Annotated in this window: 40 protein-coding genes and 1 pseudogene; 16 read left to right on the top strand and 25 right to left on the bottom strand. The window is 46.0% G+C overall.

What is annotated here, in order from left to right:
* The 4 genes and pseudogenes from QUA57_RS00430 to carA all read right to left on the bottom strand — a co-directional run.
* Window positions 1-348: pseudogene (locus QUA57_RS00430) on the bottom strand (23S rRNA (guanosine(2251)-2'-O)-methyltransferase RlmB); the annotation flags it as partial.
* A gap of 263 nt (window positions 349-611) precedes the next feature.
* On the bottom strand, window positions 612-1,058 hold the full coding sequence (locus QUA57_RS00435; protein WP_333058865.1) for a ribonuclease III domain-containing protein: 447 nt from the start codon (window positions 1,056-1,058) through the stop codon (window positions 612-614).
* 383 nt (window positions 1,059-1,441) lie between these two features.
* Complete coding sequence (locus QUA57_RS00440) at window positions 1,442-1,798, bottom strand: STAS domain-containing protein (RefSeq protein ID WP_015176627.1); 357 nt, start codon at window positions 1,796-1,798, stop codon at window positions 1,442-1,444.
* A gap of 167 nt (window positions 1,799-1,965) precedes the next feature.
* The gene (carA, locus tag QUA57_RS00445; protein ID WP_333058866.1) at window positions 1,966-3,123 is read right to left on the bottom strand and encodes a glutamine-hydrolyzing carbamoyl-phosphate synthase small subunit; all 1,158 of its coding nucleotides are present in this window, start codon (window positions 3,121-3,123) and stop codon (window positions 1,966-1,968) included.
* Between the two features lie 303 nt (window positions 3,124-3,426).
* Here carA and QUA57_RS00450 point away from each other — a divergent pair, with 303 nt between their 5' ends.
* A complete protein-coding gene (locus QUA57_RS00450; protein ID WP_333058868.1) occupies window positions 3,427-4,071 on the top strand; it encodes a retropepsin-like aspartic protease in 645 nt (214 codons plus the stop codon).
* A 182-nt stretch (window positions 4,072-4,253) separates the two neighbouring features.
* Here QUA57_RS00450 and trpD read toward each other — a convergent pair whose 3' ends face one another.
* Window positions 4,254-5,369 carry an anthranilate phosphoribosyltransferase gene (gene trpD, locus QUA57_RS00455; RefSeq protein WP_333058870.1) on the bottom strand — a complete coding sequence of 372 codons (1,116 nt, stop codon included), beginning with the start codon at window positions 5,367-5,369 and terminating at the stop codon, window positions 4,254-4,256.
* 864 nt (window positions 5,370-6,233) lie between these two features.
* On the opposite strand from trpD, the gene QUA57_RS00460 reads away from it, so the two are divergent.
* Window positions 6,234-9,227: a PAS domain S-box protein gene (locus tag QUA57_RS00460; RefSeq protein ID WP_333058871.1), complete on the top strand. Its 2,994-nt coding sequence runs from the start codon at window positions 6,234-6,236 to the stop codon at window positions 9,225-9,227.
* 257 nt (window positions 9,228-9,484) lie between these two features.
* Here the strand turns inward: QUA57_RS00460 and QUA57_RS00465 are convergent, their stop codons facing one another.
* From QUA57_RS00465 to QUA57_RS00500, 8 genes are all read right to left on the bottom strand, one after another.
* Window positions 9,485-11,254 carry an adenylate/guanylate cyclase domain-containing protein gene (locus QUA57_RS00465; RefSeq protein WP_333058872.1) on the bottom strand — a complete coding sequence of 590 codons (1,770 nt, stop codon included), beginning with the start codon at window positions 11,252-11,254 and terminating at the stop codon, window positions 9,485-9,487.
* Entirely contained in the window at window positions 11,251-11,646 is a 396-nt protein-coding gene (locus QUA57_RS00470) for a response regulator (RefSeq protein WP_333037237.1), read from the bottom strand. Before QUA57_RS00470 ends, QUA57_RS00465 begins: the two co-directional genes overlap by 4 nt.
* 364 nt (window positions 11,647-12,010) lie before the next feature.
* Entirely contained in the window at window positions 12,011-17,488 is a 5,478-nt protein-coding gene (locus QUA57_RS00475; protein ID WP_333058873.1) for an AAA family ATPase, read from the bottom strand.
* A gap of 256 nt (window positions 17,489-17,744) precedes the next feature.
* Window positions 17,745-18,428 carry a ribonuclease HII gene (locus tag QUA57_RS00480; RefSeq protein WP_333058874.1) on the bottom strand — a complete coding sequence of 228 codons (684 nt, stop codon included), beginning with the start codon at window positions 18,426-18,428 and terminating at the stop codon, window positions 17,745-17,747.
* Between the two features lies 1 nt (window position 18,429).
* Window positions 18,430-20,772, bottom strand: coding sequence for an Rne/Rng family ribonuclease (locus tag QUA57_RS00485; RefSeq protein WP_333058875.1), 2,343 nt, complete (start codon window positions 20,770-20,772; stop codon window positions 18,430-18,432).
* Between the two features lie 400 nt (window positions 20,773-21,172).
* Window positions 21,173-21,301, bottom strand: a complete 129-nt coding sequence (locus QUA57_RS00490) for a hypothetical protein (protein ID WP_333058876.1) — start codon at window positions 21,299-21,301, stop codon at window positions 21,173-21,175.
* A 946-nt stretch (window positions 21,302-22,247) separates the two neighbouring features.
* Window positions 22,248-25,073 carry a TIGR03960 family B12-binding radical SAM protein gene (locus QUA57_RS00495; protein WP_333058878.1) on the bottom strand — a complete coding sequence of 942 codons (2,826 nt, stop codon included), beginning with the start codon at window positions 25,071-25,073 and terminating at the stop codon, window positions 22,248-22,250.
* Between the two features lie 159 nt (window positions 25,074-25,232).
* Window positions 25,233-25,583 (bottom strand): STAS domain-containing protein, encoded by a 351-nt coding sequence (locus tag QUA57_RS00500; RefSeq protein ID WP_333037243.1) that lies wholly within the window; start codon window positions 25,581-25,583, stop codon window positions 25,233-25,235.
* A 383-nt stretch (window positions 25,584-25,966) separates the two neighbouring features.
* On the opposite strand from QUA57_RS00500, the gene QUA57_RS00505 reads away from it, so the two are divergent.
* Window positions 25,967-26,164 carry a hypothetical protein gene (locus tag QUA57_RS00505; RefSeq protein WP_015176637.1) on the top strand — a complete coding sequence of 66 codons (198 nt, stop codon included), beginning with the start codon at window positions 25,967-25,969 and terminating at the stop codon, window positions 26,162-26,164.
* A gap of 766 nt (window positions 26,165-26,930) precedes the next feature.
* Here QUA57_RS00505 and QUA57_RS00510 read toward each other — a convergent pair.
* Window positions 26,931-29,765 (bottom strand): PAS domain S-box protein, encoded by a 2,835-nt coding sequence (locus QUA57_RS00510; RefSeq protein ID WP_333058879.1) that lies wholly within the window; start codon window positions 29,763-29,765, stop codon window positions 26,931-26,933.
* Window positions 29,766-30,898: 1,133 nt separating this feature from the next.
* Here QUA57_RS00510 and QUA57_RS00515 point away from each other — a divergent pair.
* The 6 genes from QUA57_RS00515 to argH all read left to right on the top strand — a co-directional run bounded on the left by QUA57_RS00515 (window position 30,899) and on the right by argH (window position 38,405).
* Window positions 30,899-31,624, top strand: a complete 726-nt coding sequence (locus tag QUA57_RS00515; protein ID WP_333037245.1) for a DUF502 domain-containing protein — start codon at window positions 30,899-30,901, stop codon at window positions 31,622-31,624.
* 272 nt (window positions 31,625-31,896) lie between these two features.
* A complete protein-coding gene (gene nusB / locus QUA57_RS00520; protein ID WP_333058881.1) occupies window positions 31,897-32,529 on the top strand; it encodes a transcription antitermination factor NusB in 633 nt (210 codons plus the stop codon).
* 154 nt (window positions 32,530-32,683) lie between these two features.
* Window positions 32,684-34,432, top strand: a complete 1,749-nt coding sequence (gene ftsY / locus QUA57_RS00525; RefSeq protein ID WP_333058882.1) for a signal recognition particle-docking protein FtsY — start codon at window positions 32,684-32,686, stop codon at window positions 34,430-34,432.
* A 575-nt stretch (window positions 34,433-35,007) separates the two neighbouring features.
* Window positions 35,008-36,495, top strand: a complete 1,488-nt coding sequence (locus QUA57_RS00530; protein WP_333037248.1) for a PP2C family protein-serine/threonine phosphatase — start codon at window positions 35,008-35,010, stop codon at window positions 36,493-36,495.
* Window positions 36,485-36,724 carry a hypothetical protein gene (locus tag QUA57_RS00535; protein WP_333058883.1) on the top strand — a complete coding sequence of 80 codons (240 nt, stop codon included), beginning with the start codon at window positions 36,485-36,487 and terminating at the stop codon, window positions 36,722-36,724. Before QUA57_RS00530 ends, QUA57_RS00535 begins: the two co-directional genes overlap by 11 nt.
* Window positions 36,725-37,019: 295 nt before the next feature.
* Window positions 37,020-38,405 carry an argininosuccinate lyase gene (gene argH, locus QUA57_RS00540; protein ID WP_333058884.1) on the top strand — a complete coding sequence of 462 codons (1,386 nt, stop codon included), beginning with the start codon at window positions 37,020-37,022 and terminating at the stop codon, window positions 38,403-38,405.
* Between the two features lie 99 nt (window positions 38,406-38,504).
* On the opposite strand, the gene QUA57_RS00545 is transcribed toward argH, so the two are convergent.
* The gene (locus QUA57_RS00545) at window positions 38,505-38,693 is read right to left on the bottom strand and encodes a hypothetical protein (RefSeq protein ID WP_006632360.1); all 189 of its coding nucleotides are present in this window, start codon (window positions 38,691-38,693) and stop codon (window positions 38,505-38,507) included.
* Window positions 38,694-39,158: 465 nt separating this feature from the next.
* Here QUA57_RS00545 and bcp point away from each other — a divergent pair, with 465 nt between their 5' ends.
* The 3 genes from bcp to QUA57_RS00560 all read left to right on the top strand — a co-directional run bounded on the left by bcp (window position 39,159) and on the right by QUA57_RS00560 (window position 41,130).
* On the top strand, window positions 39,159-39,632 hold the full coding sequence (gene bcp, locus QUA57_RS00550) for a thioredoxin-dependent thiol peroxidase (protein ID WP_333058952.1): 474 nt from the start codon (window positions 39,159-39,161) through the stop codon (window positions 39,630-39,632).
* A 77-nt stretch (window positions 39,633-39,709) separates the two neighbouring features.
* A complete protein-coding gene (locus QUA57_RS00555) occupies window positions 39,710-40,165 on the top strand; it encodes an NUDIX hydrolase (protein ID WP_333058885.1) in 456 nt (151 codons plus the stop codon).
* 158 nt (window positions 40,166-40,323) lie between these two features.
* Window positions 40,324-41,130, top strand: coding sequence for an alpha/beta hydrolase (locus QUA57_RS00560; RefSeq protein ID WP_333058886.1), 807 nt, complete (start codon window positions 40,324-40,326; stop codon window positions 41,128-41,130).
* A 25-nt stretch (window positions 41,131-41,155) separates the two neighbouring features.
* Here QUA57_RS00560 and QUA57_RS00565 read toward each other — a convergent pair whose 3' ends face one another.
* Together QUA57_RS00565 and QUA57_RS00570 are read right to left on the bottom strand one after the other, a co-directional pair.
* Window positions 41,156-42,067: a pantothenate kinase gene (locus QUA57_RS00565; protein ID WP_333058887.1), complete on the bottom strand. Its 912-nt coding sequence runs from the start codon at window positions 42,065-42,067 to the stop codon at window positions 41,156-41,158.
* Between the two features lie 51 nt (window positions 42,068-42,118).
* Entirely contained in the window at window positions 42,119-42,262 is a 144-nt protein-coding gene (locus QUA57_RS00570; RefSeq protein ID WP_333037255.1) for a hypothetical protein, read from the bottom strand.
* 119 nt (window positions 42,263-42,381) lie between these two features.
* Between QUA57_RS00570 and QUA57_RS00575 the strand changes: the two genes are divergently transcribed.
* A complete protein-coding gene (locus QUA57_RS00575; protein ID WP_333058888.1) occupies window positions 42,382-44,490 on the top strand; it encodes a GAF domain-containing protein in 2,109 nt (702 codons plus the stop codon).
* A 72-nt stretch (window positions 44,491-44,562) separates the two neighbouring features.
* Here QUA57_RS00575 and QUA57_RS00580 read toward each other — a convergent pair whose 3' ends face one another.
* Both QUA57_RS00580 and QUA57_RS00585 read right to left on the bottom strand, forming a co-directional pair.
* Window positions 44,563-45,351, bottom strand: a complete 789-nt coding sequence (locus QUA57_RS00580) for an RDD family protein (protein ID WP_333058890.1) — start codon at window positions 45,349-45,351, stop codon at window positions 44,563-44,565.
* 37 nt (window positions 45,352-45,388) lie between these two features.
* The gene (locus QUA57_RS00585) at window positions 45,389-46,216 is read right to left on the bottom strand and encodes a DUF975 domain-containing protein (RefSeq protein ID WP_333058891.1); all 828 of its coding nucleotides are present in this window, start codon (window positions 46,214-46,216) and stop codon (window positions 45,389-45,391) included.
* A gap of 80 nt (window positions 46,217-46,296) precedes the next feature.
* Between QUA57_RS00585 and QUA57_RS00590 the strand changes: the two genes are divergently transcribed.
* Both QUA57_RS00590 and QUA57_RS00595 read left to right on the top strand, forming a co-directional pair.
* Complete coding sequence (locus QUA57_RS00590; protein WP_333058892.1) at window positions 46,297-47,265, top strand: stage II sporulation protein M; 969 nt, start codon at window positions 46,297-46,299, stop codon at window positions 47,263-47,265.
* A 96-nt stretch (window positions 47,266-47,361) separates the two neighbouring features.
* Window positions 47,362-48,312, top strand: a complete 951-nt coding sequence (locus QUA57_RS00595; RefSeq protein WP_333058893.1) for a hypothetical protein — start codon at window positions 47,362-47,364, stop codon at window positions 48,310-48,312.
* Here QUA57_RS00595 and QUA57_RS00600 read toward each other — a convergent pair.
* The 6 genes from QUA57_RS00600 to QUA57_RS00625 all read right to left on the bottom strand — a co-directional run bounded on the left by QUA57_RS00600 (window position 48,290) and on the right by QUA57_RS00625 (window position 53,000).
* On the bottom strand, window positions 48,290-49,618 hold the full coding sequence (locus QUA57_RS00600) for a DUF58 domain-containing protein (protein ID WP_333058894.1): 1,329 nt from the start codon (window positions 49,616-49,618) through the stop codon (window positions 48,290-48,292). The genes QUA57_RS00595 and QUA57_RS00600 overlap by 23 nt on opposite strands.
* Before the next feature lie 12 nt (window positions 49,619-49,630).
* On the bottom strand, window positions 49,631-49,972 hold the full coding sequence (locus QUA57_RS00605) for a hypothetical protein (protein ID WP_333058895.1): 342 nt from the start codon (window positions 49,970-49,972) through the stop codon (window positions 49,631-49,633).
* Window positions 49,973-50,016: 44 nt separating this feature from the next.
* The gene (locus QUA57_RS00610) at window positions 50,017-50,316 is read right to left on the bottom strand and encodes a helix-hairpin-helix domain-containing protein (RefSeq protein WP_333058897.1); all 300 of its coding nucleotides are present in this window, start codon (window positions 50,314-50,316) and stop codon (window positions 50,017-50,019) included.
* Between the two features lie 61 nt (window positions 50,317-50,377).
* Window positions 50,378-50,821, bottom strand: a complete 444-nt coding sequence (locus tag QUA57_RS00615) for a GNAT family N-acetyltransferase (protein ID WP_333058898.1) — start codon at window positions 50,819-50,821, stop codon at window positions 50,378-50,380.
* Between the two features lie 14 nt (window positions 50,822-50,835).
* The gene (locus tag QUA57_RS00620; RefSeq protein ID WP_333058899.1) at window positions 50,836-51,786 is read right to left on the bottom strand and encodes a MoxR family ATPase; all 951 of its coding nucleotides are present in this window, start codon (window positions 51,784-51,786) and stop codon (window positions 50,836-50,838) included.
* Entirely contained in the window at window positions 51,783-53,000 is a 1,218-nt protein-coding gene (locus QUA57_RS00625) for a DUF4350 domain-containing protein (protein ID WP_333058900.1), read from the bottom strand. Before QUA57_RS00625 ends, QUA57_RS00620 begins: the two co-directional genes overlap by 4 nt.
* Window positions 53,001-53,770: 770 nt before the next feature.
* Here QUA57_RS00625 and QUA57_RS00630 point away from each other — a divergent pair.
* Window positions 53,771-55,266, top strand: a 1,496-nt coding sequence (locus QUA57_RS00630) for a Calx-beta domain-containing protein (protein WP_333250888.1), incomplete at its 3' end; no start/stop codon positions are given.

Consider the following 55,266-nt stretch of genomic DNA (forward strand, 5'->3'; position numbering starts at 1 on the left):
ATTGTTGCGGGCCGGCTGCGGGCTGCTATCTCTGTCTCTGTCTTGGTAATAATTGCCCCGGGATTCCTGCGGGCTGCTGTCTCTGTCTTTAAAATGATTATTTCTGCGAATGTCCGGTTGGCCGTCTGAATCGACTCTCCGTTTGAAAATTGCTCTCACGGGCATTTCTCGTGATTGCGGGGCGAAGGTCGATCGCTTTTGAGGCGCATCTACTCCGCGAGTGTCGGGACGGGGCTTGCGTTCAAAGCGGGGAGAGGATGGTTGTGAGTCCTGACGGCGGCCTTCGCTTTTGAATGGCTTGCTGTCGGAATTCGATCGCGAAAAGTTGGGTTTGGTAAATTTTCTCATTGGTTTCTTGTGCTCAAAACGTTTTGGCTGAAGGCTAATCGATTGTAGATTGTAGATGTGAGATTCTTGATTTAGGGAGCAATCTTGGGGCTTTGAGATTTTAGATTGTCTAGCGAGGGAGCAAGGATTTTGCTGTGTTCAAATTGCTAGTTAATAACTGATAAATCCTGTTTTGCCGATCGACATTTTTGCGGTTTTATGTTAGCCGTGCAAGGATGGTTAATTAATCCCTCCCCATGCCCAACTCTTAACTGCTAAATCCTTTAAGTCTCAAGATCTAAAAGTGCCAGAAGTTCGGTCAATCTTGCGGGATCGGTAAGATACAAATATCCGACCAAGGTTTCTAAGCTGCTGGCTTGTTGGTATATCTCTGGATCTGCTCGTTTAGAACGGCCCGCTGCAGCATTGCGGCCGCGCTTGACAATTGCTAATTCTGTACTGTTCAAGTAAGGAGAGAGCGATCGCAAATGACGCGCTTGAGTTTCGGCTCGTACTTGCCCCACCACTAATTCGTGATAAGCTTGCAATCTTTTGGGTGGGACTAAGTACGAACTCCGAACGTAGAGTTCGTACACTGCATCTCCCAAATATGCCCAGGCTGCGGGCGAAATTCTTTCTATTTCTGCTGGTGTAGCCCTCGCAGGATGCACTCGATTTAAACTGATATCCGTCAGACTCAGTTTGAGCCCGTCATCTGCGATCGGCGACATACTTTTTTAAATAAAACTTCCGCACAGCTTGGTTTTTCTAGTCACTTACTTATTGCGTCTTTGATCACTTCAGCAATTATAGCTTTCCCAGGAGTGTTCGCTATCAGATCACGAAGCGAGATATATAGGCAAAGCTTGGCGCGACGATCGCACTCCTAAAAAAGGCTTTTTACCAAATCGGGATGCTCTAATTTTTATACCATTTTTCCGCGTGTTTGCCACACATATTTTACTGCCCCTCCACCGAAACTCTAAGCATCGGGGAAATAGCGGCTGGCGCGTGTCGCAGCTTCTGGAAAAATCGGTATTGTTTTACACGCAAAAAAATAAAAATTTGCTATCCAGCGTTGAGAACCGGATAGCTAATTTAACTCACTTTGGCGTCAAGCATCCTTGACGTTTTTTACCGCCTCATCAACCGAAGGCTGCAAAGACAAAAATTTCTCTAAGCGAACCAGTTTAACAGTCTGAGTTACGCGGGGATTTGAGACAATTTGCAATGTCCCCTCCAAGGTTTGGGCTTTTTTGACAAGTTGCACAAGTGCGCCCAAGCCTGAACTATCCACAAAGTCTATCTGAGACAAGTCCAAAATTACGTGTTTTGGGCCCTCGTCAATACATTTGCTTATTACCTTCCGAAAAGTGGCCTCAGAAAAAGCGTCCAGCAGGCCCGTCAGGCGAAATAACTGACAGTTATTCCTGACTTCGCGAGTGCCTCTGAGGCTAACGGTCAGGGTCAATGACTCAGGAATGACACCCTCCTAGCTAGATATGGCTTAAAGTCGAGGCTTCATTATAGGAGTTTTTTGGTCTTTTGTCTACAGTTTTTTTTGGTCAGTGGTTTTTAGTTTTTTTGAGGCAGCAGTCATTAGCGGTTGACTGCTGACTGTTGACTGCTGACTGCTGACTACTTACTGCTGGCTACTTTCTGATTGTCTCGCATTGACTGCACGAATCGATCGAATAAATAGTCGGCGTCGTGCGGGCCCGGACTGGCTTCCGGGTGGTACTGGACTGAGAACAGTGGCAGGGTTTTGTGCTTCAATCCGGCTACGGTACGATCGTTCAAATTGAGATGAGTAATTTCTACTTCGGGGGCTAGCGAATCGGGGTCGATCGCAAAACCGTGATTTTGGCTAGTAATTTCTACTTGCTCAGTTAAACCCGCTGGATGATTCAATCCCCGATGGCCGAACTTAAGTTTAAAAGTTTCTGCACCCAAGGAAAGTCCCAAAATTTGGTGTCCCATGCAGATGCCGAATACGGGTTTGTCCGACTTTAACAAAGCTTTCGCAGTCGCGATCCCTTCCGTGACCGCCGCCGGATCTCCGGGGCCGTTGGACAGAAAAATGCCGTCCGGGTTGTATTTGAGGATTTCCTCCGGCGACGTGTCAGCGGGGACAACGATGACCCGACACCCGTAACTCGCCAGACGCCGCAGGATGTTGCGCTTGATCCCAAAGTCTAGCGCTACCACCGTCCACATTTTGCCATTAGCAGGTTTGACTGTAGGACTGAACTCCCAAACCGAGTCCGTGGCTTCAGACCACTCATAAACCTCGCGAGTGGTGACTTCCTGGACCAGATTCAGCCCGTCCATGCTGGGGGCGTCTTGTACTAGCTCCAAAAGCTCTGCCTGGTCGAGAATCGTGGTCGAAATGCCGCCGTTGATCGCTCCCACCGTGCGAATTTTGCGAGTGAGGGCGCGGGTGTCGATCCCGTAAATGCCGGGGATATCGTACTGTTTCAGGTAGTCTTGCAGAGATTGCGAGCAGCGCCAGTTGCTGGGGCGGCTGCATACGTTGCGGGCGATCGCACCTCGAATTTGCGGGCGCGAGGATTCTTCGTCTTCGAGATTTACCCCGGTATTGCCCAATTCTGGATAAGTAAAAGTTACAATTTGACCGCAATAGCTGGGATCGGTCAATACTTCTTGGTAGCCCGTCATTCCCGTATTAAATACTACCTCGCCAACGACGGTGGCGTCAGCGCCAAACGACCAGCCGCGGTAAGCAGTACCGTCAGCCAGGACTAGGAGAGCGGGTTGTGCAGTTGAAAGTGACATGGCATCCTTAATTACTTTCGTTTGGTTTCATTCTTACCACTGCCAGGGATTTGATGCTAGTCGGCAATATACAGATATTATTTGAATTTGTGCAATGGTTCGCAAAACCAAGGCACTTATGCCGGAGGCAGAAGCAACAGGTAATCAAAAAGCTGCAACAAGTGCAAATTTTCCATCTCCCCCCGCGCCAGCAATTTATCTGCCAGCAGCTTAGGTGGCGGGCGGAAATTCTCTATCTATACCAAATCTATACCAAAAGGCAGTTGTCGCTGTTACGATCGAGCTACAGCGTTTAATCAAACTATGCCCAGCAAATCTCCCTTGCCTTTACTCTCAAACTCAAAAAAGCCTCTTCTGAGCCCTAACAACCTGCGCCAACCTTTACTGGTTTTAGCAGGGGTTATTTCTCTGAGCAGTTCAATTTTAGTAGGGACTGTTGCCAACTCCTCGCGAGCAGTGGCTCAAGAAAGTGAGGGATGCTTCATGCGGAGCTCGTCAGGCCGAACCATCAACCTCAGCCAATCAGTCTGCGGTTTTCTCCCCAAAGAATTGACTCCCACCACTTCGGCGGCGGCAAAGTCTGGAGTGTTTCAGGCAAAAATCAAACGGCGAGAGGCTAATATCCCCGTCATAGAAGTCACGTTTAACGGCAAACAAAAGTTCGAGATGATGGTAGATTCTGGAGCTAGTGGCACAGTAATTACACCAGCAATGGCTAAAGCCTTGGGCGTTGTTCTACAGGGAACAGTGCAAGCACAAACTCCCAACGGAGTGGCTACTTTTCCCCTCGGTCGTTTGACTTCTATTGAAGCTGGGGGTCTGGCAGTTAACAATGTAGTTGTCGCAGTCTCGCCGTCGCTAGATATCGGACTGTTGGGTCACGACTTTTTTGGTAATAAAGATGTGACTATTAAGCAAGATGTCATTGAATTTCGATCGCGCTCTTAAGAAAAACGAAGAAGTCCGAGGGAAGAAGTAAAGAAAAATTGAAAATTCAATAATTTTTCTTGTTGGTTAGTTAAAACAAAAAATTCCTTCTTCCTTCATCCTTCTTCCATCCCTTACATCCGTTACATCCGTTACATCCGTTACATCCGTTACAAAATCCGTTGCCGAACTTCCTTCTTCCTTCATTTCAAAAACTCAATCAACTGCTGCAATTTCAACCAAGATTCGCCGCTCAATAAAATGTCCTTAGCCAGAGAAACTCCTGCTGCGTGAGAACCCATAGGAATTGCACCTCCCACCTGAAAAGCCAAAGACGCATTCAAAGCTACAACATCCATTTGTGCGGGCGTACCTTTGCCTTGCAAAACGTTCCGCAAAATCTCGGCGTTTTCCTCAACATTTCCGCCTTTTAACGAGCCGATCGCACTTGGTGTCAATCCTACCTTTTGGGGGTCTAAAGTAGTGAGTTCCACTTTGCCATCTGACAAAACCGCCAAATCAGTCACATCACCCAACCCCGCCTCGTCCAATTTTTCTCTGCCGTGAACGACTACAGCTAACTCAGTCCCCAACTCGCCCAAAGCTTGAGCAATAGTGGAGACCAGACTAGGATCGAACACCCCGATTACCTGCCCTGTAGGGCGCATAGGATTGACAAGGGGCCCTAAAAGGTTAAAAACAGTCCGCACCTTCAAAGTGCGCCGGAGCGACGCTACAGCCTTAAGTGCGGGATGCCACCCAGGAGCAAATAAAAAGGTAATGCCTACTTCGTCTACCGCAGCTTTTACCTTCGCGGCATCGGCGTTGAGGTTGACTCCCAGTGCTTCCAACACGTCAGCAGAACCCACTTTGCTCGATGCGGAGCGATTTCCGTGTTTCGCGACTCGAACTTTGCCGGCGGCGGCCACAAAAGCTACAGCAGTGGAAATGTTAAACGTGGATGCGCCGTCGCCGCCGGTGCCGCAAGTATCAATTAATTTGAGATTGGAGATTGAGGATTTGGGATTTAAAACGCTCTCCGATTCGCCTGCAAGCGACTGAGAATGCAATACCTGAGCCATTCCTGCCAATTCTGGGGCAGAGATGCCTTTGGCTTGGATGGCCGCTAAAATTGCTCCTGAGAGAACGGGGGGAATAGCTTCTGCTAGCCATCCCTGCATCAAGTCGGCTGCTTGGGCGCGTGAGAGAGATTGTCTGTCTAATAGTTGTTGCAGGAGGGCTGGCCACACAGGAGAATCCGCCGTCTGGGTTGAAGCTGGGGATAACTCTGGCGTTGCTAGGAGAGGAGAATCTGTCATTTATTAGTTTTTAGTCAAATTTAGCTCGATCGAGCTTTGCGGCCAAACCGAGAATCGATCGGGATTTTACCAGACTTGCCGACCACATTTTGCGCGATCGGGCCCATATTTTTGCCTAAATGCCAGCACCGCTACAGAATTTTTCCACCCGCAGTAGCAGAATATGAATTTTTTGATACAACAATTACCCTATTGTTGTGCCAACTTTACATAGAAACCCCAGATCGTACAACTGCCAGCAGTCTGCTGTATTATCTATCAGCAATAATACTTAACAGTCACTCAGGGCACCCAAAGACCGATAAAAGTTTCCGACAGGAGTTGTGGAGAGCAAAAAATTTTAGACATTAGGAGAACCCCAGATTCATCTGTGGAGTCAACTTTAATCTAAAATCTCAAATCGACTGACAGCAAGGACAGCGAGCATTTAGCTCTTGCAGGCGGGTTAGTTGCTTCGGGTAAGAGTCGATGATACTCTCACCCCAATCCTAAAAATAGGCTCTTGCGGTTGTAGAAGTCGCTGCCTTTTATTGTAACAACATCCTTGCTACTAACTTATTTCAGGGTATTCAACTGCTAATCTATTCAGGGAGATTTCAAGGAGCGGGTTTTGCTCGAACACCTGCACCGCAGGCAGAGCGATGTGCCAATGCGATCGTGACAGCCAGCCAAGCATCAAATAAATACCGGATTAGCTAAACTTTCCGCAACAATCACTAATAACTAACAGTCCAGTAGGACAGATGAATAAACACACTCGTCTCCGGCTGCGACACACCATCTTTTAGCCTAAATAAGGGCTCAAATTTAACAGGCGGTCGATCAAAAATATTAAACTGACACACAAGAGCAGGGTATTCACAAGTGGGAAATCAAAAACTAGGAAATAAAGCGATAGAATGCCTGAATGTCGCGGAGGCACTGCACCAAATGGAAGCAAAATATTATAGTATGTTTGAAAATGCTGTGTCGGGTATTTTTCAAACAACCCAATCCGGTCGCTACATCAGCGCTAACCCAGCTTTGGCTCGCATCTACGGATATAATTCCGCCGAAGAATTGATGGGTTCTCTGACTGATATCAGCGATCAGCTTTACGTCAACCCCGATCGCCGCGATCAGTTTGTTTCTGCTTTGCAAGCACAGGGCATCGTATCGGATTTTGAGTCGCAGATTTATCGGCGGGACGGAACAATAATTTGGATCGCTGAGAATGCGCGGGCTGTCTGCGATGAAGCAGGTAAATTGCTCTACTACGAAGGTTTTGTAGAAGATATCACCCAGCGCAAGCAAGCAGAATCTGCACTTCGAGAAAGCGAAGAACGCCTGCGCTTAATAATTGAAGGCGTTAAGGATTACGCTATATTCATGTTAGATACTGATGGGTATGTAGCTAGCTGGAATTCTGGTGCAGAACGCATTTTTGGATACAGAGCTCATGAAATAGTCGGCAATAATTCGGAGTGTTTTTTCACGAAAGAAGATCTTGAAATTGGCAAGCCCCAACAAAAATTAATCCAGGCGGTGGCAGAAGGTCGATACGAAAATCAAGGCTGGCGGCTTCGCAAAGACGGATCGCGATTTTGGGCGAATATTATTGTTACTCCTTTGCGCGATGAAAGGGGAAAGTTGCAGGGATTTTCTCAAGTAATGCAGGATATTACTGAGCAAAAGCGGGCGGCTGAGGAAAAGATGCAGTTGATTGCTTCTTTGCAGGCGTCGGAAAAAAAGTTTCGCACTTTGTACGAATCGACGACTGATGCGGTAATGCTGCTAGACGAAGAGGGTTTTTTGGATTGCAATTCGGCTACTTTAAAGTTATTTGGATGCAGCACTGAGTCGGAGTTTTGTGGCAAGCATCCTTCGGAGTTCAGCTCGCCATTGCAACCGGACGGGCAAGATTCTATGAGTCTTTATCAAGAGCGAATTAATACGGCTATGCGATCGGGAAATTGCCGTTTTGACTGGAGGCACTGCCGTTTGGATGGTTCTGAATTTCCAGCGGAAGTGCTGCTAACTTCTATGGATATCGGCGGCAAAATAGGGTTGCAAGGCGTGGTGCGCGATATCACTTATCGGGTGCAGGCTGAGGAAGCCCTGAAGCAGGCTAATGAGGTATTGGAATGCCGGGTTAAAGAGCGGACAAGTCAGTTGGAAGAGGCTATTAAAAAGTTGAAGTTGTCGGAAGAAAAGTTTTCTAAGGCTTTTCGGTCGAGTCCTGATCCGATGATTATTACTACTTTTGCTGAGGGTCGTTTTATTGAAGTTAATGATAGTTTTTTGTCGATGACTGGTTACGATTTAGAAGAAACGCTCTGGAATACAGTACCGGGGTTAAATATTTGGGTAAGACCTGAAGACCGACTTAATTTTAGGCGAAGTTTGCACGAACAAGGCGTTGTTCGCAATCAGGAGTGCGAGTTTCGGATGAAGTCGGGATCGGTGGTGGTGTGTTTGCTCTCAGCGGAATTGATTAATTTGGACGGCGAACTCTGTATGCTGGCGGTGATGACGGATATTACCGATCGCAAACACGCCGAAGAAGCCCTACGGGAAAGTCAGCGGGCCTTGGCGACGCTGATGAGCAATTTGCCGGGGATGGCCTACCGTTTTCGCAACGATGCCGATCGCAGTATGGAGTTTGTCAGCGAAGGTTGCTATCAGTTAGCCGGCTATTCTCCTGAAGAATTTATTGGCACTAGGGAAATTTCTATATCGGAATTGACTCACCCGGACGATCGCGATAATTTGTGGAATGCCGTGCAAGTTGCTTTGCAAGAAAATCGACCCTATCAGCTAAATTACCGAATTACTGCTAAAAATGGCGAATTAAAATGGGTTTGGGAGCAAGGTTTGGGAGTGTTTTCCGACTCGGGAGAATTGATAGCTTTGGAAGGGTTAATTACTGATATTTCCGAGCAGAAACGCAGTGAAGAAGCTTTGCGGCGATCGCAAACAGAGTTAACCCAACAAAAACTTCAACTCGAAAATACTTTGCACGAATTGCAGCAAACTCAAGCTCAATTGATTCACACTGAGAAAATGTCTACTCTCGGTCAAATGGTAGCTGGGGTCGCTCACGAAATTAACAATCCTGTTAGTAGCGTCTGCGGCAATCTCGTCCACGTCGGCCACTACACGGAAGATTTGCTTAATTTGCTCGATATGTACCAGAAGCAGTGCCCGCAGCCGTCGGCAGCAATTCAAAATAAAATTAAGGATATCGAATTAGAGTTTCTGCTAGAAGATTTGCCCAAAGCGATGTCTTCGATGCAGGTTGGGGCCGATCGCATTCGGGAAATCGTGCGATCGCTCAGAAATTTCTCCCGCAAAGATGATTCTCAAATGAGCAAAGTTAACCTGCACGAAGGGATTGAAGGAACGTTGCTGATTCTGCAAAGTCGCCTGAAAGCCAGAGGTAACTATCCCGAAATTGCGGTAATTAAGGACTATGGAAATTTGCCTTTGGTTGAGTGTTATGCTGGGAAAATCAATCAGGTATTTATGAATTTGATCGGAAATGCGATCGACGCGATCGAGGAATACAACGAAGGGCGTTCAGTTGCCGAAGTCAAAGCTAACCGCAGCAAAATTAAAATTAGGACAGAAGTCCAAAACTCCAATGCTGTAATTAGGATTTCTGACAACGGCCCCGGTATGCCAGAAGAAGTTTCCCAGCAGTTATTCGAGGCTTTTTTTACCACCAAACCCGCCGACAAAGGCACCGGTTTAGGTTTGTCAATTTCCTACAAAGTTGTCCAAGAACACGGTGGCAAACTTAGCTGCGTGTCTGCACTCGGCCACGGGGCCGAGTTTATCATAGAATTGCCGATCGAACAGCCTATCAAACAATCCTAAAGTGCGATCGGGGCGATCGCATCGGGATAACGAGTCGCGGTTTCTAGTGAGGACTTTAGTCCTCATAAAACTCGCTCGGACTAAAGTGGTAAGATGCAGTGTGCATTGAATTCTATAGAATTATACATATAGAAATTTTGCATAAGTTCTGTATTGCTAAAACCCTGGCTTTTCTTATTTCTTCCTTCTTCCGACTTCCATCCGTTACATCCGTTACATCCGAAGAAAGCGAATCCATTGCCGAACTTCCTTCTTCCTTAATTACACCTTTCCCAATAAATTCGAGCCACATTATCTCCCGGATTTTGCCCCAAACAATCCGCAAAAAGTCCCCCAGCTTCCCTAAAATTCTTCATATTGTACAAAGACAAAGCCTGAGTAAATAGTTGCAGAGTCGCTAACTTCCCCGCTTTAACTTCCGGCAAATCAGCATCAAAAACTTCATAAACAGTCACCCATTCAGACTTACCCTTAACCTGAACTTTATCAATTACCCGAATTGCATAATCACCCGGATTCCTCAAGCGACCGAAAGTCTGCTGAGTAATTAACAGCGACACCCCATAATTTTTCGTCAAACTTTCAATCCGAGAAGCCAAATTAACCGCATCGCTAATCACAGTACCGTCCATGCGGCTTTTTCCGCCTACTATACCCAGAATCAAAGAACCAGTATTGATTCCCACCCCAATCTCCACTGGCACATCGCCCACAGAAGCGCGATCTCGATTGTATTCCGCAAGAGTATGCAGCATGGCAATTCCCGCTTTCAAAGCATCATCCGCCCCCTCGCTAAACAAAGCCATAATTGCATCACCAATATATTTATCAATAAACCCTTTATTTTCCACAATCAGCGGTTCCATTCGACTCAGATAAGAATTGATAAATTTAAAATTTTCTTCAGGTGTCATCTGTTCCGAAAGAGTAGTGAAATCGCGGATGTCAGAAAACAAAACTGACATTTCCAACTCCACCGCTTCTCCCAATTTAATATCAACAATACTGTCACATCCCAAAAAAGCTAACAACTCCTTGGGTACAAAGCGACTTGTCGCCTCCGCAATTTCTAATTCTGCATCCAGTGAAAGTTCCAAATTGCAATTGACCTCAAAGAGATCCTCAATAAACTTTTTGCGTTCTGCCTCAGCTTCTTTGCGTTCCGTGATATCTTGAAGAGTGTTGATAGCATAAACAATATTTCCTTGTTGATCGTAGATGGGAGTAGCGAAGATTTCTAGGGGAATAATCTTGTCACCTTGATGAACTTCTGCATCGTCAGCCGTAGCACTTTCCCCATTCAACGCGCGTACGCTGGGCAAATTCTCCGTAGGATACTTTTGATTCGTCCCTGCTTGATAGAGTTGATAAACCTCTGACAATTGCTGGGAACTGGTATCCGGCACAACTCCTTTACCAAATATCTCTTTTGCTTTCCGATTGATGTAGTAAGGTTGGCCGTCCGCGTTCAGCACACCCACACCAATCGGCATTGCTTCCAAAAACTGTGTCAACCGATTTTCATTTTCGTGTAGTTTAGCAATGAGTACGGTTTGCTGGCTGTTTAACTCGGCCAACTCCTGATTTATTTGCTGGAGTTGGGCATTTTGTTGTGCCAGTTGTTTATCTTGAAGATAACTATTTAGCGCTTCTCTAACGGTCAATTTTAAGTCTTCCGGTTGCCAAGGTTTGGTAATATAACGATATAAGTTTGCAGAGTTGATAGCATTGGCGATCGCCCCAATATCTGCTTGTCCTGTCAGCATAATTTTTATAGTTTTAGGCGAAATTATATGAGCCTGTTTTAACAGCTCATCTCCCTTCATATCAGGCATAATGTGGTCGGAAATAATTAAAGGAATTTCATCCCCCTCCTCTAGCAATTCTTCAATTAGCTCTAATGCCTCTTGCCCACCTTCAGAAATTTCGATTATATAATCATTGCCCACAGCCTCTTGCAGTTCTGCTTTGAGACTCCTGAGTACAGTTTTTTCATCATCAACACAGATAATTACCTGTTGGCTCATAGTTTAGATAAACCAGATTTAATAGTTTCTAGCAAATCGGATTCCAACCAAGGTTTAGATAAGCAACCATGAAGGTTAGCCTGTTTTTGTACTCTGTCAATGGCTACTTCATCCGCTTGACCAGTCAGCATAATTTTAATAACATTTGGGTAGTTTTGGTGAATGCGAATCAGCAACTCATCTCCCCTAATGCCGGGCATTAACCAATCACAAATAATCAGAACAAGGCTAATTTTGTCATCATAAAGTTCGCTAATCACCTCTAACGCCTCCTCAGCATCTTCGGCTCCTTCGTAGGTGTACGCATTCCCAAATTCTGCTGCTAGCTGCGTCCTGAGACTGTCTAATATTATTTTCTCATCGTCAACGCACAAAATAACTGGTTTAGACATCTATTTTTTCTCCTTTTTAATTGTTATTAGTAGCCAAAGTAGCACAAGTAGCCAAAGTAGTAAAAGTAGTAAAGTGTATTAGTAGACTCCATCTTATCTTAAGATGTCACAAGCCAACGGCTCGCCAAATCCTCTCCCCTCTCCCCAGTCGCCGAAACCAAGAAACTTATATGCGTAGCACCTTAGCTGAGCATAACGCATCGTACTGCTGTTTTACATCCGTTTCCTGTTGAATCGGAGTTAGGGGTCTCAAAACGCTTTAACTTTTGAAATACTCCCAATGGGGTAGATGGCAGCTTAGGCGGAACCAAGCAAAATCAGACCTATTTAGTACCTTATATCGTTTGCGAGATCCTTGAGTTGCTTATACAGTGATCATTGGCAGGAAAACATTAAATGTAGTTTTGCCCGGAATTGATTCCACTTCTATTTTTCCCTGATGCTTGTCAACAATCTTCTTCACAATATCTAGTCCCAATCCGCTACCTTCTCCTGCGGGCTTAGTAGTAAAAAACGGGTCAAATATTTTCCCTTTTATCTCTTCAGGTATCCCTTTGCCGCTGTCGCTAATGCTAATCTTAGCCTGGTCATCTTGAGCCGTTAACTCAATTGTTAACGTGCCTCGATAATCCATTGCTTGCAAAGCATTGTGAATTAAATTAGTCCAAACTTGATTTAGTTCATCGGGATAGCAAAGGATCGGCGGGATATCGGCATAGTTTTTGATGACCTCAACTCCCTGTTTGAGTAGATTTTGATACAGGGTTAAGATTGTTTCAATACCTTCTTTAAGACTGGCTGCTGTTTTTTCGCCCGACTGTTCGTAGCGGGCATAATTTTTTAAGGCAAAAACTACTTTTGATGCTCTATCTGTGGCTGTGTTGATAGTAGCAATGCCTCTTTTTAATTCTGAAAGTTTGTAGGCGATTTCTAGGAGATGTAAATTATCTGATCTTTGCAACAAAGAGACAAAGGTATCAATTTCATTATAAACGCCCATGATCACTAGGCGATCGGCTATGGTATCGGCACTTTCAATTCCTAATTCTTCCAGTTGGCTTCTCAAAGCTCTCTTCAACTTGCGTTCTTCTTTGGTTGATAAGCTGGCTTCTTGTTGCAGGGAACGCTGCAGTAAACTCAACAAATTCTGTGCTTCTTCTGGGGAGAGAGATTGAAAAAGTGTGGGCAATTGTTCTAAAGTTTGATTTAAGAACTTAGAAACATTTCCTGCCGACGAGCGAATCGCGCCCAGGGGAGTGTTAACTTCGTGAGCAACTCCGGCCACAAGTTGTCCTAAAGCTGCCATTTTTTCTGATTGAATCAATCCTTCTTGGGTGGCTTCGAGATTGCTTAAAGCTTGTGATAATTCTTGAGTGCGTTCTTCTACTTTTGCTTCTAGGTTGGCATAGAGTTGGGCATTTTCGATTGAGATGGCAGCTTGCGAACACAAGACTTTTAACAGAGATACTCTGTCGGGAGTAAATGCACCTGTTACTAGGTTATTTTCTAAGTAAATTATTGAAATAAGCTGATTCTGTTTGAGCAGAGGAACGCAGAGAAGAGATTTAGTTTTATGAGCTTTTATATAAGTGTCATTCGTAAATCTGCCTTCCCGACTAGAATCATTTAAAACAACATCTTTGTGAGTGCGGCTTACATAATTAATCACTGATAAGGACAGTAACTGACTGCTTTCAGATGGGATGGACTGCAACAAATTGATGGTATCAGAATCAACTGCACCGGATGCTTCAATCAGTAGTTTACCCTGAGATTCCAACAACAAGTATCCCACCTGTGCGCCAGCATTCTCCATCATAATTGTCATCAATTTTCGGAGTAATTGCTCTAGCACAATTTCACCAGCAATGGCTTGGGAAGCTTTGATAACTGTCGCTAAATCTAAAGCTGTACTCGCTCCTGTGGTAGTGTGAGCATTGGGGACGATAGGGCCTGTATTTTTACCAAAAATCGCCCCTGATTTTGCCTGTAATTGTGGATATCTTGCTTCTAAATCCTCAACTTTTGCCTTAGCTTGCCAGCGAGTATAGCCGTAGTGTGCTCCTTTGAGATAGGTTTGGGCAATCTCCTCCATACCGCTTACTAGATAAAATTCCGCTGCTAACTCATAGGCTAAAGCTTCATCTTGAATATATCCGTTGTCTCTTGCTCCTTGAATCGCTCGCTCGTAAAGTTTTGCTGCTTGCCAATTATCTCCTAATACTCGCGCTTTTTCTGCTTGTACTAGGTCGTATTTATGCTGGAAATTGAACGGGGCAAGCTCGGCCCATTGCTTCATTTGCTTTTGGTTTGATTCGACTCCCTCCAAATTTTCCATGAGCTCGGGAGAATACTGAGCGAGCAGGGCAAGAGAATAGTAGAAGTTATGGATAGCAACATACATAAATCCCATGAGAGAATCTATGTATTCTGCAGCTGCGATCGCATTCTTCACGGCATCGGCATAGTTTTTGAATAAATAAGCGAGATTTAGTTTTGCTACGTAAACAAGACTAAGCAGCGTGCGGTTCTTCGTGGCTAGCAAACGGGGAAGTATTTCCTCCTCGTTAAAGCTTTCGCCCAGCAAGCGAGATGGGGGGGCTGTTGTTTCCAAAAGATTTAAAGTAACTTGCCGCCAGATATTAGTCTGGTAAAGAGTATATTCCTGTTTGAGCTTCCATAATTGTTCGCAGGATTGGTGCATTTTTGATGCAACAGATTCTAGTCCTTCTCCAGTCAAAAACAGGGTGACACAATAAGCTTTAATACAATAACCTGCGTACTCATTATCTCCTGTTTCAAGTCCGCTTTTATTTCCCTCTAGTAGCAGAGAAAGACTGCTTTTTGCGGGAGCTTTCCAGTGTTTAACTAAAGAACAGAATAAGTTATAGATTTTGGCTTTTAGCTCTATAGCATGATATATATTTACTAACTTTAGTGCCAATTCTCCGGCGTGATATCCAGTTTCTATGTTGCCTTTTCCCGAACAGATAACAGCATACGCAGCATAAGCATAAGCAGCCAAAGCTGAATAACCTTTTTGAATTGTCAGGTTAACCATTGTCAAAATAATTAACACTAAAACTCCGGGTTTCGCAAATAAAGCGGACGGACAAATAGACATCAAAATTCGCATGGCTGCGAGTTGAGCAGCGTCAGTCATTTCCGGGAAGCTTTCTAAGCCCATAAGTGCTGGCAGCTCTACGTTACTATCTTCTCCTGTAGAGAGAGAAATTTCTAGTAATTTTAATGCTTCTAAACCAGTTTCTATTGCTTTAAGTGGCTGATTTTGAGCGGTATAAATTAGCACTTTTAGTTCGTAAGCTTTTACCCTGTCTAGGTGATTTATTGCTCGTTCCAAGATAACTTCAGCTAATTTTTCTGCACCCTCAAAGTTGGTGTTTAAATATTTAGCCTCTACCATTTCTTGATAGAGATTTAGGGTTAATTCATACTGCGTTTGCCAACTTTCTTCGGTTAAGAGGCTTAATCCTGTCTTCAAATATTCAACCGCAGCACTGTAAGCCGTCGCTGCTTTGGCTTTCTGGCCCGCTATCAAATTAAGTTTGGCAATTTCGTTTCGCTCTTGTTGATGGGTTAGTAGGGGCTGTACGGCCCTGCTTAACCCTACCCCCATATTCAGATGATCGACAATTTCAAATATTTTTTTTGATCGTGTTTCGGGCGAACTGTTCTTTAGCAACAGGCGACCAATTTGTAAATGAATGGCTTGTTTTTCAGATTCGTCAATCAAAGAATAAGTTGCTTGTTGGATGCGATCATGCCCAAACTTATAGTGTTGAATTAAAAGTTGACTATCTAATTCTGAGATAGTAAAAATTAACTCAGAATGAATGGCTTTTTTCAGCGCATAGAAAATTTCAGCGGGGGAGCGATCGCAAATAATTGATAGAGTGTTTAAGTCAAACTCTGCACCTATACAAGCTGCAAAACGCAATACCTGTTGAGTCTTGGAGGGCAATTTATTGAGTTTGCCAACCATTAATTCTACCACATTGTCAGTAATTGCTCTCGCCTCAATCTGAACAATATTCCACTGCCAAGTGCGCTCCTTAAAATCGAAATTTAGCAGATTTTCAGTATATAAGTTTTTCAATAATTCCGTAATAAAGAAAGGATTGCCGCTGGTTTTTTTGAGAATTAATCCTGCTAAATCTCTGACAGCATAACGCTCACACTGCAACGTATCTGCAATCAATTCAGTGATATGTGGTTGGGCTAAAGGTACTAAGGTAATCTGGTTAACAGTGGCTCCCTCAGAGCGGATATCTTCCAAAGTCACCATCAAGGGATGAGTAGAATTGACTTCGTTGTCTCGATAAGCTCCAATCAAAAATAGATATTGGGTATCTGCATCCACCATCATCAGTTGGATTAATTTGAGGGTGGCAGAATCTGCCCATTGCAAATCGTCCAGAAAAATGACTAAAGGATGCTTTTCTGAACAAAATACGCGAATGAAATTACCGAAGATAAGATTAAAGCGATTTTGCGATTCATTTGCACCTAATGCAGACAAGGCCGGCTGTTTGCCTACAATCAATTCAACTTCGGGAATTACATCAATAATAATTTGACCGTTAACACCAAAAGCATTTAATAATTTTTCTCGCCATTGATTAAGCTGTTCTTCGCTTTCGGTTAACAGTTGTCGCACTAATCCCTTAAAAGCGCTGACAATAGCAGAGTAAGGAATGTTGCGCTGAAATTGATCGAATTTTCCAGCTATAAAATAGCCTCTCGCCTTAGTTATTGGTTTATAAACTTCGGATACCAGTGCTGACTTGCCTATTCCAGAATAACCAGCAACCAGCATTAATTCTTTACGGGATTGCTGGTTATTTTCGGTTTTGCTAATCCGAGAGAAGGCTGCTAGTAAATCTGCAACTTCTGCGTCGCGTCCGTAAAGTTTTTGGGGGATTTGGAACTTGTCGCAAATATCTTGACGACAGAGGGCGAATGATTCAATTTTGCCATTTGTCTGTAACTGGTTCAAGCATTCTTCTAAATCTGATTTGATTCCGCAGGCACTTTGATATCGTTCTTCTGCTGTTTTGGCCATCAGTTTGAGTGTGATATCAGAAATAATTGGGGGAATTTCTGGATTCACCTGATGCGGCGGTACTGGTTGTTTGGCGATGTGGCAATGTAACAACTCCAAAGCATCGTCAGCGGCAAATGGAAGTTGTCCGGTGAGGAGTTCGTAGAATGTAACGCCCAAAGAGTAAAAGTCGGTTCGATAATCAAGAGAACGGTTCATCCTTCCAGTTTGTTCTGGAGAAATATAGGCTAATGTACCTTCTAAAACATTGGGGTTTTTTAGGGTAGGATTTTCGCGGGTGAAGACAGTAGCAATGCCAAAATCGATAATTTTGACTTGCCCGTTTTCTGGGTTGAGCAGGATATTGGCGGGGTTAATGTCTTTGTGGATAATTTGGGCAGCATGAATTCGAGCCAAAATCTCTGCTGTTTGAATAGCGATGCGGAGGAAGTGCTGTAAAGATGAAATATTTTGCGTTTCGGTAGGGTTATCATTCAAAATTTTTAAAGAAGTGCCGCCAAAATCTTCAAAGATAATGACTAGAGTTCTTTGATACTCTTGTAGGCTATAAACTTTGACAAATCCTTCGATATTGTTGAGATTGCAAGTAATTTCGTATTCCTGCTTGTAGCGGGTAAGTTCAGCAGGATCGGGATAATCTTGAGCGAGCATTTTGAAGATAACAGGTTGATTGTCCTGTTCGCGAATGGCTCGATAAACCGTCGAATTTGGGCTTTCGTAAATTCGATCGAGAATCTCGTATCCTTCAATTTTTAACATTTTGGGTAATTTTTAGAATGTTAATTTTTATGTAAAATATGGTAATCTGCACCTTTTTGAACAGTCGCTTTTTTTGAGTGGAATTATTTCTACTTAACCTGAGATGTTGCACCATTCTCAATAAGCCTTGTATGGGTGGGCTTCTAGCCCACCCCACCACAAAATTCACTCTTTGTGGAACAGGCCGAAAAGCCTTTTAAGCGGGAATGGTGCAACATCTCAGTTTAACCGGACTTGTATTATTGACTAGAACTAGCTATCTTTGACAAGGACTAAATGACACTCGGTGAAAAGCCGATCGCCCGCAGCGTTCCAAAGCCAATTTATGTTTAGCAGTACCGTATCCCTTGTTATTTGTCAAGTCATATTCAGGATACTTAACAGCCAAACGTACTATTAATTCATCGCGCCAAACTTTCGCCACAATACTAGCAGCAGCAATCTGAATCGATCGCGCATCACCCTTGATCATCGTCTCTTGCTCGATAGCCAAATTGGGAATCCTTTGATTCCCATCAACCAAACACAAATCCGGCCTCACCTTCAACTTCAAAATCGCCCGTTTCATCGCCAACAAAGAAGCTTGCAAAATATTGAGGCGATCAATCTCCTGCACCGAAGCCGCACCAACTTGACAATCAACCGCCACAGCCCGGATTTTCATAGCTAAGCGACTCCGGGCTGCGGCACTCAACTGCTTGCTGTCGCGCACCCCGCAACTTGCTAATTCATCGAGAACTTCGTCGGGCAAAATGCAGGCAGCAGCCACCACCGGCCCGAACAAAGCCCCTCGTCCGACTTCATCCACACCCGCAATTACTAGAGCGTTCGAGGGAGAGGGGGAAAGGGGAAGATGGAAAGATGGGAAGAGAGTAAAAATTTCTACTTCTTCCTTCTTCCCTCTTCCCTCTGACTTCTTCCTTCTTCCCTCTGACTTCATATCACTCATCCACAACGGCTGACGAGCGGCGGCGGCGGCGACGGTTGATAGCAGGCTCCTCGGGTTCGCTGGGTTCGCTGGGTTCGCTGGGTTCGATCGGTTCATAGGATTCGATCGGCTCATAGGATTCGATCGGTTCATAGGATTCGATCGGCTCATAGGATTCGATCGGCTCATAGGATTCGATCGGCTCATAGGATTCGATCGGCTCATAGGATTCGCCCATCACATCGCTGGGTTCCTCCATTCGATCAAAACCATCAGTTTGGTCGATCGAACTCTCGCCGTAAATTTGGGCCTCATCATCCTCAGAAAAAACAGGCTCAACTACCGACCTTTCTGGATAATAATCCCGTTCCTCAGCATTCTGTGCAGGCGCCGTCGGTTCAAATTCAAATTCGAGTTGCTCGAAAGGCGGCTTGTTCGGGGCCGCTCCGGGGAGAGTCACCGAAACGATCGCATTCTTAGGATTTTTCACGCTGCGATCAGTAAGCACCAAAGGAGAAACCCCCATCAGTGCATAAACATCCTGCTCCTCCGCCGTCATTTCCACCGAAATCACCTCTGGAGGCTCCACCATCGGCTTCATCAACTCAGACTTAGCCGGACGCACGCGATCGAAATCCTCGCGCCTGCCCACAGTGGCCATATTCACCAGCCCGAAGCCCTCCGAAGCCGCCCGGATGCCGGGGGGTGCTAGATACTCAGAGCGCGTATCCGCGACGGGCGCGCTCTGAGTATTCGGCAGCCGCAACTTGCTGCGTACCGGTTCCTCCTCCGCCGGCAGAGCAAAAGGCTCTTCGCCAATCCGGCGGCGGCGGCGGCGTCTAGTTCCGTTCCCCAAATCCTGATAGCTGGGATGGTTGAGCAAGTCCAAAGGCGAGGCATTGCTGCCAGTCTCAAAATCCAAACTTTCGCTCTGACTCTGAGGTTCCCAAGCAGCCCGAGCAGGTTCGGGGGGGCGTTCTTCCCGCACCGGTGCAGGAGTTGCAGCCACCACAGGCGTCAAGCTGCGGCGTTCCAATCCTTCGGGCAAATTCAACAAAACGCGGTTCGACGTAGCAACGGTGCGATCGCCCGATTCCCGCACCGCTGCGGCGAAGTCTTCTTCCCCGGGCAAGTGCACCAGATGACCCAAGCCGCTGCAAGTAGGACAACTGTGGCCGAACAACTCGTAAATATTTTGACCTTGGCGCTTGCGGGTCAGTTCTACCAGCCCCAATTCCGACAGTTGAGCGATTTGCGGCCGAGCTTTGTCAGCTTTGAGAGCTTTATTGAAATGTTCCAGCACCTGCAACTGATCGCGGCGGGATTCCATGTCAATAAAGTCAACAATAATCACCCCGGCAATATTGCGTAACCGCAGTTGTCTAGCAATTTCCGTTGCTGCTTCGCAATTTGTCCAGAGTACAGTTTCGCGAGCCGTCGCCGATCGAGTAAACGAGCCAGAGTTGACATCGATCACCGTCAGCGCCTCAGTCGGCTCGATAATCACATAACCACCCGAAGGCAAATCAACCCTTGGTCTGAGGGCTTCTCGAATCGCAGCGTTAACCCGGAAAAATTCTAAAATCGAGGCGCGCTCTCGGTGGTGGTCGATCAAAACTCCCGCAGGAAGTTTACCGCCGTTCCAGCTCATCAACTGCTGCTTCACCCGCTTAATTCCATTTTGCGAGTCCACCACAATCCGATTCACGTCACCGCTGAACATATCTCGCAGCACCCGCTGGATAAAATCGTCATCCCGGTTGAGCAGTGCCGGCGCCCGCGAAGTACCGCCTTCGAGTTGAACGGCTTCCCATTGTTTTTGGAGGACTTCCAAATCTTCCATGATCGCTTCTTCGGTCATCCCTTCAGCCTCGGTGCGTACCAGCAGCCCCATCCCGGCCGGTTTCACCAAAATAGCCAGGGCTCTGAGGCGGTTGCGCTCGGCTTCCGACTTGATCCGCCGCGAGAGATTGACTCCCCTGCCGTAGGGCATCAGTACCAAATAGCGGCCCGGCAGGGTAATGTTGCCTGTTAGCCGGGGGCCTTTGCTGCCCGTCGGTTCTTTCATTACCTGTACCACCACTTTCTGCTGGGGGGTCAGGAGTTCTGTAATTGCTCCTGCCGAGCGTTTAAGGCGCAGCGGGCCGAGGTCTGTGACGTGCATAAACCCGTTACGTTCTGGATCGCCAATATTGACGAACGCCGCATCTATCCCAGGGAGTACATTTTCAACAATTCCCAAGTAAATGTCACTGACTTGATGGCTGCCTGTGGCTACCACAAGTTCTTGGATTTGATCTTCTGAAAAGACGGCAGCAATACGATGCTGCTCTGCTATAACTATCTGCTTGGTCATTCAATTTCCTCAAAAAACTGGCAGCAAGTTAGAGACACTTACGCACAAAAGTGTTTCTGACTTTGACTGTAATTAGTAGTAGCTTGAAGAGTTATGAGCTGTGAGTTGGTGCAGGGTGGAAGAAAATTTAACTGTTGACCGTTCACTGTTAACTGTTGACTGTTCACTGTTAACTGTTACAGATAAAGTAGTTAAACCCGCCCTTACAGAGTTATGAGTTATGCTCAGCAGATAAATCTGAGAGATTGAAATAAGGAGGCTTTTATCGAGTTAGCACTATTGAGATTTGAGTTGAGAATTGCGAAATCAATACTCAAAATTCAACACTTACAACTCTTCCTTTGAACTCAGCGAATAAATTCATTGACACCGTACCAATTTCTTAACACACAACTTAACACTACGAACTGATAACTCCGCTTGCGTGGTGGTAGAGGGCTGGTTTTGAGCGAAAGTAGGTAGGAGTGAAAGCGCCTAGATTTTTGTTGAATTCTTGTGCGATCGCACTCAACATACCCCAGCTTAGCATTCGACTGCAACCTCCGCCCCTGCCAACCCTAAAACCTCGTCAGTCGATTTTAGATTTTAGATTTTAGATTTTAGATTTACTCCACAGATGAATCTGGGAGATTGAAATTTAGTCTAAAATCTAAAATTTTGGTTCTCCACGAATTAAGTCGGGGGCTTATCTCCGTTTTTTGACGGGTCAGTCGATTTTAGATTTTAAATTTTAGATTTTAGATTTACTCCACAGATGAATCTGGGAGATTGAACTAGAGTCTAAAATCTAAAATTTTTGATTCTCCACGAATTAAGTCGGGGGCTTATTTCCGTTTTTTGACGGGTCAGTCGATTTTAGATTTTAAATTTTAGATTTTAGATTTTAGATTTACTCCACAGATAAACTTGGGAGATTGAACTAAAGTCTAAAATCTAAAATTTTTGGTTCTTCACGACTTAAGTCGGGGGCTTATCTGCGCTTTTTGACGGGTCAGTCGATTTTAGATTTTAGGTTTTAGATTTTTGATTTACTCCACAGATGAATCTGAGAGCTGGAACTTTAATCTAAAATCTAAAATTTTTGGTTCTTCACGACTTAAGTCGGGGGCTTATCTCCATTTTTTGACCCGCCAAAAACATTTATTGTTGAATACCCGCTCTGCGGTTTGAACCGTGAGATTTTTGAATAAGCCGACCACCGACAACCAGTCGATTGATCGAAATTAATCGCTAAATTTGGTTCAGACCCCGCTCCTGCGGGTTTGGCGCTAGATTTAGCCCGTGAATGTACAACAAAAAGGCTTGAAGTCTTGAACAGAAGCAAATTGCACCCAGCCCGCGTTGCTGGTTGACGAGGGCGGCGAGCGACTAAAGCGCTCGAGCCACCGCGGCTTCCATAACAAGCGATTATAGCGTGAAACGACACATCCCGATCGAGAGCCGAAGGTGAAATATTCCACCACGGCTTCCCTATTTTAACCATAACCCAGGATTAGCTGACTACGCTCAACCTGTAGAAGCTGAATTTCCTGCTGGCTGACTTGTTCGAGCATGAATACAATATGTTCTGGCTTGAGCAAGTTGCCATCGCTGCGACAACTGCCAGTAAAGCGCAAGACGGCTCTACCTTGGGATGTACCACCAGAGGCAGAGGTGCTGCTTTCTGGTTTCTGCTCTACAAGCTCTAGTTTGTGCAGTCGATCGCGCAAATTGACATCCTGCGTCTTTCCCGACTTAGTAGTATGCACCCGCCAAAAAGCTTCGGTTTCGATGATCGTCTTGACCCAAGCTTCCCAGTTGGCATCAGGAGCCACGGAGACAGGAGCAGAATTTTCCCGGTCTAATTCGCCATTTTCTGTCAACGAGCCCCCTACAGCCACAGTAATGACGTACTCCGCTGCTTCTAACAACTGGTTAGCAGAAGGAGCCTTGAGATCGACCGACTCAACCTTGTAAATCGGAATATTTTCTGGCAGCTTAGCGGCCAACTTTTCCCGAAAACTCTCGATATCGATCGACTCAGTGAGCTCAAAGTCGGCAATTTCCCCAGTGCTGGTAACACCCAGAGGCAGAGCATTTGCCAGAGAAATCCGAGGGTTCGGGTGAAACCCGCCGGTAAACGAAATCGGCAAATCGGCTCTGCGGACTACTCGATCAAACAATCGGATCAAATCCAAATGACCAACCAAAGCCATATCGCCCACCTTCCCGAACCAAACCCGCAAACGCTGTTTCCGCTCCGTATTCGGGACAAACTCCCCAGCAAACTCTGGAATTGGCAGCGCATCCACAACCACATTGTGTCCGAAATCGGTGCCGCAAACCCCGCAGCGCGAACACCCTTCAAAAGAACAGTCGGGAACAGTCGCTGCTTCTAAAGCCTTTTGCAAGTCAATTTTCAGCCAGTTTTTGTCGATTCCCGTATCTAAATGATCCCAAGGCAGGGCCTGATCGAGAGAGAGGGGGAGAGAGGGGGACGGCGAGAGGGGGAGAGTGGGGGAAGGGGAGAGGGGGAGATCCGGAAAATTGGAAAAATCTTCCTTCTCCCTTCTTCCGACGGACATCGGACTAACATCCGTTACATCCGTTACAGAATCCGTTGCCGAACTTCCTTCTTCCTTCTCAAACAGATTCCACTCGCCGCTTTCGACTTGGCGGTATTTCCAGGTAAGGCCCGACTCATCGATCGCCTGAGTCCAAGCTTTATAAGCCTGATCCAAGCTTTCCCACCACGCATCCATACCCGCGCCAAGTTCCCAAGCGCGGCGGACTACAGCAGCCAAACGTCGATCGCCCCGTCCGACAAAATCCTCCATTGCCGAAATCCGCACATCAGTGTAATTCACCTTGACGCCCCGCATCCCCCGAAATTCTCCCTTCAGGAGTTTTTGCTTGCGGGAAAACTCAGCAGTAGAAACCGAGTGCCACTGAAAAGGAGTGTGAGGCTTAGGCGTAAAATTAGAAATTGTCAAGTTAAAATTCAGTCCCCGCCTGCCATCTATCCTGCATTCCCGGTGCAGCCAGCGGACTGTTTCGGCGATGCCCAGAACATCAAAATCTGTTTCTCCGGGCAAACCGATCATAAAATACAACTTGATTTTATCCCAGCCGCGATCGACCGCAGTTTTGACACCCCTAAGCAATTCTTCGTTGGTCAAACCTTTGTTAACGATGTCGCGCATCCGCTGAGTACCAGCTTCCGGGGCAAAAGTCAAACCGCCTTGTCGCGTACCGCCGAGAATGTCGGCAATATTATCGTCAAATCTGTCAACGCGCTGGCTGGGTAGAGACAGAGAAATATTTTTATCTTTCAGGCGATTTTTGATTTCCATCCCGACTGCTGGGAGTGCCAGATAGTCGGAACAACTGAGGGAAAGCAGGGAAAACTCGCTGTGCCCGGTGGCTTGCATCCCCTGTTCGATCGCCTCTACGACTTGCTGCGGTTCGACATCGCGCGCGGGGCGAGTCAGCATTCCCGGCTGACAGAAACGACAGCCGCGAGTGCATCCCCGGCGGATTTCTACTGTCAGTCTGTCGTGTACTGTCTGGACGTAGGGAACCAGGCCGATCGAATAAGCTGGTATGGGAGTTGCCACGCGGCGCAGAATTCGTTCTGGAACTTGCGGGCGGTTGGGATGAACAGAACCGTCGGCCGCCATATCGTAGAATTGCGGGACGTAGACACCGGGAATTTGCGCTAAATCCAGCAGCAATGCTTCTCGGCTCAAATTATTTGTTTTGCCTTCTGCCAAAATCAAGCCAATTTCTGGCAGCAATTCTTCTCCATCTCCCAAAGCGATGAAGTCAAAAAAGTCCGCGTAGGGTTCGGGGTTAGAAGTTGCCGTTTGCCCGCCAGCAAAAATCAGCGGCATTTGACCGTTTTGGGGATTTGTCGCTCTTTCTTGCCAAGTTAGGGGAATGCCGGCTAAATCCAGCATTTCCAGAATGTTTGTTGCTCCGAGTTCGTAGCTGAGGCTGAAGCCCAGAATATCAAATTCTGTGAGCGATCGCCTCGATTCTACGGCAAACAGCGGAGTTTTGGTCGATCGCAGTTTTGCTGCCAAGTCAGGGGCGGGCAAATAAGCTCGATCGCACAACTGTCTCGGCCCTGCGTTCAAAATGTTGTAAAGGATGATGTGCCCCAGATTGGAAGCACCAACTTCATAAACTTCTGGGTAAGTGAGAACCCAGCGCACCAATGCCTCGTCCCAAGGCTTGTGCGTAGATCCCAATTCGTTTCCCAGATAACGAGCAGGCTGATTAATGTCTGCTGTAAGTAATTCTTCGACTTTTACTGCCACGGCTCGACTCGCTAAATATTTGCGACTCTTAAGCAGCCTACCTTAAAATCTGCCAACACGCCAACGACAGTCGTCTGTCTTTTCGGGCATTTAACCGAATTTGCTGTGTTTTGTTGCCTGTCCGCGTCCCCCAGGAGCCTCTCTCAGTGTTGTTTTACATCAGTGTTGTTTTACGCAGGAGTTTTGGGCATCAAAGCTATCGACATTTTCAAATATTTCAAAAACTCGATCGAGTTGGCTAAGTTCCAGAATCATCTTAATCCCAGGGGATACCGAGCAAAGACTAAACCTGCGCCCCATTTTTTTCGCCTGCTTGAGGCCAGAGACCAATGCCATCAAACCGGCACTGTCAATAAATTTTACTTCGCCCAAATCTACGAGTACCGCTACAACCCCGGGGGCTGCAATTGCTGTCATTAGTTGCCGTCCGAATTCTCCGCAGGTGGCTGCATTCAGGTAGTCTAGGGGTCGAATCACCGTAATTGGTTTATGGGCAAGAAGTGTCTGCATATGTCAAACCTATGATTGCTACGTATTTTCAACTACTGCGCTGGACGGATGTAAGCCTAAACCTACTTGATTACTCTGAGCCTAACTTAATCTGAGGCAAACTGACCAGTTGTTCTCAGTAGTTTTACTGAATCTTTATTTATTGCCTCTTTTTTATGAAGTTTTGCGTAAGATTTGGGGAGGAAACGTAAGCTACTATACTATTTTTTATTTAGGCCTGAAGGTTTAGTCTTGGTAACTCTAAAAATTGCGATCGAGTTTGTCCTAGCTGTTAGATAAAACTGATCCATGTAATTTAAATCACTTATTAGTTCTGATCTAGATCACCTGTTAGCTCGACACTTCAGAGGAAAATTAAACTGTACGGAGTTCTCCGACTTACTATGCAAGCAACTCATGCTATTCGTCAACTTGTAGAAAAAGCCCTCTACATTAAGCAGTTGACGCCTGACATTGAAAACGAAATCAACTACGAGCTCACCCGTTTGGGGTACATCTCGGATATTGATTATGAGGCTTTAGAGTTATTAATGGATGAAATGGATGCCGGCAGGGTGCAATTGGTATCTAGCCGTCGATAGTGGGAACCGGGCGACCTGTCCACATTCAAAAACCAAAAAATCCTTGCACGGCGGGCAATAGAGGAGTGTTAGAAGCATTTCCGCCGGCCCAATATTTTTCTAATGAAGCATCTCCTTGCTGAACTTGATATTGGAGGAGAGAGTGTTAGGGGCGATCGTCCCTGCACCTCTGATCAAAAGCTAAAAACTTTGACTTAAATTAAATCTATAACTTTTGGGGTATGACAAATTAGGTTAATTGTAATTAAAAGTCATGCTTAATGAAGCAGCTAATTGCTGAACTTGATATTTGAGGAGAGAGTGTTAAGGGCGATCGTCCCTGAACCTCATACAATTTTAGATTTTAGATTTTAGATTTTAGATTTTAGAAGTTGGACTACTGATGATTATCAGGGCTTGGAACTTGTCTACAGTTGCATTCCTTTTAGAAACTGCTATCAGTATCAAAAACTACACACTGTGACCTAAATTAAATTTATAACTTTTGGGACTTGACAAATTAGCTCTAAGTCTAATTTATAGTAAAAAAAGTCTTTCGCCAGGATGAGGACTAAGGGCAACTGTCACAAAGTAAAGCTTAAATTTTAAGTATGTAGTTGCGCTTGTACGCTATTTCCTAGGCTAGTAGCGCACAAGCGCAACTACATATTTTTGTTTAATCTGCCAGTTGCTCTTAGTCCTAAGAATTATCCGATCGCTCCAATGCAAGAAAATTGGTTTGTAGTCACGACCTCCGTCCTCAAAGTTTGCAAAAAACCCACTCAATCTAAAATCTAACCTCTAAAATTTTCGATCGCGCCGCCAAACTTGCCACCACCGCGACCAACTCAGCAGGCTCGATCGGCTTGGGCACGTAAATTTGAAAACCTTGCTGCAGTGCCCGTATGCGTTCCTCTACCCTACCAACCGCCGTGAACGCCAACGCCGGAATTTCCCTGTCCACCATCCGCGATCGCACTTGCCGCAGCAAAGCCTCTCCATCAGGGGCCTGCATCTCGATATCGATCGCCAACACATCCGGATTCAGCCTTTCCATCGCCTCCAGGGCCGCCATTCCAGAGCTAGCAATCTCCACCTGGGCCCCGCAATCTTCGAGCACTGTACAGGCAAAATCCAGGGAATCCGCGTCGATATCGACCACCAAGACTCGCACTCCAGAAAGATTGCTGCTGACAAAAGAGTCCTTTACAGGGGCTCGCGCCTTGCTTTGAGGAATCGCCAACTCCCCAAGTCCAGCAACAGACAATCCGGCGTCGCAATGAAGCTGTTGAATTGGCAATTTCACTAAAAACCTCGAGCCTTTTCCCTTCCCGGCTGATTCGGCTTGCACCGTCCCCCCGTGCATTTCCACAAAATGCCGCACTAGGGCCAAACCCAAACCCAATCCGTTGTACGATCGCCTTGTAGAGCTGTCAGCTTGGCTGAACCGCTCGAAAACGTGCGGCAAAAACTCTTCTGAAATCCCTTGCCCCGTGTCGCTGACTTCAATTTCGACACTAGCGGGCGACAATTTTTTACAGCAAGCGGATTCCTCACGGGCCAAAGTCCTCTCCATCTTTCGCACCTCCACCTTCACCTGTCCGCCATCGGGAGTAAACTTAATCGCATTCGACAGCAAATTCCACGCTACCTGCTGCAAACGACCGGAATCGGCAAAAATCCGCCCGGTAGTGGGGTCGAAATCCGTCACAATTTCAATATTTTTGGCTGCAATCGCGGGCGCCAGAGTATCGATCGCAGCCTCAACAGTCGAAATCACATCCACCCACCGCAAATTCAGCGACAGTTTGCCAGTAATAATCTGCGACACGTCCAGCAAATCCTCGATCAGAGTTGCCAGCGATCGTGTATTGCGGTCGATCGTTTCCAGAGCCCGAACAGTCGTTTTTTCGTCAAACTTGCGGTTTCGCAGCAGTTGCGCCCATCCCAGCATCGCATTCAGTGGCGTCCGCAATTCGTGGGACAAAGTTCCTAGAAACTCGTCTTTAATCCGGTTCGCGCGCGCCAATTCCTGGGCTCGATCGTGCAGTTCTCTTTCCAACTGCTTGCCAACCGTCAAGTCGAGAATAAAAGCCACAGATTCTTGCCGCTTTTGGGCCAGCAAAACATATCCGATCAACACCGGAATCCGGCTGCCGTCTCTCCTCCAGAATTCCTTTTCGTAGGGAGTGCAAGCCCCCGTTGCTTGTGCCTCTGCCATACCCTTCTTGTCGAGAGACTGGTACTCCGGCGGTGTGATGTCAATCGAATTTAATTCCCCGCGCTGCAACTGTTCCCGCGTGTAACCAACTATCCGCAAAAATTCATCATTGGCCTCGATGATGCCGCCGTTGACATCCCCGAAGATAATTCCTATTAAGTTAGCTTCGGCTAACATTCTCAGCTTTTCTTCGCTAGCTTGGAGTGCAGCTTCTGTTTGCTTGCGATCGGTAACATCTTGGATGTAACCCGACAAACCCGAATCGGAAGGATAAAAACGCATCTTCAACCACTTATTCCATAACGGTACGAATTCTTCATACTCAATTGTTACCTTTTCTGCTAATGCTTTGGTAGCCATTTTGTAAAACTGTAAATCAACTGCCCCGGGAAATATATCCCAAATTTTTTGACCAATCAGTTCTGCTTTTGGTCTGCCTAACAGCTCAATAGCTTGGTGGTTAACATAGGTATAGTTCCAATTTAAATCAACAGCGATAAAAGCATCGGTAATGCTTTCGAGTATGTTCGTAATTTTATCGTTTGCCAATTGCAGCGCTTTAGCAGTTTCTTCTGCTTGCAACCTCGCTGCTTGTTCGCGGGACAAAGCCGCAGCACGTTCTTGTTCGGCCAGTTTTCGATCGCTAATATCGATGTAAGAACCGATGTAACCTGCAAAAGTGCGATCGGGCCTGTACCGGGGTACGCCTGTACCCAAAACCCAGCGGTATTCCCCGTCATAACGCCTCAAACGGCATTCTATCTGGTACTCGCTGCCAGCGTCGAAGGCTTTTTGGTAAATATCCAGACATTCTGGCAAGTCATCTGGGTGCAAGTTTTCCATCCAACCCGTGCCCATTTCTTGTTCCAAAGTTCTACCGGTAAACTCCAGCCAAACTTTGTTAAAGTAATCGCCAAGTTGGTCAGTGCCGGACATCCAAATCATCACCGGCGCGGTATCTGCCATAATCCGAAATCGAGCCTCGCTTTCCTGCTGCTGTGCTTCGGCTTGCTTGCGATCGTTCCGTTCTTGAACTTCCCGCAGGGCCCGCTCAATCGACGGCACCAGCCGTATCAAACGGCGTTTGAGAACATAATCAGTAGCGCCGCTTTTCAAAGTTTCGATCGCCACTTCCTCGCCCAAAGTAGCCGAAACAAAAATAAACGGCACTCCCGGACAAGTAGTGTGGGCGATTTCCAGCGCAGCTATCCCGTTAAAACAAGGCAGCATATAATCTGCCAAAATAATGTCAAAACGTTGTTTTTCCAGCGCCGTGGCAAAGTCTTCTCTAGTTTCCACACACACCAGAGAAAATTGGAGCCCGCCATCCATTAGATATGCCTCAATCAGTTCGGCATCTAGGGGACTGTCTTCTACTAAGAGGATACTGAGCGTTTTCACAAAAATTCCTTTTACTTAAATATTAATTAGCTGACACAAAATTTGATCGGGCTGTGGCTGGTTCAGTGAAGCCCAAAAAAGTCTTGCGTTTTTAATGGCATAAAAAAATGTAAAAATCAATTGGTTTCATAAGTTGAGCATTCATATCTCAATCCTAGCTTCTAATCAAGTCTATTGCTGCTTGCAGCGAGGTAAATCCCCGCTCTGACTTGAGCGGCTAGTACGGTTGTTTTTCCTTAACTTTCGTCGGCTTCCAAGAAATCGGCATCGCTGGAGTCTTGCTTCTATGCAGCAGTTTAGCTATACCCTGTTAAACAAATAGTTTCGCGCTTCTGCCTAGAAACAACTAGCTATGTAGTAATTTATCTCGCTTCCTACTACCTACTGCTACCTCGTTTGGCAGATTATTTTTTTGTAGTGATGCCCAAGTTAATTCTATATTGCTTTGCCGCTCCTCTCAAGCTCGAATTCGGTTGAATTCTGCCCTTATTTCCTGAATATCAATCAATCCTGTCAAAAAAGTCAAAGTTGCTGGTCTGTCTGCTTTACTTTTTGCCGGATTTGCCGACCATGCAACAGTTGCATGGTCGGCAACTGTTGCTTTGTTTATCCCTGTCGCCCATCAAAAATCACCGATTTACACCAAGAAATAGTCGTACTGCATCTATCCAAAGATAGATTTTGGCAGAGACACGGCACTCAACCTGCAGAGGTTCCCCTGAATTCGGTACAACGAAGTGCCACCCAGCCGAAAATCTGAGAAAGCTCGATCGACCAATTAAATTCCTATACAGATCACAGAAAATTTTCTCTGGGCTCCCTACACTTGCACTCCCTGGCTGCCTCTGACCGATCGGCTTATTGATTGAACCAACCCAAAGTGTCTTAAAATATACAATACGGTGAGCTGCTGCACAGCCCGCATATATTAAAACCAAGCGCCAACTTGCAATAATTCTTTAAAATAGAGGTACAGCACCGGCGATCCCTAACTCTTCCCCCTCAGAAAGGGTAGGGTTTAGCAGAATTGAAAACCATCGTCTATGGTGACTTCCAGTAAAGCCCGTGCAGTTGCTTTAGTCTCAGCTTTATTCAGGTTATTGGCAACCAGTTACGAGGAGATTTGACCCGCCGTGCTCCAACGCATCAAACAAGACTTAAAAAACGACCTGATCGCAGGACTATTGGTAGTGATCCCCTTAGCTACCACCATCTGGCTGACAATTACCGTCGCCAGTTGGGTGATCAATTTTCTCACCAAAATTCCCAAGCAGATCAACCCTTTTGACGGGCTCCACCCGATTTTGGTGAATCTGCTAAATTTTTTAGTAGGGCTGGCTGTACCCCTGCTGAGCATCTTAGTCATCGGTTTAATGGCCCGCAACATTTTCGGCAAGTGGCTGCTAGACTTTGGCGAACGGGTGTTGCAGGCAATTCCCCTAGCGGGTTCGGTTTACAAAACCCTCAAACAACTGCTGGGAACCCTCCTCAACTCAAACGACAAATTTCGCCGCGTGGTGTTAGTGGAATATCCCCGGCGGGGAATCTGGACTTTAGCATTTGTGACCGGTACGATCGAGAGTAACGACATCCCACCTCACCTTTCCGGTGAAACCCCGATCGGCATTTTCATCCCCACCACTCCGAACCCCACTACCGGATGGTACGCTATCGTCCCCGAAGCAGATTTAGTCAATTTGTCAATGTCGATCGAAGATGCCTTTAAAGTGATCATCTCTGGGGGCATCGTCAACCCCAGCAACTCAGTTCCAGTAAGCCCCGAAAAAATCAAGGGCAAAACACTCGAACCCTTGGTATCCGAATCAAGATACCAGGCTGTCCCAGTCGAAGAAGAGTGAACCAAGACATCTTTAGTGGCCCGTAAGACAGTGTAAACTTTCCCCATCGCAGATAATATTTCGAGAAAACCAGCCCAAACCGAGAAAGCCTATACTCCGAAACCCGGTTTCGAGCATAAATCTTAGGTTTGACAGTGAAGTATCTGTAAACTACCCGCCGCTGGGGAGTCAGACGGCTGGTCTTGTACCGCTTTTAGTCGAGTTTTCTGCTAAAGTTCAAGTCCGCGCGCGATCGAAAAACTTCCTAAATTCTCAATTCCTATCTAAAAACTATGAAAAAAGCCCGCGAAACAGCACGCGAACTCGCACTCCTCGGCATCAGCCAACTGCCGGCGAATCCAGAACTCTTAGAAGCCAAGAAACTGCAAGATGTTCTCCTCGCCGCCATCCGTACCCTGACAACAGAAGTTCAAGAATCCTTAGAAGCAGCAGCATCCGAAGTGCAGCGGAGTAGCGACAAACTGCTTGCCAGCGAAATCCGCGCCGCCGATATACAAAGTGCTAGAGCAATGGTGCGGGAAGCAGTCGAACTCACCCAAACCGCAATCAACCGTCTCGGTTCAGCAATGGAGTTTCCAGAACTGATCCAGCTAGCCAACCAGCAAGATGTCCGCACCTATGCTTTGCAAATCCTGACCAAAGTCAGCGCCAACCGTGTTCAAATTGACGAATTGCTCTCGGAAGCCCTTGTAGACTGGCAAATAGAACGGTTGGCCCGGATCGATCGAGATATCATGAGAATCGCGATCGCCGAAATGCTATATCTCGGCTTACCCGAACAAGTCAGCGTCAACGAAGCCGTCCAACTCGCAAAACGCTACAGCGGCGACGAAGGACATCGCTTCATCAATGGAGTCCTCCGCCGAGTAGTCGATAAAATCAATGCAGAAGTTGTGAGTCCCTAGTCCTTAGTCCTCAGTCCTCCGGGTGCTTGGTGAGTACCTTACCCGGAGGGTGCACGCCGGGGCGCGAACCTTACCCAGAGTCATTAGCAATCCACAATCCGCAATTCGCAATCCGCTCTAAACTAAGGACTAATAACTATATTCCCAATTTCCTATGGTATTTAATTGGTTTCGTCGCCAGTACAGCGAAAGCAAATCTTCTGAAACAGAGGCAACCCCCGAACAGCCACAAGATGAGTCGGCAAAATCCGCACCGGTTGAGCCTCAAACAGATGCAACAGAGCAAGGCTCTCCTGCTGTAGCCGAAGATTATCTCAATTGGGCAAAAGCTGCTTACAAAAATATTCAAAAACAGCAAAAACCTGAAACAGAAGTTTCTGAGACAGCAGCGCCCGATGTTCCAGCAGCCGAAGCAGAAAGCGCAGCAGTTGCAGAACCTGCGACTATTGAAGCAACCGAGCCGATCGAACTTGAACCAGCACCCACAGCACCAACTGTTGCAGAAGTTCCAGAAGTTGCAGCACCAGCAACAGTTGAAGCAACCGAGGTTTCGGAACTTGATGCAGCCAAGCCAGCAGAAATTGCAGAAACTCTGCAACCCACACCCGGGGCGATCGACATTGCACCTATTGCTCAACAATTAGAAGTTACAGCAGAAAATATAGAAATTGCCGAACCTGCAACGGAGGTTGTAGAAACCGAATCACTCGCATCCGAGGGCGAAGCAGCCGAAGCCCTGCCGTTTTGGGCCAGAGCTCAGGCCGATCGCATGGAGCGCATCGAACGCCTCAAAGAAACAGCCCTGGAAGAACCAGAAGTAATTGCAGCCGCCGCCGAGAGAGCGGCAATTATCGAAGAAATTCCCGGTTTCGCCTTTGACGAAGGCTTCCTGTGGTCTTCAGAAATCTTAGCCAGTCAAGGCCGCCGGCCAGAACAAGTATCCGTCGAAGAAATCACTTGGCTGCAAAAACTGCGGAAAGGCTTAGAAAGAACTCGTCGCAGCTTAATTAATCGACTAAAGGCGATCGTCGGTCAAGGCCCGCTCAATCAAGACGCGGTAGCCGAAATTGAGACTTTACTGCTGCAAGCTGATGTCGGAGTCGCAGCCACCGACATCATTATCACTCGCCTCCAAGAAAGGCTCAAACAAGAAGTGCTGCCCCCAGAACAAGCTTTAGCCTACCTGAAAACCATCCTGCGCGACATTCTCGACGCTCCCTGTGCCGAAACCGCAGCCGGCAATCCCGCCTACAGCCTGACATTTGCCCCGGAAAAAGACACTTTTAACATCTGGTTAATCGTAGGAGTCAACGGTGCGGGCAAAACTACGACGATCGGCAAACTTGCCCATATTGCCCAAAAATCCGGCTACAAAACCCTAATTGCAGCCGCCGACACTTTCCGCGCCGCCGCCGTCGAACAGGTAAAAGTTTGGGGTTCCCGCAGCGGGGTCGAAATTATTGCCAACCCAGGGAAAAATACCGATCCGGCTGCTGTCGTGTTTGATGCGATCGCCGCCGCCAGCGCCCGAGGCACAGAACTGCTGATCGTAGACACCGCAGGCCGCCTGCAAAACAAAAAAAATCTGATGGACGAATTAAGTAAAATCCGTCGCATTGTAGATAAGAAAGCCCCAGGCGCTACCGTAGAATCTCTACTGGTCTTGGATGCCACACTGGGTCAAAATGGTTTGCGACAGGCAGAAGTGTTCGCAGAATCGGCCAAATTAAGCGGAGTAGTATTGACAAAACTCGACGGTTCTGCTAAAGGTGGTGTTGCCCTAGCTGTAGTGCAGCAGCTTGGTCTGCCAATCCGCTTTATTGGAGTCGGGGAAAGCATCGAAGACTTGCGTCCGTTTTCTAGTTACGAATTTGTCGAAGCCCTACTCGATTTTAGATTTTAGATTTTAGATTGATGAGGCATTTGCCAGCCGCCCCCATCTTTGGGAGGCGGACACAGATCTTCAAAATCTCAAATTATTAACCTCAAACTAGCATCGCAGGACTTGCGCCGATCGCCACGAGCGATCGAGTGAAAAATAAATATCTAGAAACAATACCTTCGTTCTGTTATTACTTGGTTGGGCTCAAACCGCGAGCCAAAGCAAGCGTGTCAAATTAAGCTCAAATGTAGTATCAGTCGGCTGTCTGATTGCACATTCTTCCCTATCCCCTGGCGCCCCCCTGATAGTCTGGTGGGACAGGAAATGGTCAAAGTCCCCCTTCTTCTTAAGGGGAGCCGCTGCGGTCTTGGGCCCCCTAAGTCGAGCAAGCAGGGTGGATTTATGGGGTATCTAGACTCAGCTATAAACGCAATTTCTTAAGAATTTTAGACTTAAGTTGATACCAATGTCCTACTGCACAACTTACTCGCTCAAACCAAACTACTTGCTCGAAAAAAAAACGGGTTTCTGTTCAAGTGGCCCGTAAGTCCTCAATCATTCCTCCTGCGTCTAAGATCGAAAATCACAAATTTAAAATGACTGCTGTGCCTTTGCCTCGCTCCTCACCTCAACCTGCGGACCGCCCTTCGGGTCGCAATTCCACCGACGCGACGCCAGTATTTGCCCTCAAAGAACTGGTGGCGCGTTTGCACCGATATCAGCACAACGTTCAAGATATGTTGGGTTCGCTGGGATTTGCCCTGCGAAGTTTTAACAATCTCAACCAATTTTTGGAGTTGGTGCCTTTGGTGGCGACTCGCGTTACGGACGCCGACGGGGGAGCTTTAGTGTTGTTCAAACCCAACGGTCAAGTCAGGTTCCAGCAGTTGCACTGTCAGGAAGGACGGCAGTGCCAAGATATGCGAAAAGCGCTGGAAATAGCCACCAGGCAAGCTACAGCAGGTGCGGGCGCTACTGCTGGATCGTTTTCGGAAACCTCTGGGCAAACTTCTAGTCTAGACCTGCAAGTCGGTCGTTATTTGGGCCCAGATGTTCATTTGTTTGGGGCGCCAATTTTAGTTAATAATTTGGAACGCGGGCGGCTTTATGTTTTTAGCAGTGACCCACAATATCTCTGGACTCCCAGCAGACAAAAATTAGTTCGGTTGGTGGCGGATCAAACCGCCGTGGCTATTTGCAAAGACGAACTTACTGTTAAGTTGGCGGAAAAAGACCGCTTAGACAGAGAGTTAGAAATCGGGGCGGAAATTCAATTGCGGCTGCAACCCCGCAGTTGTCCGAAAATTCCCGGTGTTGACGTGGCCGCCCGCTGCCAAACTGCTAGCAGAGTCGGCGGAGATTATTATGATTTTATTCCCGCTGACTATGACCCGATCGGCAAGGAGAATGAGGGGGAAAACCCCCCATCCCTAATTAAAAATCTCAAGTCCAAAATCGACAAAGGCCGCTGGAGCATTGTGATCGGCGACGTGATGGGCAAAGGAGTACCTGCTGGCCTGTTGATGACTATGACACGGGGTATGCTGCGGGCGGAGGTTTTGAACCGCCACTCGCCGTCGAGAATTTTGCAACATTTAAACCGGGTTATGCACGCGGATTTGGAAAATTCCCACCGTTTTGTGACTCTGTTTTATTCGGAGTACGACCCGAAAACTCGCGTTTTGTCTTACAGCAATGCTGCTCACCACCCGCCTTTGCTGTGGCAAGCTGCAACTAATACGATTCTTCAGCTCGATACTTTGGAGGGAATGTTAATTGGCCTGGATGCTGATTCGCATTACCAAGAAGCTCAAGTGCAATTGCAGCCAGGAGATACTATTATTTATTACACAGACGGATTTACCGATGCTGCTAATCAAAGGGGCGATCGCTTTGATGAGGATAACTTGACCTCGGCTTTTCAGTGGGCCTGTCAAAATTACCAGCAGTCTGAAGAGATTCTGGATTATTTGTTCGATCGCGTACACCAGTTTATAGGCATCGGCAATCGTAACGAAGATGACATGACACTGGTTGTACTGAGGGTCACACCTTTAGCAGGAGAAAATCACCATGATAGTTAATTTAATGCCGGAAATTACTGCTGGATTAACCAGTTCGATTAATTGGAACGATGTCACTCACTTGTTAGTTTTGAAATCTCATTTGAGTTCGACGGTGGTTTTGGCTCAAAGTTACGAAATTTTTACAAATTTCCAGAAAGCTTGGAACAATTTTGTTTCGACTGGTCAAATAGGAGCTTTTTTTATAGGTATTTTTGTGGGCTGGTTCTTTAAAGGGATTTTTCGTTAGAGTTATTGTCGAAGAAACTATCGGGAAGGGATGTAAGATTTAAAAAGTTGTTAGCCCAAGCTTCACTTCATTCTGATGGAGCAAAAGTTTCCCTATTTTGTAGTCCAGAATTCAGTTTTTTCGGTTCAAAAGATGTATAAAAAGTTTGTAGTCATGACTGGAGTTTTTTCTTGCCGAATTGGAAAGAAAGGACTAAAGTGCTGACTAAAAACCGGAGGAAAGACTAAAGTCTTTGCTAAAAACCGGTTTTTATAGACTTCTGCAAGAGAGATACAATCTAGTTTTAGCTTGAGCAATGACAACACAACAAAAAACTTGGAGTCAAAGATTTGAATCGGCGCTCCACCCGGCGATCGCCCGATTCAATGCTAGTATTGGCTTCGATATTGAATTGATTGAGTATGACTTGACTGGTTCTGTCGCTCACGCTAAAATGCTGGCCAAAACCGGGATTATTTCCGCAGCAGAAGGCGAACAGTTAGTCAATGGTTTGGAACAGATCCGCCGCGAATACCGCCAAGGACTTTTTGTTCCGGGAGTTGATGCAGAAGACGTTCACTTCGCTGTAGAGAAGCGACTGACGGATATCGTGGGGGATGCGGGGAAAAAGTTGCACACGGCCCGATCGCGCAACGATCAAGCCGGAACTGATACTCGCTTGTATTTGCGCGATCGCATCGCAGAAATTCGCGAGCAATTGCGGGAATTTCAAGGGGTTTTGCTCGATCTTGCCGATCGTAACGTGGAAACTTTAATTCCCGGTTACACTCATTTGCAGCGCGCTCAGCCGATCAGTTTGGCTCATTATCTGTTAGCTTATTTTGAAATGACCGATCGCGATTGGGAACGTCTCGGCGATATCTGCAAGCGGGTGAATGTTTCGCCTTTGGGTTGCGGCGCGCTGGCGGGGACGACTTTCCCGATCGACCGACATTATACGGCAGAACTATTGCAGTTTGACAAGGTTTATGCTAATAGCTTAGATGGAGTGAGCGATCGAGATTTTGCGATCGAATTTCTCGCCGCAGCCAGCTTGATTATGGTACACCTGAGCCGCTTGTCAGAAGAAATGATTTTGTGGTCTTCTCACGAATTTGGATTTATTACGCTCAAAGATAGCTGCGCTACTGGTTCTAGCATCATGCCCCAGAAAAAAAATCCCGACGTGCCGGAGTTGGTGCGGGGCAAAGCGGGGCGGGTGTTCGGTAACTTGCAAGCCTTGTTGGTAGTAGTGAAGGGACTTCCTTTGGCCTACAACAAAGATTTACAAGAAGATAAAGAGGCTTTGTTTGATACCGTAAGAACGGTACAGGGTTGCTTGGAAGCAATGACCATTTTGCTGCGGGAAGGAATCGCGTTTAACGGCGATCGCCTTGCTGCTGCAGTTACGGAAGACTTTTCTAACGCTACAGACGTAGCCGACTACTTGGCCGCCAAAGGCGTTCCCTTCCGGGAAGCTTACAACCTTGTCGGCAAAGTCGTCAAAACTTGCCTTTCGGGGGGCAAACTCCTCAAAGATTTGACACTTGAGGAGTGGAAAGACTTGCACCCAGCCTTTGAGACAGACATTTACAGCGCGATCGCACCTCAGCAAGTGGTGGCGGCTCGCAATAGTTACGGGGGTACCGGGTTTGAACAAGTGAGAAAATCACTTATCGCTGCGCGCGATCGACTCGCCTAAACATCGTTGAATTATTGGACAAATTCCGGCTGGCTATCTCTACGAAAGAACGATCGTGTTTTCCACTCTGGTTCTAAGTTCGGCAGATAGCCTCAGCAATTAATCTTCAGCAGCAGCCATGTCTTTGTCTCTGCCGCCGCTCATGGCGCCCATGCCACCGCCGTTGCCGCCGTCAAATCGTCTTCTCTTGTTGGAGAACATATCTTGATTTCTCCGCTTGCGAAACTTGCGAGCGTATGCTTGATTTCGTTGTGCCTTCTCTTTCTTGAGATTGCGGCGCTTAGCCATTCTGACCTCACTAATAAACATTGACAGTCCCCGGGCTTTCACGCCCGGGGATTCTTAAGGTTGACACTCCGTGCACTCTTGGTGACTGAGATTCTTGGTTCAGCGAAGTCACTTACTGGCGACAGGATTGCTCCCGCCAAAATATAGGTGTCTTCTCCCCAAGCGTAAATTCCGGTATGCCCTACCGTACTCGATCAGTTCTCTTTATGTAGTTAGGTTTTCTTCAAATTTAGCTTTCCTAAACCGCAACACCGTTAGGTGTGACTACGCACTCAACTAATCCAGTTAAGTTTTTACGTTGGCTAGTTATACTCAATTTTAGACCGATGACGATCATAGCACACACGGTACAAGACCCAGAAAAAAGAACACCGGGATTCAAGTCGCTGGGAATGCGGGCCCGATGGGAGGCAAGGTTTTCGCTCTTGCCGAGTATTTCTATAAACTATTGACAAAATGCAACAAATGACTATTTATCCCGGTGACATAGCTCCTGTCTTCAGCCTGCCCGACGCGCGAGGCAATGTCGTCAGCCTTGGAGATTTTCGAGGGCGGCGAGTTGTACTTTACTTTTATCCTCGGGACAATACCCCAGGCTGTACTAAAGAAGCTTGCGGCTTTCGCGATATTTACTTAGAGTACGAGTCGCGCAATATTTCAGTCTTGGGCGTCAGCACAGACGGGGCCGGATCCCACGCCAAGTTTGCAGCTAAATATCAACTGCCTTTTCCCTTGCTGTGCGACTCAAACGCCGAAGTTGCTACCGCCTACGGCTGTTACGGACTCAAAAAATTTATGGGAAAAGAATTTATGGGAATTACTCGATCGACTTTCGCGATCGACCCAGATGGTAGGATTGAAAAGGTTTATCGGAAAGTCAAACCAGAAACTCACGCGGCAGAGATCCTAGCAGACTTGCCAGAGCTCTGGCGTGAATGAAAAATTAAAAATTAAGACTCCGGAGCTGCAAGCTAGGAGGCCTGAAATTACTATCTCCTAAACAAGCTTTTGAGTTTATGCGTCGATTGTGGCAAATTTTACAAACTGTACTGGGGCTGATTTTTCGACATCCCGTCACTGGTACTGCGGTGATTCCCGTATTGCCTGACGGGCGAATTGTGTTAATTCGCCGCCGCGACAACGGTCGCTGGGCACTGCCGGGAGGTATGGTGGATTGGGGAGAGGATATTCCGACAACTGTGCGGCGGGAATTAGCAGAGGAAACAGGACTCGATTTAGTCAAAATCCGCCGCTTGGTGGGTGTTTATTCGGCTGCCGATCGAGACCCTCGCCTGCACTCGATTTGTATCGTGGTGGCAGCAGAGGTGCAGGGCAATATGCAAGTTCAGGATACGCTTGAAGTTAGCGAGGTTGAGGCTTTTTTGCCCGCATCGCTGCCGGAGGGCGCGCTCAGCCACGATAACGACCAACACTTACAGGACTATTTTCAAGGCCTGACAACTTTGGCGTAAATCGGCGGAGCATCCAAATTTGAGAAAAGTCGGAAATTACCTCGCCGTCAAAAATTGTCTGTGATGACTGTGGAATTAATTTTTAATGTTTTCCTACTTTTATTCACAATCTCTGAACATTAAATTAATCATCTTTTTATTACTAAATATTTAACCGGATGTACTCACTGCGACGCAATTCTCGGGTCAGACTCTCTGTAGGGCAAATCTTTTGGCACGAAGTCGGTCAAGGCCCTAATTTAGTATTTTTGCACGGTTCTTGGCACGACAGCAGTCAGTGGCTGAGGACGATCGAACATTTGAGCCCCTACTACCACTGCTTCGCACCGGATTTGCTGGGGTTTGGCGACTCGGAACGCCCGAATCTTCATTATTCGATCGACTTGGAAGTAGAATGTCTGGCTCAATACCTCGATACTTTGAAGCTGCGAGAGGTTTATTTAATCGCTCACTCTCTGGGTGGTTGGGTGGCAACCAGCTACGCTATCAAATATCCCGATCGAGTTCAGGGTTTGGTTTTGTTGGCCCCAGAAGGCGTCAAGGTTGGCAACCGGCGGGGGCGGTGGCAGACGGCTAGCTGGCTGATCGGCCAACCACCCCTCGGTTTTTGGTTGCTGCGATCGATCTATCCAATTGCTAAGTTACTGGGCAGTCAAAACAAGATTGACAGACTGCTAAAGTTCAGACAGCAGTTGATGCAGTCCCCTGTTGCCGTGGAGTTGCTGTTTCAGCGGCGGCGGGCTGAAATTACAGCGGAATTAGTTGATGAGAATTTGCCTTTGCTGAAAGCGCCTGTTTTGCTGTTACACGGTTCTGAAGATACTCCCGCAGCTTCGTCTCTGTGTCAATCCTATGCTGCTCTGGCTCCTAATGCCGAACTGCAATTGGTCAGTCCGGGTGAAAGCAATTTGCCGCAGGAAGTCCCGGATGTTGTTGCTAAGTATATTCGGGAATTTGCTAAGTGAATTGGTAATTGGTAATTGGTAAAAGTCAACAGTCAACATTCAACAGGCTAATTCCCCAAAAAATGGCTTCGGGTGCGTCAATTACTGCGGAAGCTGTATTGGGAAAGGCTGCGGTAAGGTATTTTAAAAGCATAGTGCGATCGCCCCCCGTGACCGCTATTTTGCTATCAGGAAACAAACACCGCCAATCTTCAATAAAATCCCTAACTCCTGCCACCGTCGTATACACAACTCCGCTTTGAATTGCCCCAGCAGTGTCTTTCGCCCAGCGGTGCGGCAGATGTTGTGGTAAACTGATTAAAGGTAATGCAGCAGTTTTTTTACCTAGCGACAATAACTGCAAACCCAAACCTGGTAAGATTGCGCCCCCAACTAAATACCTATTGACATCAGCCCCAGTAAATGTTAAAGCTGTACCAGCATCTATAAGTAAAACTGGCCAACCCAATTGGTTGCCAGCGCCCAGTACAGCCAAAGCTCTGTCAATTCCCAGGGTAGGATAGAGTCCCCCGATCGGCAACTGGTCTAAAGTAATAATTCGGACATCAGGATAACTCTGCCAAATTGCTGTTTGCTGGGTAACTACTGAAGCCAATATTAGAGGCAGCGGCACTAAAGAAAGTGTGTGAGGATTAGAAAAAGCGGTAGTAGCAGGAAGACAAAGGAGATTTTGAGAAGATATTTCCTCGATCGACATCATTACTGTTTGCACCAAATATTCTGCCTTTTCCTGCTCCGAGAGCGGGGAAACAGTATCAGCATTGAGATGCTCTGTATCCCATGTTTTCTCCAGGGTTTTGCCCACAAATAATCCCCAGTGCAGCCGGGAATTGCCGATCGCCAAAGCTATTTTAATCTGGTCTTTACCTATTAATCCAGATATAAGGTTGTCGGTTCTTGGTGGCGAAGGAAAATTGTCGGGAATTGAGTTTTCCATGTCGATCGAGCGCGCGCAAACATTGAACTAAAGATAGATTTTATATTAATTTTATTCGGTTAAGCGGGCGGTTAACTCTATTTGACATCTGACCAAGTTCCATGCCACGCGCCAATTAGTATTGTGGGCGACAGAGGGCATACTTGCTAAATATAAATATTTGTAAAGCAAATAATTGCTTTGCTCAGGCTGCATCCTTTATAATGTCTTAAGATATTCCAAAAGTCCTGGTAGCTGCGATGGGGCTGTTGGCGGGGTAAGCATAGGTTTAAAAAACCGACTCAATCAAAATACTGTACAACTCCTGAGTAAATATGTCTTTAAAAATACAAGAGCACGAAAACCCCTGGCAGAGAGTAACTTCGCGGTTGTCTGAATCTGAAAACTGGAGGCAGGAAGAAAGTCTTTCGCTGCCGGAAGTAGACCAACAAAAAGCCCTAATCGTGCAGATGCAGCAGCAAGTTCAGTTATCAAACTTGCTGAACCAAATTAATAACGAAATTCGCAGTACACTTGACATAGAAGAAATTTTGACATCGGCCTGCCGATTGCTGGGGCAAGCGTTAGAGTGCAGTCGCGTGAGCATTTTAGTCAAAGAATCAAATACAGAAAAAACTTTAGTTACGCGCGGAGAGTACAACGCGGGGGACTATCCCATCCAACTGGGAATGAAAGTACCGATGACTGACAATCCGCATTTGGCTGCCGTCGTGTCTCAGCAAGAGTCCCTAGCATTGACGAAGTTTCTCGATTTTCCGGGATTGAATCCACAAACCAGAAAAATTGCCGAAGCTTTGGAGATTAAGTCAATGCTGGCAGTAGCTACTCGCTATCAAGGTGAAGTGAATGGCATAATTGGTTTGCATCAGTGCGATCGCGAACGGGAATGGACTGATTGGGAAAGGCAGCTTTTAGAAGGGGTAGGATCGCAATTGGCGATCGCGATCAATCAAGCCAAACTCTATAGCAAAACCAGGCGGCAAGCCGAACGAGAATCGCTGCTGCGGCTGATCGGCAACCAAATTCGCAGTACCCTCGATCTGGAAACTATTCTACAAACAGCGGTGAGGGAAGTCCGCCAAATGTTGCAGTGCGATCGAGTAATTATCTATCAGTTTCAAGACAACTGGCAAGGAAAAGTTGTTGTTGAAGATATGGTGATCCCTTGGCCTTCAATTTTAGGAGATATGGGGGCGGATAAGTGTTTCCGGGGAGATTACGCGGATCTTTACCAGCAAGGGCGAGTCAAAGCCATTAATGATATTTTTAATGCTGGTTTAGAGCCTTGTCACGTTGATTTCTTAGACCGTTTGCAGGTTAAAGCTAATCTGATCGTGCCGATTGTTACATCGAGAACTGAAGAAAGTTCCCCCGAAACAGCGGCAAGCTATAATCCTAAATTTCCCGGTAGGCTGTGGGGTTTGCTGATTGCTCATGAGTGCCGGGATACCCGCAATTGGCAGCGGCAAGAAATGGAGTTGCTATCCCAGATAGCCAACCAAATGGCGATCGCCATTCAGCAAGCAGAACTTTATAGCCAAGTCCAAGATGCTGCGGTAAAATCTCAAGCTCAAACCCAGCAATTGCAGGCTGCGTTAGAAGAATTGCGATCGGCACAGCAGCAATTGATTCAAAGCGAAAAAATGTCAGGTTTGGGGCAAATGGTAGCGGGAATTGCTCATGAAATTAACAACGCCAACAATTTCATCCACGCTAACTTGTTTCACGCTAAAGAATATTTTAAAGCCTTGAACGAAGCTCTAGAACAGGCCGGAAATGCCTGCCCGGAAGCAGCGGAAGCAATTGTCAGAATCAATGAAGAACTAGAACTCGATTACATTCGAGAAGACTTTGGTAAACTGATCAATTCAATGCGGGAAGGCAGCGGGAGGATTCGCTCGATCGTGATGACACTGCGAAATTTTTCTCGTTTAGACCACGCTGAATTAAAACCAGTAGATTTGAATGAAGGTTTAGAAAGCAGTTTCTTGATGCTGCAAAATAAGCTAAAAACCCATATCAAAATAGACAAGCAATACGGCAGTTTGCCGCCCGTCCAATGTCATGCCAGTCAAATTAACCAAGTATTTTATAATTTGATTGACAATGCTTTAGATGCGCTCCAGTCAACGAGCAAACCGGGGGAATTAACCATTCGTAGTTGGCAAAGCGAGCCGGACTGGGTAACAATCTCTGTGCGCGACACGGGAACTGGCATTCCTGCTGAAATTCAAGACAAGATTTTTGACCCATTTTTTACTACTAAACCTGTGGGTAAAGGTACGGGTTTAGGACTTTCAGTGTGCTATCAGGTAATTGTTCAAGCTCACGGCGGCAAGCTGAGTTGCGTCAGTCAGGTTGGCGAAGGAAGTGAGTTTATTGTAGAGTTGCCCTTAACAAATCAGAGGAGGGTAAGTGCATAATTTCTGCTTTAGTCAGATTAATGAACAATTCCCTATGCCCGTGGATTTATAAGTAATTAACCGGACTTGATATTAATTGTCAGCTTGCTGCTGATAAGCCTGGTATACAGCCTCTAAAAAAACATTAGCATCAACTTTCATCGGCAGTTTGTCCAAAGCAATGATTTGTTTCACCTGACTAGCCAGTTGTTTGCTCACTTCATTTCGGGCATTTGGTATCATAGCTTCGCGCCGGTGCAAATACTCTCGAATTACAGCAAAATCTTCTGGCAGCAAGCTGGAAATATCGGCTTCTATCAGCAGTTTATTTGCTAGGGATTGAGCCGATGTTGATACTTTCAATGCAGTAGTTGTCAGAGGTTTTTCTTCTTGAATTACCATGGTGCCTCCTACCAAATCTCCTAAACGTTTTTCCCGCTGGTTTAAAACTATGAAAAATACACCTATAAAAAATAAGTCGTCAAAAGGTCGCAGCAAAGCCCGTAGTGTTGATTGCGGAAGCCTGACGGGACGACCATCATCCCGAATTACTCGGATTTTGACATAACGCTTGCCTGGTGTTTGACCCGACCACACGGTTTCATAAAATACAAAGTAACCTACATAAATGAAAAAACCAATTAATGCCTGAAATGCTATCAACCAGAGTTCTAAGCGATTGGTACTTCCTAGCAACTTTGCGATCGTCTCAAGCAACACTGAATTAAATATCAGTGCACCTAATAGAAACACTACTATGATTAAACCCAAAATGATATAGTCTATCAGCAATGCGTATGCTCGGTTGCCAATTCCGGCTAAGGTAAATTCGAGTTCAACGCTTTCGGGAGTGTGGAGAGTGAAGCGATTAAAAAGTCGCATAAATTTGAGCAAATTTTATGTTTTGACTGAGGCTGAATTAGCGATCGCGCATTTGCAAACCCAAACCTTCTTTGCGGCTGCGGACGTCGTAGTAGATAATGGCTTTCATAGCCTGCCAAAAAGGAGTCACAAGCGCACCGCTGCCAATGCTCACTCCCACAATCATAATATAATAAACTAAGTAAAATAGACCCGACTCTGGGCCCAATACTTTACTTAAAAAAACTTGAACGATCACAGTAAGTATCTGCACAACAATCGTGATCGGGAGTGAGACCAAAATGCCCACAAAAACTATCCACTGAATGCGTCCCACCGACCCCTTAGTTAATTTCCAACTGCGACCGATTGCTGAACTAGCACCTATATTATTTTCGATCGCCAGCGGCACTTCAATAATCAGCAAGCGAGAGAAAAGTCGGATATATATAATTAAGAAAGCAATAACTGCAACTAGCAGGAAAGCTGCAACAAGTGTGAAATTTTGCCCAAAGAGCGCACCAGCACCCATTCCCACAAAGAACATCGCGATCCCGCTTACCAAGGATACCCCAAGGAAAATCAGAAATGTCAATATACCCGCCCATAAAAAACTCCACATCCGAGGATTCACCTCACGGCGAGCATCACTGACAGTCTCTGGCTTTTCCCTAACTTCACCGAAAGCCAGACGAGAAATGAGCCCTGCGATCGCAGAATATTTAGCCCAACCGTAAATCGGAACTAACAACCACAGATAAGCTACCAATGCCAAACTAAAATATGACTTAAAATGGTCGCGGTAAATACGCAAACTAGCACTAACAACATTACCGACGCTCAAGGGGCCTGTTGGTCCAGAAGAACTAAGATTTTTTTTAGGCATGACTGGATGGGTGTAGTTGTGTGAGGCGGAAAATTTACAACTATCTTAAGCTATATCTAATAGAACTTAGTGAAAACTTTATGAATATTAAACGTTGGATCGCGCGGCGAGAACCCAACTGGAAACGGTTGGACACTCTTTTACACCAAGTAGAAAAAAAGGGGCTAAAGTCCCTACCTGCGTCTGAAATCAGGGAATTAGCGAGTTTGTACCGTTCTGTTTCGGCAGATTTGGCTAGGGCTAGGACAAATGAAGTCGGTAATATTTTGTTACAAGATTTGCAAAGGTTAACTTCTCGTGGCTACACCCAAATTTACCAAGGTTCGCGCCGCCAAGATTGGGAAGCTATAGTGGAGTTTTGCCGCTGGGGTTTTCCGGCTACGGTACAGGAGACGTTTGGTTATACGGCGACTGCGACGGGTATTTTTTTAGTAATGGCGTTGATTGCTTGGTGGTTTGCTTGGCAAGATCCGGCGTTTTTGTCCCTAGTAGTTCCTGGACATTTGATTAAAACGGTACGCGATGAGGGGAAATTGTGGATGGGTTCAATTGTGGGAATCGAACCTTTAGCTTCTAGCGGTATTATGACTAACAATCTATCCGTATGCTTTGCGGCTGTTGGGGGAGGGATTGTTTTCGGTCTTTACACTGTTTATATTATGGCATTTAATGGAGTGAGCATCGGCGCGATCGCCAGTTTAGTAGCTCAGCATAATTTAGCTTACCCTTTTTGGGCCTTTGTATTTCCTCACGGTTCTCTGGAATTGCCGGCGATTTTTTTAGCTGGCGGCGCTGGTTTAATCATCGCCCGCGCTATCTTTTTTCCTGGCAAATATCGCCGTGCTGATGCCATGAAGTTTTACGGTACTCAAGCTGCACAATTGGTATTTGGGATTGTGCCGATGCTGGTAATTGCTGGTACCATCGAGGGTTTTTTATCGCCAAATCCGGCAATTCCCGATCCGTTGAAGTATTTGGCTGGGATCGGGTTGTTTGCGCTGTTGGTGATGTATTGCAGTAAAAGGCGATCGGCTGAAGTTCCTAGATAATTCTGAGCTTGAAATCGTTACACAAACGAAGTCCACTCCTAGCGGAATAAGACGCATTTTACCTAGCCATATCGAGTCCAGTAATTAATTAAAATCATGACTATTACTAACATCACCTCTCCCGAAGACAACCCTTTTCATCGAATCAAGCTTCGGCAGATATTTGGAGGGTGGTTTTTATTAGCTATGGGTATTTATTTTCAAATAGTAATGATTGGCTATACACGAGGGATAAAATTTGATAGTAAACTAACATTAGATCCATTCGTTGAAGAAATATTGGGAATTTATTTATCGATTCTGTTACTGGCTTTGGTGTGGCGACAATGCAAGCTAGCGGGAATTGAAATTAAATATTTGGTTGGTAAAGTTCCCGATCGCTACCAATGGTTGCCATTAGTAGGTCTGGCGATCGCTAGCGTGGTTTTTTCAATAAGTGTCTTCCGAGTATTTTATTATCCATTGTCTTTTTTCGTACCTTCTTTTGTCGAAAAAATTCTGACAGAACGTAGAAATCTTAGTATTTTAATGACAGCTTCAAAAACATTTAATCCGGCACTTTACTATTTAATTAGTGCGATTAATAGTTGTGCAATATCTCCCATATTTAATCCCTTTATTTTCACAGCTATTATGCTACACAGATGGGCTGCAAAATGGGGTAATATTCCAGCCATCTTAGCTCATTGTCTATTCTTTATAATTTTTGGTTATAAATATTTTATATCTGTACTTATTGGGATATTAATGTACTTAATTTTGTATTTAAAAACCCGCAGCTTAGTTATACTAATAGTTTTTAGTGCCTTGGAAAATATTATTTTTAAAATTTGGAATGTGTCGTATACAACATTTTTTGACAATCAAACAGCAAACATTCTAGATGTATTTCGATCGCAAATACATTTAGGTGTCTTGTTTTTTGCTTTGTCAGCCCCTTGGGTAATCGGTTTTATCTACAAAAACTGGTCTGTTCTCAAAGGGCCTTTACCTTACTTTGCTAATGCTGCAGAAGCTGAGAAGATTAAAGCTGATTCCGAGACTTAAGTTGCAGATATCTGTTAACTAATTGCTCGCTAATTTGATTTGCTGGTGCATCCAAAACCAAAACTCCTTTTTGTTTCAACTGTGCAAAAGCTACCTGACGCTGTGCTAGTAAATCTAAAGCGACAGCACGATTATAAGCAGGTGTAATTTCCACGGTGAAAGTGTGAGCGATTTTGTCAACTTGAGGGTCGCGCAAAGTTACGCAAAAAGGCAAATAACGAGGTGTTAAACGCGCTAAGGCGGAAAGCATTTCTGTAGAAGCTGTGACATCTACTAAATCAGTAATTAGCACTACTAATGCACGGCGAGTTTGTTGACTTACTAATTTAGTTACAGCACCAACATAGTCGGGTTCTAACAAAACTGGCTGAATTGGCGCCAGGCGTTCAATTAATTTAGAGTGTTGATGTTGACCGCGTTCCGGGGGTATCCAAGTCGTGATTTCCCGATCGAACACACCGACTCCCACGCGATCGCTCCGATTTAGTCCAGCCAAGGCTAAAGACAGCGCTGCATTCACTCCCCAGTCAAAACGCTTCAAACCCTGCACTCGCGCCGTCATCAGCCGTCCCCTGTCGAGTAAAATAATCAAAGTTTGCTCTTTTTCGGGTTCTAAAACTCTGACTAAAGGGCGCGATCGCCTCGCAGTAGCTTTCCAATCAATCAAGCGAGGATCGTCACCAATACCATATTCCCGCAGTTCGGCAAATTCAGTTCCCATGCCAAGTTTTCGTAACCCACGCATTGTGCCGCTATTTTCCAATGTTAGCCGAATAGAGAGTTCTTTCAACATCACTAAATCGGGATAAACTGCCACTTTTTCACTAGCAGGTATTTTCCAGTCGTGCCATGCTAAACCCCAATTTCCCAACTGCCGCACCTGAATATCTCCCCACTTATATTCTCCGCGATTTGACGGGCGGATTGTATAAGTTAATTCCAGAGCGCTGTTAGGGTTGAGGTCTGCTTCCAGAATCGGTTGAGAGACATCAAACTCTAGCGGATAGGCGTCGCGCAGGCGAATTTTAGCAGTTTGATTTGCCGTTAGCGCAGCCCTCGGAGAGGATCGCACTGACAGTAAAACCGGATTGTCTCGCCCAATCGAAAGTCTGTGCAACGGATGGCGTGTCACTTGCACCCGATGAGATTTTACGCGCAGTGCGTCGGTAATAGCTAGACCTACAATTAAACAGTCAAATAGCAAAGTGCCGATAATACTTGTCTGCTGATTTACAAGCATAGCGAGCAAAAGGGCGATCGGAATTGCGATCGCTAACAGGAAATAAAGGCGAATAGCAGGAATCATTAAAATTTCTGATTAAGATACTGGTGTACACAATTCAACGAGAGTTCCGTCTGGACATCTAACATAGAAAACAATCTGACCCCAAGGTTTTTTGAGAGGTGCTTTTAACTCTAATGCACCTGCTGCGATCGCTTGTTGATGTGCCATTTCTACTGAATCAGTGGTAAGTGCTATTTCAACACCTAAAGGTTTATCCGATGAATCAGCCGAAATATAACCATTTGGGAAATTTGACGCGCCTAGAGAATGTGTAGCAAAAGATAAAGTTGTTTCCCCAGTGTCAAGCTTACCATAATCTCGTGATTCATCAATGAACTTCTTTTTGAACCCAAAAGCCATTTCAAAAAAAGTCAATCAACTTAGTACGTCAGCAACGTAAATAATTGTATATTTGAATTTCATTTGCTTTCTCCCTTTACATGATTTGCAAGTAGGTTACGTCGTTCATCAGTATAACTCCACCAAGGCTTAGCTGGTTCGCCATTGAGGAATCTTTTGACAGAAATGAGAGCGTCAAGTACACATGGATCGTGGCGATGTCCCATGACATTAGCAAGTTCGTGAAAGACTTCTAATGGCGATCTCGTTTTAAGTTGATCTGGTTGCTCAATACCAATGCTTCGCAAATCCGCACTAATTGATTTCCCAATGTTTGGAAGGTCTTCAAGCTTCTTCACTTCGTTTAGAGACTTCTTCATACTTCTGGTGTGGTATTTTTTATCTCAATTCCTACAATACTTGCGTAATAAAGATTTTTTGTCAGGAATTCGATTCCTCCAAACGAAACGTAAACATAACATGATCACTTGGTGTTTCTGGATTACCAACAGCCGAATACAGATTCATCGCTGCTGTATTTTCGCGATCTGTAAGCACCCAAGCTTCTGTACAACCCAACTCACGAGCGACCTCAAATACTGCATTCATCAAACGCTTCCCCAAACCTTGCCGACGATAAGTTTCTGCTACACTAACCTCGTTAATCCACAGTTCGGGACGTGCCTTGTCGGGATGAACATAATGAACTGCTGAGACAAAGCCGACAACTAGATCGTCATCGATTGCAACAGCCAGATGGTGGCGCGAGTCTGTCAAAAATTCTTCAGTACGTGGGATATCGATCGAGTTGTCGAAGACATCTGGATCGACATTCTTGAGAATATCTACATCATTACGATCCAGAATTTTGATGGCGATCGTCATAGTTATATTTGAGTTTACCTCGGTACAGCGACTTGTTTTAATACCGAAGCAATTACCGAATCAATTTGCAAGCCATCTAGCAGCGATTCTGGTTTGAGAATCAGACGGTGACGCAAAAGCGGCAGTGCGATCGCCTTGACATCATCAGGAGTAGTATAATCCCTGCCGGCTAGCCAAGCGTGAGCTTTACTACTTTGCAACCAAGCTACTGCCGATCGCGGAGAAGCACCCAATGCCAAATCGGGATGTTTTCGCGTATTGTGTACCAAAGCTAGCACGTAATCGAGCACTTTCTCTTCTACTTTGACAGTTTGTACTGCTTGACGGGCGCTAATTATTTCCTCTACCGTTGCTAAAGATTTGATCCTAGCTAAATCGAGGCGTTTAGCGCGAAACCCTGCCTCTGCGTTCAGCAACATTTGCTTTTCGGCGGCTGCATCGGGATAGTCAACCACAAGTTTAAATAAAAATCGGTCTAACTGAGCTTCTGGTAGCGGATAAGTGCCTTCAAATTCTAGGGAATTTTGAGTGGCGATCGTCCAAAATAATTCTGGCAGAGCTAAAGTCTCACCGTCTAACGTTACCTGCTGTTCTTCCATTGCTTCTAGCAGTGCTGACTGGGTTTTCGGAGGGGTGCGATTAATTTCATCCGCTAGCAAAACCTCAGTAAACACAGGCCCTTTTTTCAGGGTAAAACTGTGGCTTTCAAAATCAAAAATATTCGTTCCCAAGATATCCGATGGCAAAATATCCGGCGTTAGTTGAATGCGGCGAAAATCTGCTTGAATCAATTGGGCGATCGTTTTTACAAGTAGAGTTTTCCCCGTTCCAGGGACTCCCTCAATAATCACGTGGCCGCCGCTCAAAAGTGCCACTAGCAAGTGCTGTACAGTGGAAGATTGACCCACAACTATTTTGTCGAGGGCTTGGCTGATGCGTTTAAAAATCGAGTTTGTTTCGCTCATTTTAGATTTTTCCTGTCAGAGGGGAGATGTTGACGGATCTGCTGCCATTTACCCAACCAGGTTAGCAAATCTGAATCGCTGATTCGGCGTTTATGAGATGGCGAGGGCAGAAGTTCTGACAATTCTGCCGCTTTTCCCCCTGTTTGCTCAACCCAAGCATTTGTTAGGGTTTCACTTTCCAGCGATCCCTGTCCCAATAATAATGCTTTTTGCAGTTGTAACTGTTCTTCTTTTCCGATAATTTCTACCGCAAAATCAGTGCTGTTTGCTTTTTGCAAAACACCCGCTAATGCTTGAATGTAAGCTTCGCTGTTGTCAACCTGTGGCGCTGATATAGTTACAGGGTGTCCAAACCTGTTCCACCCGGCAAAAATAGCAACGAGTAAAATAATTGTACCCTGTATCAAAACGGTAAATAGAGGAGTTTTGGCTAAATAAGTGAATAAATTTCCCTCGTATTCGCGTTCAAGAACTTCTGGATCTTTGTAGCCGTGAATGTATTCGTCTACCCAGACTTTATTGAGGATTTTACTTGTTCCCTGGCTTTGCGGGTCGATTGAATTTTGGATTAATTTCACTGCTAGAGTCTGCTGGGTCCCTTCTATTTCTTGTTCTCCACCTTCTAATTGAGTAACCAGCCCTGCTAAAAATTCATAATTACCTGGAAAATCCTGATAAGCATTAGCAGCTAAATGGGAGGTACTGGCAAAATAAACTGTACCCTTTCCCACTGGTTTTTTCCAAACAATTGCCCCAAATTGATCGTCTAAAACTTGTTTTTTGTCGCTGGGGTATCTCCGCCCGGTGTCAATCTTGATTTCCCCGGCTGAAGCTGGGTGCAAGCTACTAAAAGGTGCTGATGTCACCGGGGCGCGAACTCCCAAATTTACCAAAGTATTGCCCTGTTCCACCCACTTTTTATCTGTCTCAGAAACACCTTCTGGTATCAATTTACTATAGATACGTAAAAGTGTACTGGGCGGTTTTGTATCTTGGTTTTTAGCAAAGTCTTCAAAAGGTTTTTGCCAGCGCTGAACCTCGCTTCCCCGTTTTGACATAAAAGCATACCATGCTCCGTAGCCGTCCGGCGCTCTATTATAAGTAGAACCGCTGTTGACTTTGTTGTTAGCAGGAGCAAATAGCAGGGTAATGATAATTATTACAGTAATGGCGATCGCTCCCAACAACCATAACCTACGCTTTGACAAGTTCATCGCTCGTTAAGTAAGTAAGTAAGTACAAATAAATATAACATGAGGGGGTTTTTGGATGAATCAACTCACTCCTCATATAGAACCCATTTGAGAAATTTTAGTTATCGTCAATCACATTACGGCTCACCAATAAAGTTGGTTTTTTACTATCGCATTTTTAAGGGAATCAGATTTACAGCATATTCCATGTAGATGTAGATTGCGAAAAACCGGGTTTCGAGCAACAGAATCAGTAATGATGCGGGAACTGTAAAGAAACCCGGTTTCTGGGGTGTATTTCATAAACGAATACGCTGTAACTTACGCCCGAACCCCAATTTTCAGAAATTCCCAACAGGGTTATGCTTAAACATATAAAATCCTGAGTATTTTTACTCATAATTGTCTTTCTTGATTCACTTTTGCCCGCAGAAGCAGTGAACGCTGCCTCTTGGGGGGCGAAATCTGGGATTTAAGCTCTCCTCTACAGAGGTGGAAAACCCGCTTGTTATAGGGCTGAAAAAAAGATCGCAATTTTTCCGGATAAAACTCATTGACGATGAAAGTTAAACATCCCTACGTAAATAGGTCTAAGTAGGTGTAATTATTTACACTAAAAATTTTGTCAGGGGCAATAATACCTTCAGATACTGATTGGGCAAGCCTTTTTACTTGATTTACCTGCAGGTATGAGGAAATTTTTCTTGCAGTGACTGATCGCTACAAGAAAGCCCAACTTCTTGTTTTCAGCCACTTCTAATCCTTAATTACTCATCATTAACACATAAGCTATGGCTACTTCAATTACTGGTTCTTTGGGTCAAGACACTAATTACAGCAGCATCAGTGACCTAATTACACAATGGCCTACTGCCGCCCAGGATCAAGGCATCCAACTGTCTGGGATAGCTTTTGATGGCTTTGAAACGAACTACACTAACCCTATTCCCATCAGCAACCTCACGTTAGCAACGAACGAAAACCCTAAAAGCGGGTTGAGCTACGGCGCTGTCCCTGGTATTGGTGTCTACGGCTCTTATAGTGGTTGGTTTACCGACCCCACTAAAAGTCGGGCGGAAATCAACTATGACCCCAACACCAATCTATCTCAGGCGCTGAAGGTGAAATGGGCAGATAACAAAGACATCACTAGCGCCACGATCGGCCTCAGTGCATTACTTCCCAAATCAAGTTCTGCAGTGAACGATCAAGGCAATGAAGTTGCTTTGCTGAAACTCTTTAATAATGGGGCGGAGGTATCGGCCAGCAATTTTACGATCATTCGCGTCAACCCTCCGACGAGCGGTCAAAAACCGATCGGTGTGTCTTCAGATGGACTGACTTTCATTGGCGATAGTCCCGATGGCAATTTCACATTCCAGATACAAGCAAATTCCACTAGCGTTGCTTTTGACGAATTACGGTTCTCCGCCAAAGCCTACGATAGCCCCACCGCTGCCTACGCCACTAGCACCTCCCCCAAAAGCGATGGTTCCGACTTCCTAGTGCGAAGTATTCAATATCAAGGCATTGATGTGACGCCAACGCCGACGCCAACGCCAACGCCGACGCCAACTCCGACGCCGACGCCGACGGCGACAACTCCAAGTATCTTCCAGTTCGCCCAACCAAATTACACGGTGGCTGAAGGTGGCGTGGCTACGATTAACGTTACTCGCACCGGTGGTACAGAGGCTGCATCGATTAACTACGCTACTTTTGACGGTTCGGCAAGTTCAGCAGGCACTGCTGCGGATTACACTACGGCGGCGGGGGCGTTGAATTTTGCTGCGGGGGTAACTACCGCTAGTTTCACCGTGACGGCTTTGACTGATTCGATTTTGGAATCATCGCCGGAAACGGTGAATTTGGTGCTCTTCGGTGGCAATGTTGGCAGTAGTCCATCAATTTTGACGATTAATGATGTGCCCCCAACTGGGACGACGGCAACTCCGACGCCGACGGCGACAACTCCAAGTATCTTCCAGTTCGCCCAACCAAATTACACGGTGGCTGAAGGCGACGTGGCTACGATTAACGTTACTCGCACCGGCGGTACAGAGGCTGCATCGATTAATTACGCTACTCTTGACGGTTCGGCAAGTTCAGCAGGCACTGCACCGGATTACACTGGGACGGCGGCGGGGCTGTTGAATTTTGCTGCGGGGGTAACTACCGCTAGTTTCACCGTGACGGCTTTGACTGATTCGATTTTGGAATCATCGCCGGAAACGGTGAATTTGGTGCTCTTCGGTGGCAATGTTGGCAGTAGTCCATCAATTTTGAC

This window comes from Microcoleus sp. Pol7_B2 (assembly GCF_036701035.1).
Lineage (GTDB): Bacteria > Cyanobacteriota > Cyanobacteriia > Cyanobacteriales > Microcoleaceae > Microcoleus.

What these genes read in the sequence shown, in the direction of transcription:
- QUA57_RS00620 (WP_333058899.1), bottom strand. Translation starts at nt 51,786, where the DNA reads ATGAGCGAAACAAACTCGATTTTTAAACGCATCAGCCAAGCCCTCGAC.
- QUA57_RS00435 (WP_333058865.1), bottom strand. Translation starts at nt 1,058, where the DNA reads ATGTCGCCGATCGCAGATGACGGGCTCAAACTGAGTCTGACGGATATC.
- trpD (WP_333058870.1), bottom strand. Translation starts at nt 5,369, where the DNA reads ATGACAGATTCTCCTCTCCTAGCAACGCCAGAGTTATCCCCAGCTTCA.
- QUA57_RS00490 (WP_333058876.1), bottom strand. Translation starts at nt 21,301, where the DNA reads ATGCTAAGCTGGGGTATGTTGAGTGCGATCGCACAAGAATTCAACAAA.
- QUA57_RS00450 (WP_333058868.1), top strand. Translation starts at nt 3,427, where the DNA reads ATGCCCAGCAAATCTCCCTTGCCTTTACTCTCAAACTCAAAAAAGCCT.
- QUA57_RS00615 (WP_333058898.1), bottom strand. Translation starts at nt 50,821, where the DNA reads ATGACGATCGCCATCAAAATTCTGGATCGTAATGATGTAGATATTCTC.
- QUA57_RS00470 (WP_333037237.1), bottom strand. Translation starts at nt 11,646, where the DNA reads ATGTCTAAACCAGTTATTTTGTGCGTTGACGATGAGAAAATAATATTA.
- carA (WP_333058866.1), bottom strand. Translation starts at nt 3,123, where the DNA reads ATGTCACTTTCAACTGCACAACCCGCTCTCCTAGTCCTGGCTGACGGT.
- QUA57_RS00505 (WP_015176637.1), top strand. Translation starts at nt 25,967, where the DNA reads ATGCAAGCAACTCATGCTATTCGTCAACTTGTAGAAAAAGCCCTCTAC.
- QUA57_RS00500 (WP_333037243.1), bottom strand. Translation starts at nt 25,583, where the DNA reads ATGCAGACACTTCTTGCCCATAAACCAATTACGGTGATTCGACCCCTA.
- QUA57_RS00570 (WP_333037255.1), bottom strand. Translation starts at nt 42,262, where the DNA reads ATGCAGCCTGAGCAAAGCAATTATTTGCTTTACAAATATTTATATTTA.
- argH (WP_333058884.1), top strand. Translation starts at nt 37,020, where the DNA reads ATGACAACACAACAAAAAACTTGGAGTCAAAGATTTGAATCGGCGCTC.
- QUA57_RS00530 (WP_333037248.1), top strand. Translation starts at nt 35,008, where the DNA reads ATGACTGCTGTGCCTTTGCCTCGCTCCTCACCTCAACCTGCGGACCGC.
- nusB (WP_333058881.1), top strand. Translation starts at nt 31,897, where the DNA reads ATGAAAAAAGCCCGCGAAACAGCACGCGAACTCGCACTCCTCGGCATC.
- QUA57_RS00575 (WP_333058888.1), top strand. Translation starts at nt 42,382, where the DNA reads ATGTCTTTAAAAATACAAGAGCACGAAAACCCCTGGCAGAGAGTAACT.
- QUA57_RS00465 (WP_333058872.1), bottom strand. Translation starts at nt 11,254, where the DNA reads ATGAGCCAACAGGTAATTATCTGTGTTGATGATGAAAAAACTGTACTC.
- QUA57_RS00475 (WP_333058873.1), bottom strand. Translation starts at nt 17,488, where the DNA reads ATGTTAAAAATTGAAGGATACGAGATTCTCGATCGAATTTACGAAAGC.
- QUA57_RS00580 (WP_333058890.1), bottom strand. Translation starts at nt 45,351, where the DNA reads ATGCGACTTTTTAATCGCTTCACTCTCCACACTCCCGAAAGCGTTGAA.
- QUA57_RS00585 (WP_333058891.1), bottom strand. Translation starts at nt 46,216, where the DNA reads ATGCCTAAAAAAAATCTTAGTTCTTCTGGACCAACAGGCCCCTTGAGC.
- QUA57_RS00545 (WP_006632360.1), bottom strand. Translation starts at nt 38,693, where the DNA reads ATGGCTAAGCGCCGCAATCTCAAGAAAGAGAAGGCACAACGAAATCAA.
- QUA57_RS00610 (WP_333058897.1), bottom strand. Translation starts at nt 50,316, where the DNA reads ATGAAGAAGTCTCTAAACGAAGTGAAGAAGCTTGAAGACCTTCCAAAC.
- QUA57_RS00590 (WP_333058892.1), top strand. Translation starts at nt 46,297, where the DNA reads ATGAATATTAAACGTTGGATCGCGCGGCGAGAACCCAACTGGAAACGG.
- QUA57_RS00595 (WP_333058893.1), top strand. Translation starts at nt 47,362, where the DNA reads ATGACTATTACTAACATCACCTCTCCCGAAGACAACCCTTTTCATCGA.
- QUA57_RS00555 (WP_333058885.1), top strand. Translation starts at nt 39,710, where the DNA reads ATGCGTCGATTGTGGCAAATTTTACAAACTGTACTGGGGCTGATTTTT.
- bcp (WP_333058952.1), top strand. Translation starts at nt 39,159, where the DNA reads ATGACTATTTATCCCGGTGACATAGCTCCTGTCTTCAGCCTGCCCGAC.
- QUA57_RS00565 (WP_333058887.1), bottom strand. Translation starts at nt 42,067, where the DNA reads ATGGAAAACTCAATTCCCGACAATTTTCCTTCGCCACCAAGAACCGAC.
- ftsY (WP_333058882.1), top strand. Translation starts at nt 32,684, where the DNA reads ATGGTATTTAATTGGTTTCGTCGCCAGTACAGCGAAAGCAAATCTTCT.
- QUA57_RS00535 (WP_333058883.1), top strand. Translation starts at nt 36,485, where the DNA reads ATGATAGTTAATTTAATGCCGGAAATTACTGCTGGATTAACCAGTTCG.
- QUA57_RS00625 (WP_333058900.1), bottom strand. Translation starts at nt 53,000, where the DNA reads ATGAACTTGTCAAAGCGTAGGTTATGGTTGTTGGGAGCGATCGCCATT.
- QUA57_RS00560 (WP_333058886.1), top strand. Translation starts at nt 40,324, where the DNA reads ATGTACTCACTGCGACGCAATTCTCGGGTCAGACTCTCTGTAGGGCAA.
- QUA57_RS00480 (WP_333058874.1), bottom strand. Translation starts at nt 18,428, where the DNA reads ATGAAGTCAGAGGGAAGAAGGAAGAAGTCAGAGGGAAGAGGGAAGAAG.
- QUA57_RS00600 (WP_333058894.1), bottom strand. Translation starts at nt 49,618, where the DNA reads ATGATTCCTGCTATTCGCCTTTATTTCCTGTTAGCGATCGCAATTCCG.
- QUA57_RS00485 (WP_333058875.1), bottom strand. Translation starts at nt 20,772, where the DNA reads ATGACCAAGCAGATAGTTATAGCAGAGCAGCATCGTATTGCTGCCGTC.